The following is a 57,671-nucleotide window of genomic DNA, read 5'->3' on the forward strand; positions in this document are numbered from 1 at the left end:
AACCATGATCTCGCGTTCGTACCACGCCATATCAGCGAGTCGGAGGTCATCGCTCGCCCAGTCGGGGTGCGGATAGCTGGTCTGCGAGTCGCGCCACATGTAGTTGCCGCGCGATCCGGGCCACGGTCCTGGCACGCGGCAGTATCCCCACGCCTCGGTCGGGATGGCGTCGGTAAGATTCTTGGCAGGCTGCCATCGCCACAGACCGTTGAGCGAGACTTCCCCGCGCGTGGAGGTTTCGCGCCGATGGGCATCGGCGAGGTCCCACACGACTCGCACGCCGGGAGGGAGGACCTGGTCTTCAGAGCGGCTGACGGGATCGGTCGGGACAGCAGCCAGCACGGCGAGCGAGAGCAACCAACTGGACATTCTGCCTCTCCTCCTGGCGCGAAGTGTTCCTCTGCGGCTGAGGTTGTGCCTTCTATTCTAGGTAGTGGTCGTCGGCGACGGAAGCTCTGCATGGCGTCGCTCGGCGCTGACGGTGTTTTGCCGGTCGCAGCGGGCGTGGTAGTATCGTGCCGCCTCGTTCGCTCATGCGACCGGGAGTGACATCATCGTGCCCTCAGTCCCATTCATGGATCGTATACGAGAAGCCGTGCTCATCGGAGACGGCGGTATAGGCTCTTATCTGCACGCCCAGGGGATGCCGCTCGACTCCAGCTTCGAGGCGGCGAATCTGTCGAACCCGGCGCTCGTGCGCCGCGTCCATGCGGACTACATCGCCGCCGGAGCGCGGGTCATCGAGACGAACACGTTCGGAGCCAACCGCACCAAGTTGGCGGCGAGTCAGCTCGAAGACCGCGTCGCGGCGATCAATGCGGCAGGGGTCAGACTCGCCCGCGAGGTTGCCGGCGAGGAAATCTACGTCCTCGGTTCCGTGGGCCCGCTGGGCAAAGGACGACCCGACGCGGACGAAGACGTCGCATCGCTGTTCGGAGAGCAGCTCGAAGCGCTGATCGAAGCCGGCGTCGATGCGGTGGTCCTGGAGACCTTCTCCGAGCTCGGAGAGCTGCTGGCGGCGCTGCGCGTGGCGAAGTCGCTGAGCCCGACGCCGGTCATCGCGCAGATGGCGTTCTATGGACGTGGCAGAACTTCGGGAGGCGAGGACGTCCATCGAGTCGTGCGAGCCCTGGAGGACGCGGGCGCCGATGTGATCGGCGGCAACTGCGGACCTAGCGGACCGCTCGAGCTCTCGCGCATCCTTCGTTCGATGGCGGGAATGACGGATCGTCCGCTGTCGGCGTTCCCCAATGCGAGCTACGCGCGCTACGTGGACGGACGGTTCCTCTACACGAACAACGCCTCCTACTTCGGCGAACTCGCTGTCGAGATGGTGGACGCCGGCGTCGCACTGATCGGCGGGTGCTGCGGGACGACGCCCGAGCATGTCTGGGAGATGTCGCGAAGACTCGATGGGCGGCGCCCGACCGAACGGCATGCCATCGCGACGCCCGAGCCGGAGCCATCGCCGCGCAAGCGCGCGAAGCGTTCCGACAGCGGGTCGGATCGCCCGGCGAATTTCCTCGAAGCGAGCCCGCATCGCATCCGCATCATCGTCGAGGTCGATCCTCCGCGCGGCATGCAGTTCCGCAAGCCAATCCGCGTGAGCCAGGAACTGCGCGAGCTCGGAGCAGACGCGGTCAGCATCGCGGAGAATCAGCTCGCCTCGGTACGGATGAGCAGCTTCGCCCTCAGCCACCTGATCCAACGCGACGCGGGCACGACGGCGATCTGCCACCTCACTTGCCGCGACCGCAACCTGATCGGTCAGCAATCGCACTTGATGGGCGCGTCGGCGCTGGGCATCCGGCACATCCTCGCCGTGACGGGCGATCCCGTCTCGCTCGACGGAACCGGCGGGTCATCCGTGTTCGACACGAACTCGTTTGGGCTCATCGAACTGATGGCGCGGATGAATCGCGGGGAGAACGCCCGTGGCGAACCCCTCGGGAGCCCGACGGACTTCGTCATCGGAGGAGCCCTGAGCCCGAACCGCGCGCGGATGGACGCCGAGCTCCGACGACTCGAGAAGAAGGTGTCGCTCGGCGCAACGTTCGCGATGACGCAGCCGCCCGCGACGCCAGAGATGGTTCACGAACTGCGCGAGAAGACGCGCCAGACCGACTGCCACATCTTCGTCGGGATTCTGCCGCTGGTCAGCCATCGGAACGCCGAGTTCCTCCACAACGAAGTGCCGGGAATCCGCTTGTCGGACGAGGTGCGCGAACGAATGCGATCGGCCGTCGACCCGCTCGCCGAGGGCGTGCGCATAGCCAAAGAGGCTGTCGACGTCGCTGTCGATGCGGGGTTCACCGGAATCTACATCATCCCGATGCTGGGCAAGTACGAGATGGCATCGGAGATCGTCCGATATATCCGGGAAAGGCATACGTGACCCGGAGCCAGTGGCGCAAACTTGCTCGGAAGGCGCTTCGCGACGGGCTCGCTCGCCCGGTTCGTGTCGGTTGCCATTCGAGCAGAGGTACGGAACGAGCCGCCTATGTCAGTCCAGAACGGCGCCAAGCGTCCTCTCCATCGACGCCTGCTGCGGATGTACCCTCGTGCGTTCGTCGGCGTCTGGGAGGACGACGTCGCGGGATTCGCGACGCAGATGGCGTACAACGCCATGTTCTCGATCTTTCCCGGGCTGTTGCTGCTCGCGGCGCTCGTGCAGCGGCTCGGGACGGCGAACCTGGTCGCCCAGCTCATGCGCGTCGCGGAGCGCCATCTGCCCCGCGAGATGATGGACCTCGTTCAGGCGAACGTGGAACTGCTCGTCCTGAGCCGGTTGTCGGGCGTGTTCACGTTGGGAACCTCGCTCGTCCTGCTGTGGGTGGCGTCGAACTTCATGAACGTGTTCCTGAAGTCGCTGAGCGTCGTCTACCGGGAACCGGACACGCGCTCGTTGGTCGCGGCGTATTTCGTCCGCCGCGCCAAGGCGTTGGCGGTCGTCGTCGTGTTCGGATTCGCGTCGGCGCTCTCGTTCAATCTCTTCGTCTTCGGAGGTCGGACGGCGCGGCTCGTGGAGTCGGCTCTCGGGCTGGCGAACGTCGTCTCCGGGACGCTCGACACGCTGCGCTGGCCCCTCGCCTTCATCATGATGACCTTCAGCACGATGCTGCTGTACATGCTGGTTCCCTCTCGATCCGTCACGCTCAAACGCGCGTGGCCCGGAGCGCTCACGTTCAGCGTGTTCTGGATCGCGATGACGGGCCTATTCAGCGCGTACGTGACGGGGTTCGCCCATTACAGCAGCGTCTACGGAGCCATCGCCGGCCTCATCATGATGATGACCTGGTTCTACTTGTCCTCGCTCCTGTTGCTCTTCGGAGCCGAGGTGAACGCCGCTTGGGCTGGAATCCGATGAGAGCGTCGGTGCACCAGCTCTTGGGCAGCCGTCAAACCGTTGGAGTGTTGTCTTTATGAGCGCGACGAAGCCCTTCGCGTCCGGCACGAGCCGAATGCCCATCTCCGGCATCCGCATGGTCATGGACCTCGCCGCGAAGATCCCGGATGCCATCCATCTGGAGGTGGGTCAGCCCGACTTTCGGACGCCGCCGCATATCGTCGAAGCGGCACATCGCGCTGCCCTCGACGGCTACACGGCGTATACGCCGAACGCGGGTTTCCCGTCGCTGCGGGCTGCCTGCGCCGAGAAGGTTCGCCGCGAGAACCTCATCGATGCGGACGCCTCCAACATCGTCGTGACAGTCGGCTCCGAGGGGGCGGTTGCGAGCACGTTCGTCGCGCTGGTCGATCACGAAGACGAAGTGCTCGTGCCCGAACCCGGTTGGACGAACTACGCGATGCTGACCCACGCGCGGGGCGCGACGCCCATCGCCTATGCGTTGCACGAGGAGGACGGCTTCGTGCCTCGAATCGACGAGATCGCCCGGCGGATCACTCACCGGACGAAGCTGCTCGTCATCAACTCGCCGGGGAACCCCTCAGGGGCGGTGATACCAGGCGACGTGATGCGGGAGTTGGTGGCGCTCGCCGATGACGCCGGGCTCTACATCCTCTCCGACGAGGCGTACGAGAAGCTCGTGTTCGACGGAGAGCATGTCAGCCCGGGGCGCTTCGACACGGCGGGGCGCGTCGTCTCGGCGTTCAGCTTCTCCAAGTCCTATGCGATGACCGGCTGGCGCGTGGGGTTCGCTGTCGCGGCGGAGCCCATCGCGAAGCTGATGACGCTCTTGCAGGAACCGTACTACTCCTGCGCTCCGTCCGTGTCGCAGAAGGCGGCGGAAGCGGCTTTGGCAGGTCCGCAGGACTGCGTCGAGCAGATGGTCGCCGCCTATGCGCGCCGACAGCGCACGGTCGTGGAGGCGTTCGGCGGAACGAACCTGGTGGGCTATCAGCCTGCCGGCGCGTTCTACGTTCTCGTCTCCACGTCGCACATGGGCATGGCGTCGTTCGATCTCGTCCGCGACTGTCTCGAGAAAACGCACGTCGCCGTGGCTCCCGGAGCCACCTTCGGGCCCCGCGCCGAAGGATACATCCGAATCTCCGTGGCGACGCGTGACGAGGACGTCGCCAAAGGAGCGGCGAGGCTCCGCGACTACCTCGCCGGATCGAGTGGTCGCTAGCGGTTCGCATCGCCTGCCGACTGGAGCTCACTCGTGGCGCGTTCGCCGTGCATATGCGTCTGCTCCGGAGAATCGAGCGGCGACCTGCATGGCGCGGCGCTCGTGGGCGCCATCCGCCAGCAGGAACCGAATGCCTCGGTGTTCGGGATGGGCGGCGACAAGATGCGCGCCGCCGGGGTCGAGCTCGTCATCGACATCGCCGACAGCTCGATCATGGGCTTGACCGAGGTGGTTCGCGCGATACCCGCCTTCCTGCGGAAGCTGCGCCTGCTGTGCCGTGCCATCGAATCGCGCCGACCCGACGTGGTGGTGCTGATCGACTTCCCGGACTTCAACATGCGCCTCGGACAGCGCGTGCGCGGCTCGGGGGTTCCGGTCGTCTACTTCATCCCGCCGAAGGCGTGGGCGTGGCGTCGTCGTCGGGGTCCCGCCGTTGCGAAGATGGCGGAACGTGTCATCTGCATCCTCCCGTTCGAGGCGGCGTTCTACCGATCCTGCGGCGCGACCGTCGAAGATGTCGGGAACCCGCTCGTGGACGTCATCCGGGACGCGCATCCGCTGGATCGCGACGCGGCTCGGGAACGGTTCGGCATGCCGCCGGGGGCTCCGACGGTCGGTCTGCTGCCGGGCAGCCGCCGCCGCGAGATCGACGCACTGATGGGTTCACTCCTCGGCGCTGCGGAGAGACTCGTCACGGCGGATCCGTCTCGGCGGTTCCTGCTGCCGTGTGCTCCGAGCGTGCGAGCGTCGGTGGCGGATCATCTGGCAGCCTTCGAAGGCCAGGCGCCCATCCATGCCGTTCACAACGACACGTACAACGCGATCCGGGCATGCGACGTCGTCGTCGCTGCGTCGGGAACCGTGACGCTGGAAGCGGCGTTGCTCGGAGTGCCGATGGTGGTCGTCTACCGGCTGTCGGCGCTCACGTTCACCATTGCGCGACGGCTGGTGCGCGTAAGGACGAGCGCGCTGCCGAACCTCATCGCCGGAACCGATGTCGTGCCTGAGCTGCTGCAGAACGACGTGACCCCGGAGCGGATCGCCGCCGAATGCGAGCGCCTGTTGACCTCTGCCGAAGCTCGAGGCGCGCAGAGGGATGCGCTCGCGAAGGTCGCCAGGGCTGTTGGTGACGGCGGCTCGACGGCGCGCGCGGCTGAAGCCGTTCTGACCGTAGCGGCATCGCGAGCGACAACATGACGCCAGCGATGTGGCTTGCCTCACCGGTCTTAGTTCCGCTGAGCTGGGCAGTCGCTTCCGTCGCATCGCGTCGGAGGGGGCAGCCCCCGCCAGATCGTGTACGGCTCGACGTTCCGGTCGTCTCGGTTGGCAACCTGGCTGTCGGCGGGACCGGCAAGACGCCGACTGTCGCCGCCCTGGTGACGAGGCTGTCGGCAGCGGGTTGTCACGTGGGCGTCGTGATGGGCTCGTATGGCTCTCCGACCCGTCGGCAGCCTCCGACGGTCGTCTCGGACGGTCGCCGACTGACGGCTGACCTCCGGTCGGTCGCGGACGAGGTCGCCATGTTCGCCCGCGCGCATCCGGCGATCCCGCTCGCCACCGGTCACGTCAAGTCCGAGGCGGCGTCCGCGCTCGCTTGCGCCGTCCCTCTCGGTTGCCTTATCGTGGACGACGGTTTTCAGCATCACCGGCTCGCGCGAGACATGGACATCGTCGTCCTCGATGCCGCGTCGCCGTTCGACAACGGGCGCGTGCTCCCTGCCGGGAGATTGCGCGAACCCCCATCGGCAATCGCCGGCGCGGACGCGATCGTCTTGAGCCACGCGGATCAGCGCGACGATCATGCCATCGAGGCGATCCGGCGTCTGGCTCCGCTCGTGCCGGTGGTCGAGTCGATTCATGTGCCCGTACGCCTTCGGCGCGGCGGCTCGGACGAATGCCTCGACTTCGCGTGTCTTCTTGGCGCCCATGTCACGGCAGTCTGTGGTATCGGACGTCCTTCATCGTTCCTGAGCATGGTCCGGCGGCTCGGGGCAGATGCCCGCTTGCTCGGCTTTGCGGACCACCACCGCTACTCGCCCCACGACATGGCGCGCCTGGCGGCTCTGGCACGCGGCTCGCGCATCGTAACGACGGCGAAGGACGAGGCGAAGTGGCTGGGTGTCTCCGACTTCGAATACTGGACGCTGGACATCGCCGTGGAGTGGAACCCCAAGGATGCCCTCGTCGACCGCGTTCTCGCGCTGTGTCGCGCGCGCGCCTAGGCTTCCGAGCCGCGCCAGACTGGTGATCACCGGGCTTGTCGCGCTCGCGTGCGCGCTGAGCTCCCCGGCTCAGGCGGCGGTCACGATGCACATGGTGACGCCGCACTCGGAGTACCGATTTCGCGACGGCAAGTTCGTCACAAACGATCCGGAGCTCCGTCTCGCCGGATACGTCACATCCGACGCGCCAACCGTGCGCCTGGACATCGACAGTCCGAATGGGCTCCCGGACCTCGCGGAGACCGAGCTCATCGTCGACGCGATCCTGCTCGACCTGGGAAGTTCCTCCCGTAAGGTGGGGCGCATCGAGATCGCGCCGGTCATTATCGAGCTGGACGGGAGCCGCTACTCGTTCGGACCTCGCGAACTGCTCGCGAGCATCTCCGCAGACGGCTCTCTCTTCTCGCCGCCCGTGCGACTGCCGAGCGCATCGGGTGTCGGTTCCCCGGACGGCATCGCCCGCGTGGACCTACCGGTTCCTGCTACCGGAAGGTTCCTGCTGCTCGAATGGGTGACGGGCTGGCAGCGGTCGCCGGACAGCGGTCGCCCCGTCGTGCGCGTCTCGTCGGTGTCCGTACGGGAGCCGTCTGGGGGCGAAGTCCCGACTCGTGTCGCGCAAGTTCGGTCCATCCTCGACACGACGAGCGGAAGGGCTCCCTTCGCATTGACCGTTCTTCTGCGCGAGGGGAGCAATCTGGTGTCGGTCGCCGCGACCGAGTCGTCGGCTGCCTCGGCTGGGAGCACTCCGGGATCGGAGACCGTCACCATTCCGGTGACGTTGGTCTCGGCGCTCCTGTCAGGCGCAGGCAACAGCGCTCAGCAAGTGGTGCTGAGCGACGGGGCTCACGTCTCGATCACGATCCCATCGACGTCTGCGCCGGCGACGCTTCGTCGTGTGCGTATCGTGCAGGAGGATGCGGCGTCGCTGGAGGTCCCGGTCCGAGTCGGACGGAGCTACGTGCCACATCGTCCCGTTCTCCTCTACCGATTCGAGGGGAGCCTGCAGACCTCCTACCGGGCGGAAGCCACCGCATCGCTGCCGGGTCAGCCGCCGTCGCTCGCCGTGGATGGCATCCGAGACTTCCCTTCCACGTGGGTGTCGAACCTGACTCCGATGCCGGTCCGATGGCGTGTTGACTTGGAGCGGACCGCAAACCTGGGGAGCCTGGTCATCCACGCCCGACACGACGGCGTTCGCTCCTATGCGCCTCAGGCGATGCGCATCCTTGCTTCGCTCGACGGTGCAGACTACCAGCCTGTCGAAGGCAGGATCGGGAATGCAGCGCCGTCGAGCCTGATCACCGGCTTCGGTGATCGTCAGACGACGGTTGCCATTCCGACTGGGCCCAGCGTCCGTTGGATCGAGTTGGTCATCGAGGAGACCAAGCAGCCCAACAACGTCCAGATCAACGAGATCGAATTCTACGACACGACCGGCGCTCGCATCCTGGCTCAGCAGGTGGTCCCCGAGATCGGCTTTGTTAAGCCGGTGCGGGTCGAAATGCGTCTGTATGATGAGGACCTGTCGGAAGCTGGAGTTGCCCTGGACAGCGACGTGGGACTGTTCCTCTGGCAGCGACAGACGGGAGAGTGGATCTGGTCGGGCGCGCGCGCGGAGCGCCTGCCATCGTCGGGCGAGCGCATCGTGCAAATCGAGCTCGGCACGTTGCCGCGCATGGCGATCGTGCCGCTGTCTCCTACGGGCGCGCCGCGCCGCGAGATCGACGTGCGCTGGAGCACGAACCCGTTCTCTCCGAACGGAGACGGCGTTGCGGACACAACACGCCTTGCCGTCGCGCTGCCGCCGAGCGAGTCGGGCACGTGGTCGGAGGTCACGGTGCAGCTCTTCGACACGCGCGGCAAGCTGATCGAGACCCTCGCGGATCGCGCTGAGGTCGCATCTTCCGTGCTCATCTTGGAGTGGGACGGCAGCGACCGAAGTGGCCGCCCCGTACCGATCGGGCCCTACGTGTACCAAGTGATCGCCCGAACGCCGACCCTGAGTGGCGCGAGTCGTGTCGTTCGCAACGGAGTACTCGTCGTCGTGCGCTGACGCCACCACGATTGCCGAGTCCAGGAGACACCGATGAACTCTCGCCCGTACCGCATCCTAATCGCCGACGACGACGCCGACATTGTCGATTTCGTCGACGCCTATCTCCAGGATGAGGGCTATGAGACTGTGCGTGCCTACGACGGCGAGGCGACGCTCGGCGTGTATAGCGCCAGCGCAGCCCCGGATGCCAGCCCGGCGGACCGTCTGCACCTGATCCTGCTCGATGTCATGATGCCGAAGGTCGACGGCTTGGAGGTCTGTCGGCGCATCCGCCGCGAGTCCAGGCTCCCGATCGTCATGGTCACCGCGCGCACCGAAGACGTCGACAAGATCGTCGGGCTCGAACTGGGCGCAGACGACTACATCATCAAGCCGTTCAATCCGCGCGAGCTGCTCGCGCGGCTTCGCGCCGTGCTCCGTCGGTCGTATCCAGAGCCCGGGGAGTTTGCCGACGAACCGGGGGAGACAATCGACTACCGAGGCGTGCACCTCGACGTCGGTCGGCGAGAGGTCCGCGTCAATGGCGAGTTGACCGACCTGACTGCCCGCGAGTTCGACCTGCTCCACTTCCTCATGCAGCACCGGGGACGAGTGTTTTCGCGTTCCCAGCTCATCGACCGCGTGTGGGGAACGAGCTATGCCGTGGGTCCCCGCACGGTTGACGTCCACATCCGACGCCTGCGCGAGCAGATCGAGCCGGACGCTTCGGAGCCGACCTACATCAAGACCGTGTGGGGCGTCGGGTACAAGTTCCACGACGCCTAACCCCGCCGGACCGTCGGAGACGCGACATGGACACGATGATCGAAGCGCGTGACTTAACGAAACACTACGGAACCTATGTCGGCATCGAAGACGTGTCGTTCTCCGTGGCACGAGGCGAGGTGGTGGGGTTTCTCGGACCCAACGGCGCGGGTAAGACCACGACGATGCGCGTGCTGACGTGCAGCATGCCGGCTACGTCGGGCACGGCGAGTGTCTGCGGGTACGACGTGCTGAAGGACTCGCTCGAAGTTCGCCGTCACACGGGGTACCTGCCGGAGTCGCCGCCCATCTATCTGGAGATGTCGGTGGTTTCGTATCTCCGGTTCGTCGGAGAGATCAAGAGCCTGCCCGTGTCGCTCCGACGCACGCGCCTGGACGCCGTTCTGGAGGTCTGCGGGCTGGGCGATGTGCGGAACCGGATCATCGGGCAGTTGTCCAAGGGGTATCGGCAGCGAGTCGGACTGGCACAGGCGCTGATCCACGACCCGGACGTGCTGGTGCTCGACGAGCCGACGAGCGGGTTGGACCCGTCGCAGATCATCGAGATCCGCCAGCTCATTCGGGAGCTCGGCGCGTCCCGAACCGTCATTTTGAGCACGCACATCCTGCCGGAGGCGAGCATGACCTGTCAGCGCCTTCTGGTGATCGCGGAAGGCAGGCTCGTCGGGGATGTCGCGCTGGATGCACGCGGCGAGGTGAAGTCGGTTCGCCGACCGGATGGCTCCGTCATCGAGTACGGTTCCGCCGCGGTCGTTCGCGTCGAGGTTCGGGGCAAGCCATCGGAGGTACAGGGACGCCTTGCAGCGGTTCCTGGCGTCGTCTCGGTCGACGCATCTGGCGATGACGAGAACGACGCTTGGACGCTCGCCTGCGCTCCCGACGCCGATCCTCGCCCGGAGATCGTCCGCGCGGTCGTCGCCGCTGGCGCGGACCTGCTGGAAATGCGCGAGGTGCGCCAGTCGGTCGAACAGGTGTTCCTCGACCTGACCCAGACCGACTTCCGGTCGCGATCCGAGCCGGAAGCCAGCGCCGCCTGATGCCCGCCGCCGCCGTGGGCTACCGCTGATACAGCACAGGGTTGATCGGGCTCGCCGCGAGTTCTCCCGGATTGAGACCCGGGAGCCACCACTCCAGATCCGCCTTCCGATTGTCGTTGTCGGGTTCCAGAACCGTCGCGCCGTCTGCGAAGTAGATGACGGTCATCACTTCACGAGCCCGCGACGTCGGATTCCCGCTCGCGGCGTGGAGCGTCCATCCTGAGTGGAATGTCGCGTCTCCCGCTCGCATTGCCGGCGTCTGCGTGACGGGCAGCCCGGTTCCGGCGACGAGCCTGCCCAGTGCCGCCTCGGACTCGTCAGAGATGCCGATGGTCGCGCGGTACGCCTGTTGGTGCGAACCGTCCGCGAAGCGCATCGTGCCCATCTCAGGCGAGAGATCGACGAGGGGCATCCACATCGTGACCGTGTTGTCGGTTCCCAGGGGCCAGTAGTACTGGTCTTGATGCCAGGGCGTGTGGCCGCCTCCCGGTTCCTTGAACAACGCCTGATCGTGGTAGAGGCGCACCGAGGACACCCCCATCAAGTCGGCGGCGATCTTGGCGAAGCGCTTGGCGAAGACGTACTGCCGCACGCTGGCGTCGTCGATCCACAGGTTCATCACCTGGAGGAACGCGCGTCCGTAGGTGTCCCGTTCTTCGATGGGACGGGACTCCTTGCTGTGACGATACGCAGCGGCGCGGATGACTTCGCCATACGCACCGATCTCGGCGTCGTTTGCCACGCCGCGCAGCAGAATGTGCCCCTTCGAGCGGTAGGTAATGCACTGCGCTTCGGTCAGCGGGTAGGGCGCAGAGAGATCGGGAAGGGCGCTGGATGCGCTCATCGTCTACCTCCTCGTAGAACCGTGTCACCTCGCCGCGCGTCAGCGCGCGGCACCGGAGAGAACCAGTTTCGATACGTCCGCCACCGCCAGGATGTACGTCGCGATCTGCCGCAGAAGAGCCAGCCGGTTCGCCCGTACGTCCGGGTCGGGGTCCATCACGAGCACCGCATCGAAGAACGCGTCGATGTTCGCCTGCAGGTTCCCCAACAGCTTGATGAGCTCGGCGTAGTTCCGGGCGATGAGCGCTTCGTCGAGCTGTGTCCTCTGCAGTTTGAGCAGCCTGGACAGGTTCACCTCGGCGGGTTCCTTCAGGGAGCCCTGACGCGGCGTGCCGGTCGCCTCCGGCGGGATGATGCGCAGCACGCGGTTCAGCGCCGGGTAGATGCGCGCGAAGTCGTCCGACTCGCGGAAGGCGCGGAGCGCGTCGAGACGCGCCGGAAGCTGGTCGATCCGGTCGAACCCGGGGGCAAGGACGGCTTCGACCTCGTCGTAGGCGTGTCCGCGTTCGCCCAGAATCACCTCCAAGCGCGAGCGGAAGAACTCGGTCACTCGGTCCGCCGTGTCGCCGGCGATCCGGTCGCCGTACGCGCCCGAAGCGCTTTCGAGTAGGCTTCGCAGCCGAAGCGGAAGCCCGATCTCCAGCAGCATCCGGCAGACGCCGATAGCTTGGCGTCGCAGCGAGTAGGGGTCCTGGGAACCGGTTGGAGCCATTCCGATTCCGAAGTACCCGACAATCGTATCGATCCGGTCGGCGATAGCGAGCGACGCGCCAATGCGCGATTCCGGCAGATCGGAGTCGGCGGCTCGGGGCTGATAATGCTCCTCGATCGCGATGGCGACGTCTGCCGATTCGCCGGAGTTGAGCGCGTAATGCCGTCCCATGATGCCCTGGAGCTCAGGGAACTCATACACCATCGCCGTCGTCAGATCGGCTTTGCAGAGCCGTGCCGCACATTCGGCGTCGCGTCGCTCATCCGAATCGAACGCGAGCTCATCGGCGATGTGCGCGACCAGCGCGCGGACCCTTTCGGACTTGTCGCCCAGCGATCCGAGCTTCTCCTGGAATGTGACGCGCGACAGTGCATCGACGCGGACAGCCAACGGCTCCGCCTGATCGGTTCTCCAGAAGAACTCGGCATCTTCGAGGCGCGCGCGCAGCACGCGCTCGTTGCCGTAGCGCACGTTCGCCTCGCCGTCGCGCGTCCCGTTGGAGACGGCGATGAACTTCGCCTGCAGCGATCCATCGGGTCGGTAGACCGGGAAGTACCGCTGATGGCGCTTCATGGACGTGATGAGCACCTCGGACGGAACCGCCAGATGGCTTTCGGCGAATGATCCGACCACCGCCTCGGGGAACTCGACCAGGTCGGTCACCTCGTCGAGCAGTTCATCGTCAACCGATGCGGGCGATCCGAGGCGCTCCAGTTCCGCCTCGATCTGGGCGCGCACGGCGCCAAGGCGCGCGTCGCGGTCGGCGATGACGCGGTTCTCCCGCAGCGTATCGACGTACGTGCGGAGGTCGGCAGACGCCAGCTCAATGTGGCGCTCTCCCAGCGACCGGTGTCCACGCGTGACGTTGCCCGCCACGATGTGACCCAGCCGGCAACCGACGACCCGATCCCCCAGGAGCGCGACCAGCCATCGGATCGGACGCGCGAACCGCAGACCGCTCCAACGCATCGTCTTCGGGAACCGGAGACCGTTGATGAGTTCAGGAAGGAAGCTGGACAGCAGACTGGCAGCCGATGCGCCGACGACGGTCGTCCGCGCGAAGGCGTATTCGCCGCGTTCGGTCGTCTTGACGTAGAGCGAGTCGAGATCGACGCCTTGGGAACGCGCGAAGCCCTGCGCGGCTTTGGTCGGCGAGCCGTCTTCGGCGTAGGCGGCGCGCTTGGGCGGACCCGCCACCTCCACGTCGGCGTCGGGTTGCCGGAGCGTCAGTCGGCTCACATGGACGGTCAGACGTCGAGGCGTTCCCAGCACTTGGACGCCGGCGTGCTCGAGGCGTTGTTCAGCGAGCCAGTCGGCCATCCGCGCCTGAAGCTGCGACAGGGCGGGCTGCACGGACCCAGCGGGTGTCTCCTCGGTTCCGATCTCGAACAGCAGGTCGGCGTGCGTGCCGACCAGTTCTTCCGCCGACGAAGCATCGGGTGCGGCCGGGGCGGGTTCGCTCCATCGGTCGAGCAGCGGATGCTCCATCGACTCGCGCTGTTCGACGTAGGCGCGCGCCACTCGCCGCGCCAGCGTTCTGACGCGAGCGACGTAGGTCACACGCTCTGACACGCTGATCGCCCCTCGCGCGTCGAGCATATTGAATGCGTGCGAGGCTTTCAGAACGTAGTCGAGCGCGGGCCACACGAGTCCTGCCTCGACGCAGCGGGCGCACTCCGCCTCGTAGTCTTGGAACCACTGGAAGAGCAGCTTGGGATCGGACTTCTCCAGGTAGTACGTCGTGTATTCGACTTCGGTGCGATGGTGGACGTCGCCGTAGGACAGATGCTCGTTCCACCGGACATCGAAGATGCTGTCCACTCCCTGGAGGTACATCGCAAGGCGTTCGAGCCCGTAGGTGAGCTCAAGGCAGATTGGGTCGGTCTCGATGCTCCCGATCTGCTGGAAGTAGGTATACTGCGTAACCTCCGCGCCGTTGCACCACACTTCCCATCCGAGACCCGACGCTCCGAGCGTGGGCGACTCCCAGTCGTCTTCGACGAAGCGGAAGTCGTTGGTCGTCGGATCGAGCCCCAGCGCCCGAAGGCTTCCGAGGTAGAGGTCCTGGCTGTCCTCGGGAGCGGGCTTGAGGATCACCTGGTACTGGTAATAGTGGCAGAGCCGGTATGGGTTCTCGCCGTAGCGCCCATCGGCAGGTCGCCTGCTGGGTTCCACGTAAGCGACTCGGAACGGCTCGGGTCCCAGCGTTCGCAGCGACGTGGCGGGGTTGAACGTGCCAGCGCCGACCTCGATATCGTATGGCTGTTGGATGATGCAGCCCTGCTCCGACCAGTAGTCGTTCAGCGTGCGGATGATTTCCTGAAACGTCATGGACATCTCTCTAAGAACCCGATGCGGCTTCCGATTCCAGGGCTTCGATCAGCTCGACGCATCGCAACGGGCGTTCCGTGCGGTGCGAGACCATCATCGTCCCCAAGTGACGAAGCTCGATGCCCTCGCGGCGCGTCAATGAGCGTCCCGCAGCGTCTTCGACCGGCGTCGCTGCGAGATACTGCCAGGCGTCGATCGAGCCCCGGCTGACGACGACCGTTCGGTCTTGGCTCGCATGGCGAGCGCAGAGCGCGCCGCCGGAGTCGATCCCGACCGGGACTTCGCCGTCAGCGAGCGGCGCTCCGCAGCGCACGCAGCTCCGCAAGTGGGGCCCGTATCCGGCGAGCGTGAGGAGCTTCATCTCGAAGCTACGCGCGATGGGAGCCAGGTCCGTACCCGACGGCGTGCTTTCGACGGCTCTCACGGCGTCGCAGATGAGGGCGAACAACGCCGGGCTCGCGTCCTCTTCGACGACGAACTCGCTCGTGAGCTCCGCCAGATACGATGCGTAGGCGACTCGCAGCGGGTCCCTCAGGCGCGACCCGTGGGCATCCGAGACATCGAACGAGCTGATGCTGTCCAGGTCCCGGTTCGCCTTGCGGACGAATACGAGCTCGCCAACGTTGAAGAGCTCCAGCGAGGCTCCCATCCGGCTCTTGGGTCGGCGGCTTCCTCGAGCGACGCCGCGCACCTTGCCGAACCTCGGCGTGCAGAACGAGATGATCCGGTCCGCCTCGCCCAGCTTGATCGACCGGATGACGATGCCCGAATCCCGCTCAATGCCCATGGCGCGCTCGCGCGTCTGCGGGTTCTCGACGCTACGGATCCGCCTTGCTGTCGGGGCTCTCGCTAGTCCGAGCCATGTTGCGGCAGTACGCCAGCAAGTGATCGTTTTCTTCGGCGAAGGGCTGGAGCTTCTGCGCCCGGAGGAGGGCATTGATGGCGCGTTCCCACTCCTGACGGGCGATGTGACACAGCCCCAATCCGTGCCACGCCCCGAAGTGGCTCGGGTTCAACTCGATCGTCCGCCGGGCGTCGGCGATCGCCTCCTCGTAGCGCCCCATCAGGTAGTAGGTCGTCGCTCGCTTGTTGTACGCCTCGGCGAAGTCGGGCAGCGTTTCGACGAGCTGCGAGAAGGTTCCGAGGGCTTCATCCCACCGCTCGTCCTCGACCAGGTCCATTCCGTAGACGAGCTCGTCGTATGCCAGATCGCCAGCGGCGGACATCCAGAGATGCCAGAGCATCTGAGTCGCCCGGGAGCGCACCTCCGCGTTGTCGGACTGGAGCGCCTCGACGAGCTCAGTGATCGGCGCGATGGAAACGACCATCGCAACGAGATCATCCTCGGGCTCCGAGGTCACGTCGAGGAATCGGTTCACCCAGTAGAGCCGGAGGATGCTGTCGTCGTCGAACCCGAGGTCCGACATGCCACTCCCTTCCTCGGCGCGCGGTCATCGACGAGGGTAACTGTAGCACGTCGGCTCGGTGGGGACATGGGAATCAGCCGGTCTGGAGGTGCGCCTCAGCCCACTGCGCGCTCGCCTCGCGCGCTTTGCGGGTGTCGACGAACGAGAGGAGGACGATCCCGACGATGAAAAACGCGATCAGCGAGACGATGGCGTTCCGGGACGAGCCGGTCGTGTGCCGGATGAACCCGAACAGCACCGGGCCCCAGATCGATGAGAACTTGTTGAACACCGAGTAGAAGCCGAAGAACTCCGCCGACGCCTCCGCCGGGATCATGCTCGAGTAGAGAGATCGACCCAGCGCTTGCGATCCGCCCAGCACGAGCCCGACGACCAGCGCGAGAACGAAGTACTCGGCAGACGTGTGCATGAAGTAGGCGTAGAGCACCACGGCGCACCAACCGACGAGCGTCGCGATGATCGTGCGCTTCGTGCCGAGGGTTCCTGCGATTCGTGCAGCCAGAAGCGCTCCGCCAAAAGCGACGAACTGCACGACGAGCAGGCTCACCATGAGAACCGTCGAGCTGAGCCCGAGCTCGTCCTTGCCGTAGATCGCCGCCATCTCGATGACGGTCTGAATGCCGTCGTTGTAGATCATGAAGGCGATCAGGAAGAGCAGGAGCTGGCGCAGGCGTCCGACGTGGCGAACGGTCCGCAAGACGTTCGAGACTCCGAGCGCGACGTACCCCATCCCGACTGGCATGCGCGCGTAGGCACTGGGCAGCGCGCGGCGCGCGGCGGGCTCAGGCAAGAAGAACGCCGTGAACAGCGCGAAGCCGCCCCACCAGAGGGCTGCCATCGCCATGCCGATGCGAGCGGCGAGGTCTTGGCTGATGTCCAGCGCATCGTTCCCGGCGACGATCGCCAAGGCGATGGCGAACTGGATGCCGCCGCCGATGTATCCGTAGGCGAAGCCTTTGGTGGATACCCAGTCCTGCCGTTCCGGTTCCGCCAGGTCCGGGAGGTAGGCGTCGTAGAACACGTTCGCGCCGACGAAGCCGATGTGCGCCAGCAGGAACAGGCACATCGTCAGGACGACGTCCCCCTGCCGGCAGAACCAGAGCATCAGAGCGTTGGCGACGCCGAAGTAGCAGAAGCCCAGCAGGAACTTCTTCTTGGCTCCGGCGAAGTCGGCGATGGCTCCCAACGTGGGAGCTGCCAGAAAGACGAAAAGAGCCGCCGCGCCGACCAGATACGCCCAGAGCGTCATCGCCGCGTAACGCGTTCCGAAGAGAACGAAGCCGTCGGCGGGGACGACGACGGAGGCGAAGTAGATTGGCAGGATGGCGGTGACGAGCGTCGTCGCGTAGGCGGAGTTCGCCCAGTCGTACATCGCCCATCCGAACACCGAGCGCCGGTCCCGCCCGTCGTCGTTTGCCGTCTTCGCAGCCATGGCGCGCGCCTCCTCATCCCTGCCCAGGCTAGACGAAGCGCCCCGAGTGTACCCCGGGGCGCTCCGGTCTGTCGATGCTCAGCCGATGGCGACCGGCTTGCCGCTGCGGAACGATTCGGTTGCCGCTAACGTGACCTTGGTCGACTCGATGCCGTCCACGTAGGACGCCTGCACGAGCGAGCGGTCGCCGGTCCGCACAGCGCGGATGAAGCAGTCGTCCTCGATGGCGAAGATGTCGCCCTCGCCCTTGATCTCCTCGACGTTCTTGCCGCCGTCGGTGAGGATACGGACGGAGTGCTCCCAACCCGTGAAGAGCGCGGTCATCTGGTTCGCGTAGACGTTGAGGGTGACGCCCCCGCCCCCGCCGTTCGACGAGCAGGACGACCAGAGATTGGCGACGCCGTTGTTGGGGAACCGCATGTTGACGACCATCGCATCCTCGATGGTGTAGTCGCTGGGAACGCCCTGGTTCAGCCCCGTCGCGGCGTAGGCATGGATCTCGACCGGCGTTCCAGCCAGCCAGACCGCGACATCGACCGTATGCGTCACCTGTTCGTGGAACTGCCCGCCGCTCTTGCTCTTGTCGATCCACCAGGAACCGCTGCTGCGGGGCGTTCCGCCGATCCATCCGCCGAACATGAGGATCGCGGGGTCGCTCCGGAGGCGGCTCCGCACCTCCTGGATGCCCTTGCGGTACCGGTTCATGTAGCCCGTCGCCGAGAGCAGGTTCTTCTTCTGAACCGCCGCGCCGATCTCCTTCGCCCTGCCCAGGTCGAGATCAACTGGCTTCTCGACGAAGAAGGGAACGTCCTTCTCGACGGCGATCAGCTCATCGCCGTGGGCGAACGGCGGAAGGCAGTAGTACGCCGCGTCGAGGGCGACGTCGCCGAACATGTCGCGCGCGGACGTGAACGTCTTGGAGCCCTCGGCTCCGTATTTCTCCTTCGCTTCGGCGGCTCGCTGCGCCGCCACGTCGCAGAAAGCGACCAACTCGACATCCACGTGCTTTGCCAGTCCCTGCAGGTGAGCGTTCGCAATGCCGCCGCAGCCCACGAATCCGACCTTCGTCTTTGCCATCGCCTGTCGCTCCTCGCGTGAGCGGTGCTCGTCGCACGTTCGGTCGGCGAGTCTATCACTGTGATCGGCTGGGCGCATGTGGCGCGGCGCGCGCACCCAGGACGGACTGCAGTCCACAGTAGCAGATTCCTGTTGCTAACTGGTGTCGCCCATGTTACGATGGTGCATGTGTTCCCCATGGTGGTCTGCCGATCCGTAGGTGACGATCGCGGACGCCAGTCTCTCAGACAAGTGCGCATAGAACTTGGAGGAGGAGTCAGGTGGCAAAGCGAGGTACCCTCGCGCTTGTGTTGGGGTTGGTTTTGGCTGCTTGGGCGTCCAGCGCGGACGCGAAGCTGGTCACGTCGAGTTCCGGCGCGATCCGCAACTGGCTCATCATGGCGGTGCCGGGAACGGGAGCCGCGGACAAGGAAGGCATCAAGGACGACTGGCTCGACGTGACGACCAAGGGAAAGTGGAAGGAGACGACCGCTTCGACGGTCGCCAATGGGATCAAGCCAACGGATAAGATCGGCGTGGACGCCAAGTTCGAAGTGCGCGAGCTGGCGCACAACGCGGACATCATCGACCTGGACGCGGTCTTCGAGGCCGGTGTCGACAACAACAATATCACGGCGTACATGCTGTGCTACGTCACGAGCGCCACGGCGAAGACGCTCGACATGTTCGTCGGCAGTGACGACGCCATCGGCGTCTGGGTCAATGGGAAGGAAGTCCACCGGAACCCGGCTCTGCGCGGCACGGGGCGCGATCAGGACAAGATCGTCGGCGTCGCGCTTGCTGCCGGCAAGAACGCCGTTCTGCTGAAGATCGTGGAACAGGGCGGCGGCTGGGGCTCCTTCGCCCGCTTCTCCGATCATGCGGGTCTGAAGGTCTCGTCCGACCCGTCGAAGGACGGCGTCGACGCGCCTCCGCTGGTGCAGGCGGAGTTCATCGAGTCGTTCATCGGCGTCATGGTCAAGAACCCGGCTGCGGGCGCTGCCGTCGCTGCCAGCACGACGGACCTGATCGCAGCGGCGTCCGGCGGGGCTATGACGGAGGAGTCCGTCGCGTCCAAGGGCGTCAAGCGTGGCACGAGGATGGGCAGCTACACGTGGACGGAGGGAGCTCTCCTGAACCTGACGGGCGATAACCTGAACCCGTGGGGTCAGAAGTTCCAGGGACTATCGGGCGACATCAACGATACGACCTGGTACGGGTACACCGCCGTGTTCTCGCCGGACGATCGCGCCACGGAGTTCTGGGTCGGCAGCGATGACACGATCGCTGTCTGGCTCAATGGCGTCGAGGTGCACCGCAACCCGGCGCTGCGCGGCGTTACGGTGGATCAGGACAAGGCGAAGGTGAACCTCAAGCGCGGGCTGAACCATCTGCTCCTGAAGGTCTGCGAGCAGGGCGGCGGCTTCGGGGTGACGGCCCGATTCCGCGACGCCGACGGTCTGGCGTTCGACTCCGTCGCTACGGCAGTCAGCCCGGCAGGCAAGCTCAGCACGTCCTGGGCTGAGATCAAGTCGGCGCGGTAGTCGGTTTGGCGCACTTCCCCGGAGGAGCAGCTCCGTGCTGCTCCTCTACTCATTACAGCTCGAAAGACGCGAACGGGAGGGCATATCGGTGAGACGGATCGCTATGTGTGTCGTTGCGGCAGGAGCGCTGTTGAGCGGCTCCGCGCAGGCGCAGGTTCTCAAGATCACGGGCCCCTGGCTCTGGATGATCGCGCCGACGGACGCCGGGGTGGGCGGAGCCGCCTCGACGGACAAGGACCAGCTCGACAAGGCGAGCGGCGGCAAGGTGACCGAAGACGGCGTCGCCAAGAACGGCGCCAAGGAGGGGGACGCCGTCGGCAAGCTCAAGTGGACTCTCGGCGAGATATCCGACAAGGGCGGCAACAACGTCAACGACACGGTGACGAAGATCGGCTTGGGAGCAGGCGACGTGAACGACCACTCGTCCTACGCGCTCATCACGATCGAGGCGGCGAACGAGCAGAAGAGCAAGACGATGTGGGTTGGCAGCGACGACTCCATCAAGGTCTGGCTCAATGGAGCCGTCGTCCACAAGAACGCCATCGACCGTGGCGCCGACAACTTCCAGGATCAGTTCAAGGTCGATCTCAAGAAGGGCGACAACCTGCTGCTGGTCAAGGTGAGCGAGCGCGGCGGCGGGTGGTCGATGTTCGCGGGCATCGAAGCCGCATTCAAGGCGGCGGGCAAGGACTACGATCCGGCGAAGGCTCTCAAGGAACCGAGCAAGATCGAGGGTCCGTGGCTCTGGATGATGGTTCCCACCGACGGACCCGGTGGAGCCGCCGCGACGAATCAAGACTCCCTGGCGTTGGCGACCGCCAAGGAGAAGGTCAAGTGGGATGAGGCGACCGTCGCCAAGGAAGGCGTCGAGGAGGGCGATGCGGTCGGCAAGCTCACGTGGACTGCCGGCAAGATCGCCCCAGTCGGTGGCGACAACGTGAACGCCGTCATGAACGCCCTCAAGCTCGGCGCGGGCGACATCAACGACCATTCGTCGTACGCGTGGATCAACGTCGTGTCGCCAGCAGACGGCAAGCGCAAGCTTCTCGCCGGCAGTGACGACTCGGTGAAGATTTGGATCAACGGTGAGGTGGCGCACGTCAACGCCGTCAACCGCGGCGCCGGCAACTTCCAGGACGAGAAGGAAGTCACGCTCAAGAAGGGCGACAACTCCCTGCTCGTCAAGGTGAGCGAGCGCGGCGGCGGATGGTCGATGTTCGTCGGGTTCGACCCCGATGGCGACCTGAAGTACAACCTGGACTCCAAGAAGTTCCGAGCCGTCGAGGCGGCAGGGAAGCTCCCGACGTTCTGGGGAGACCTCAAGCACGCCCAGTAGATCGTATCGGGACGATCCGCAAGACGCCCGGGAGCACAGAGTTCCCGGGCGTCTCCATGTACCGAACGTACCGACGCGTCAGTAGCGCAGGATGACCTTGATCGCCCCGTCCTTGCGCTGCGTGAAGAGCTCGAAGCCGTATTGCACGTCGTCAAAGGGAATCTCGTGCGTCAGCAGCGGCGACACGTCGATGCGCCCCTGAACGATCATGTCGATCGCCAGCGGGTAGTCGCGGAGGGGTTCGGGGCTGACGGAGCCGATGAGCCGCAGGTTCCGGTGGTAGAACTCGCGGAAGTGGATCGGGTAGATGTCGTCGTCGGGCACGCCGAACGCGAGGATCGTCCCGCCGTTCTTGATGTGCGGCATGCAGAGGTTCAGCGTGCCGGTCTGGTGCCCGACTGCTTCGACGATGAGGTCTGCCATGCGCCCGCCGGTGATCTCGGCGACGCGCCGGACGGGGTCCTCCCGCGTCGCATCGACGACATGGGTGGCGCGCATGCGTTCGGCGGCGGCGAGACGCTCGGGGATCCGGTCGATGCCGATGACCGTCTTGGCTCCCAGGTTGCTGAGAACGGAGTCGATCAGCAGACCCATCGGGCCCTGCCCCAGCACGACCGTGTCGGCGTGGATGAGGTTCCCCAGCTTTCGGAACGCCCACATGACGGTTCCCAGCGGTTGCGCCATGAGGACCTCGCTGTTGAACCCTCCCGGTGGCAGGTGGACGGTGCTCGCCTCGGTTCCGACGAAGTACTCCGCCAATCCGAGCTGTCCCGGCGGAACCGACAGGACGGCGTCGCCCGGCTTGAAGCGAGAGCTCTTCGACTCGACGACGGTTCCGATGCACTCGTGGATGGAGAGACCGATGGCAGCCGGGTAGCGGTCGAGGATGCGGAGGAAGTGCGGCATGTCGCTTCCGCAGATGCAGGCGCGCTCGACGCGGATCAGCACCGCACCATTGCCTGCTGCGGCGAGGTTGGGCACGGGCACGTCGATGATCTGAAACTGCTGGGGAGCGACGAGCTGGGCGGCTTTCACGCGGCTTCCTCCTAGTTGCTGCGAAGCGGGCAGAAAAAGTGATGTGGAACCGCGCAGATCGCCTTGTCAGGTTCCGGGTCGGCGATTATACTACTTCTTGCCGCTGACGATAGCCCCACGAGGTGCGAAATCGCGGCAGTCGGGTCGCGCGCGTGGTCTTGGATACGGGCGATCTGCTAGGCTGAAAAAGCTCGGAAACGCCGTCCGATTTCCTTGACAGACCCGTTTGCGCGATGCTAGACTAACCCTTGCCGATGCGACCGGTCAGCGATGGCTTGGAAGCTCGGCGAACGAGGCGGTCTTTGACAATCGAATAGCCTGAGTAGACTTGAGTGGATGCTTGGGGCTCACGGGCGTCATGTAGGCTTCGAGGTCTGCATGCAACAGCCTTTCGAGTTTACCATGCATCAGCCGACGCGAACGCGACGGGTGAATGCTGGTGATCGACTTCTCCTGTGCCTTCGGGCATTCGGGGAACCGATTTACAACGGAGAGTATGATACCGGCTCAGAACGAACGCTGGCGGCGTGGATTAGGCATGCAAGTCGAACGGATCCCTTCGGGGATTAGTGGCGAAAGGGTGAGTAACACGTGGGTAACTTGCCCCAAGGCTGGGGATAACGCCTGGAAACGGGCGCTAATACCGAATGAGGATGCTCTGCCGCATGGTGGGGTATTCAAAGGCGCAAGCCGCCTTGGGAGAGGCCCGCGTCCTATTAGCTAGTTGGTGGGGTAACGGCTCACCAAGGCGACGATGGGTAGCCGGTCTGAGAGGATGTCCGGCCACACTGGGACTGAGACACTGCCCAGACACCTACGGGTGGCTGCAGTCGAGGATATTTGGCAATGGGGGAAACCCTGACCATGCGACGCCGCGTGGAGGACGAAGGCCTTCGGGTTGTAAACTCCTGTGGCACGGGACGAACCACGTGTCTTCGGGCACGTCTGACGGTACCGTGCTAGAAAGCGCCAGCTAACTACGTGCCAGCAGCTGCGGTAATACGTAGGGCGCAAGCGTTGTTCGGATTCACTGGGCGTAAAGGGCGTCTAGGCGGCTCGACCAGTCGCGTGTGAAATCTTCCGGCTCAACCGGGAAACTGCACGCGATACTGTCGAGCTTGAGTGCGGTAGAGGAAAGCGGAATTCAGGGTGTAGCGGTGAAATGCACAGATACCCTGGAGAACACCGATGGCGTAAGCAGCTTTCTGGGCCTGCACTGACGCTGAAGCGCGAAAGCTAGGGGAGCAAACAGGATTAGATACCCTGGTAGTCCTAGCCCTAAACGATGGGTGCTAAGTGTGGGGAATAATGAACTTCTCCGTGCTGCCGCTAACGCATTAAGCACCCCGCCTGGGGAGTACGGTCGCAAGGCTAAAACTCAAGGTAATTGACGGGGGCCCGCACAAGCGGTGGAGCATGTCGCTCAATTCGAAGCAACGCGAAGAACCTTATCCAGGGTTTGACATCACTTTGACCGCCCTCGAAAGAGGGTTTCCCTTCGGGGCAGAGTGACAGGTGCTGCATGGCTGTCGTCAGCTCGTGTCGTGAGATGTTGGGTTAAGTCCCGCAACGAGCGCAACCCTTGTCCTTAGTTGCCATCAGGTCAAGCTGGGAACTCTAAGGAGACTGCCGGTGACAAACCGGAGGAAGGTGGGGATGACGTCAAGTCCGCATGGCCCTTATGCCCTGGGCTGCACACGTGCTACAATGGTCGGTACAGAGGGTCGCCAAGCCGTGAGGTGGAGCCAACCCCAAAAAGCCGGCCTCAGTTCAGATTGCAGTCTGCAACTCGACTGCATGAAGGTGGAATCGCTAGTAATCGCGAATCAGCAGGTCGCGGTGAATACGTTCCCGGGCCTTGTACACACCGCCCGTCAACCGATGAAAGCTGGGAGTGTCCGAAGTCGGTGAGCCAACCGCAAGGAAGCAGCTGCCTAAGACAAGCTCAGTGATTGGCGGTAAGTCGTAACAAGGTAGCCGTACCGGAAGGTGCGGCTGGATCACCTCCTTTCTAAGGTGCATATCAGCCCTCGGAACCTGTAGACGTCCGTCTCAGGGATCCCTCAGTCGCCTCAGGCTATTCGCCTCGTTCATTCCTCGTCACGGGAGTCCTTCGCCCAACCGGAGCGGCGTGGCAATCCCCGCGTTCGCGCGTGGGGGCCAGTAGCTCAGGTGGTTAGAGCGTACGCCTGATAAGCGTAAGGTCGGTGGTTCGAGTCCACCCTGGCCCACCAGGATCCACTTGGACAGAACCCACGGCGGCACGCGTCGGCGGGTTGTGCGTGGTTGGCGGAGGTCGCTCGGTATGGGGGTGTAGCTCAGTTGGGAGAGCGTCTGCTTTGCAAGCAGAAAGTCAGCGGTTCGAATCCGCTCATCTCCACCAGACAGAGACGACGCCGTCCGGGGCGTGCTGAACGAGCTTGTGATCTTTGACAGTTGAATAGCGCGTTGTTTCGCACAGAGAGCCGTGAGGATGTCTCTGGGGATCCCATCCCGCAAGGATGTGGGTTCCGATGAAACCAGCCAAGCTACTAAGGGTCTACGGTGGATGCCTTGGCACCAGGAGGCGATGAAGGACGCGATCAACGGCGATACCCTTCGGGGAGGCGTGACTAGCCTAAGATCCGGAGGTTTCCGAATGGGGCAACCCCGTCATTGACGACGAAAGAGCCAACCGAGGGAAGTGAACCATCTCAGTACCTCGAGGAACAGAAAGCGAATGCGATTCCCCCAGTAGTGGCGAGCGAAAAGGGAACAGCCTAAACCGTACGCTATATGCGTGCGGGGTTGTGGGGTCTCGTCGGGCGCAAGCCGAGGAGTTACCAATCGACTGTCTAGCAGAATGACCTGGAAAGGTCTGCCATAGAGGGTGAAAGTCCCGTACGCGAAAGGCACGTCGACTCCTTGGACGAGATACCCGAGTACTGCGGGCTAAGTAAAACTGCAGGAAGCTGGGCGGACCACCGCCCAAGGCTAAATACTACCTGGTGACCGATAGTGAACCAGTACCGTGAGGGAAAGGTGAAAAGCACCCCCGTTAGGGGAGTGAAAAGTACCTGAAACCGTGGACCTACAAGCTGTGGTAGCACTACACCCGCAAGGGAGATGTGTGACCGCGTGCCTTTTGCATAATGAGCCGGTGAGTTACTCTGCGTGGCAGGTTAAGCCTTTAAGAGGCGCAGCCATAGCGAAAGCGAGTCTGAATAGGGCGTAAGTCGCGTAGAGCAGACCCGAAACCGGGTGATCTATCCATGGCCAGGGTGAAGCGCATGTAACAATGCGTGGAGGCCCGAACCCACTAAGGCTGAAAACTTAGGGGATGAGCTGTGGATCGGAGCGAAAGACTAATCAAACCCGGTGATAGCTGGTTCTCCCCGAAATAGCTTTAGGGCTAGCCTCGTGTCATGGACGGTGGTGGTAGAGCACTGATTGGACTAGCGGGCCTACCAGCTTAGCAAACCCAGTCAAACTCCGAATGCTACCGTCTCTATCACGGGAGTCAGTCTGCGAGGGATAAGCTTCGTAGGCAAAAGGGAAACACCCCAGATCACCAACTAAGGTCCCTAAGTCTAGGCTAAGTGGCAAAGGATGTACAACCGCACAGACAACCAGGAGGTTGGCTTAGAAGCAGCCATCCTTTAAAGAGTGAGTAATATCTCACTGGTCGAGTGGTTGCGCGCCGAAAATTCGCGGGGCTCAAGCCTAGCACCGAAGTTGTGGATTGCCCGCCGAGGGCGGGCAGTGGTAGGGGAGCGTTCTGTGCTGGCTGAAGGTCGACCGTAAGGGCGGCTGGACGGCACAGAAGTGATTATGCCGGCATGAGTAGCGATAAAACGGGTGAGAAGCCCGTTCGCCGAAAGCCTAAGGTTTCTAGTGCAAGGTAACTCCGCACTAGGTCAGTCGGGTCCTAAGTCGAGGCTGAAAAGCGTAGACGATGGCAAGACGGTCTAACATTCCGTCACCTCTGCGTGCGGTTGAAGGACAGGGGACGCAACAGCAATGCCCTCAGATGTTATCGGATTCGGAGGCCGAGCCTTCGGGTGAAGCTGCGAGGGTTGCGCCGTTGCCGAGAAAAGCCTGTTCCGGACAATCGCAGAGCCCGTACCGCAAACCGACACAGGTAGGCGAGGAGAGTATCCTCAGGCGCTCGAGAGAAGTCCCGCTAAGGAACTAGGCAAATTGGCCCCGTAACTTCGGGAGAAGGGGTGCCACCTTCGGGTGGCCACAGTAAAGTGGCTCTGGCGACTGTTTACTAAAAACACAGGTCTCTGCCAAGTCGTAAGACGACGTATAGGGACTGACGCCTGCCCAGTGCCGTACTGTTAAGAGGAGGGGTTAGCCGCAAGGCGAAGCTCTGAATCGAAGCACCGGTAAACGGCGGCGATAACTATAATCGTCCTAAGGTAGCGAAATTCCTCGTCGGGTAAAATCCGACCTGCACGAATGGCGTAACGGTTGGAGCACTGTCTCGGCGGGATTCTCGGCGAAATTGTAACACCGGTGAAGATGCCGGTTACCCGCAGCTAGACGGAAAGACCCCGTGAACCTTCACTGCAGCCTGTCATTGGGTTTCGATGTAGCTTGTGTAGGATAGGTGGGAGGCGTAGAAGCCAGGGCGTCAGCTTTGGTGGAGCCACTGGTGAAATACCACCCTTGTTGCATTGGAGCTCTAACTTACTCCGGTGAATCCCGGAGAAGGACCGTGTCAGGTGGGTAGTTTGACTGGGGCGGTCGCCTCCAAAAGCGTAACGGAGGCGCCCAAAGGTTCCCTCAGCACGGTTGGAAATCGTGTGTCGAGTGTAAAGGCACAAGGGAGCTTAACTGCGAGACATACAGGTCGAGCAGGTGCGAAAGCAGGGCTTAGTGATCTTACGGTTCCGCGTGGAAGGGCCGTGACTAAACGGATAAAAGGTACTCCGGGGATAACAGGCTTATCGCGTCCAAGCGTTCACAGCGACGACGCGGTTTGGCACCTCGATGTCGGCTCATCGCATCCTGGGGCCGCAGTTGGTCCCAAGGGTTGGGCTGTTCGCCCATTAAAGCGGTACGTGAGCTGGGTTTAAAACGTCGCAAGACAGTTTGGTCCCTATCTGCTGTGGGCGTAGGAGATTTGAGGGGGGCTGTCCCTAGTATGAGAAGACCGGGATGGACGAACCTCTAGTGTACCAGTTGTTCCGCCAGGGGCACCGCTGGGTAGCTACGTTCGGAAGGGAGAAGCGCTGAAAGCATCTAAGCGCGAAACTCGCCCCAAGATAAGATCTCCCACTGGGTCAACCAGGTAAGACTCCTCCAAGACTAGGAGGTTGATAGGCCGGGGGTGTAAGCACAGCAATGTGTTTAGCTGACCGGTACTAATAGTCGAGGGCTTGGCTACAATCTTCTTCATCGGTTTCCGACGCTTGCGGGACCTCCCCAGGTCCCAGACTTCGATCGGCTCCCCGCGAAACATCCGCGCATTCAACTGTCACTGTAGCGTACTGCGCGACGAGGCAGGATAGACGCCGTCGCGCAAGAGTGTGACCTCGGTGAGGATTGCGAAGGGGAAACACCCGTTCCCATTCCGAACACGGCAGTTAAGCCCTTCAGCGCCGATGATACTTTAGGGGCGACCCTCTGGGAAAGTAGGTATCGCCGAGGTCATTTCTAGTCCAAAAGACACGTCAAGCCCGTAGCAATACGGGCTTGATGGCTTTAAGCCCATGAACACCGACGAAGCCATCGACCGAGCCCGGCGAGGACTGGCGCAGTTGGCGCACAGCGACGGGCGGTTCGAAGGCGAACTCTCCTCGAACGCCTACCCGACGCTCGCGACGATGGTCCTTCGGCACGTCCGCGGTCAGGCGCTCGACGACGGGTACCTCCACTGGATCGAGACATCTCACACGCCTGACGGGCGCTTCGTGCTCGACCCGGAAGGGATCGCGTCGGACGAGGCGACGCGTCTGGCGCGGGTCGTCGTATCGGCGCACGCCGGTCGCCATCCAGACCTGGCTCGCCTAGCCCCCGGCGTTCCAGACCTTGGCTGGAACCTATGGATCGTGAAGGTTCTGGGCGCGATGGCGGGCATGTACCCGTGGGCGAAGCTGCTCCCGCCTAGGGTCGCCGAACTGGTCGGACGCGCAGCCGGGATTGCTCTGCCGTTGCTCCCTTCGCGGCTGATCGCCCACGTGAAGCCGCCGGAGCATCTCGCTCCGCCGACAAGCCTGTTCCACACCAGCGCGTTCGCCAAGATGTTCGTCGCCGAGCAATACACGCTCGCTCCGCTGCTCTTCCTCATCGAAGCCCACACGAAGCGCCGGGATCGGATGATGCGCGACCTGCTGACCTGGGTCCTGTCGCACCAGGCGGCTGACGGTAGCTGGTTCTGCGTGTCGTTCATCACCGCGTTGAGCGCTCTGGCCCTCACGGTGGCGCGCGACTCGGTTCCCGACGAACGCACGTCCACGCCGCTCCGCCGAGCCTGCGAGTGGCTGGAGGGAGCGCGCACGCCGGATGGCGGGCACCGCGAGGCGATCTCCCTGAACGTCTGGGACACGTCGCTGGCTCTCCTGGCGCTCACGGGCGCGGGCACGGGTCACCACGATCCGACCATCGTCGCCGGTTGCGATTGGCTGGCGGGCTGCCAGCGCGAGGACGGCGGCTGGGGGTTCCACGGGCTCCGGGGCCCGGGTCTGCTATCCGACGCGGACGACACGGCTCTGGCGACGCTGGCGCTGATCCGTGCCGGGCGGAACCCCGTCGCTGCCGAGCGCGGCGCGTCGTGGCTCCGGTCACGACAGGCGAAAGACGGCAGTTGGGCGACGTACCGCCCCGGAGCCGGAGATGTCGGTTGCGTCAGCGTGACCGCCCACGCCGTCGACACGATGCGCGAGCTGGGAGACGCCGCCTCGGTCGAGAGGGCGCTTCGCTGGATCGAGCGTTCCCAAGCGCGCGATGGCTCGTGGGAAGACCTGTGGCTCGCCCGGCGCACGTACGGAACCGCGCTCGCCGTCAACGCGCTCGCAAGCGCCGGACGCACCGGTTCCGTGTTGAACCGAGGCATTCGGTGGCTGCTCGCTGCCCAGCAGGACGACGGCGGATGGGGCGAGACGCAGTCGGGAGAGAGGCGCTCCAGCACGGCAGAGCAGACCGCGTTCGCGGTGCAGGCGCTGCGAGCCGCCGACGTGGACGCGCGACGCGGGATCGATTGGTTGCGGAGTCGTCAACGACCCGATGGCGGATGGGACGCCGCGCCGATCGGCATCTACTGGGAGGTTATCGGCGGCTACGCGAATCCGATGAACGCCTGGGTGTTCCCGCTGATGGCGCTGAGCGCCGGGTCGGGATCGAACTCCTAGGGAGCCATTCCCACCACCGGCAGCCACAGATGTGCCGACAGGTTGAACACCACCCATGCCGTGACCGCCAGCCCTGTCCCGTACCCGACCGTCTGACGCACCGTCAGCAAGCCGGAAGCGAACGCGAGCGCAAGCGCCGGAGTCCCCATCGGGAGGATAAAGTCGAGCCCTGCCGGGACCGCAATGCTAGCTGTCACCAGGCGCGCCATCGATAGGTCGTCCGCGGCGTAGTTGAGCACGACGGGCAGGAGCATTGCTACAACCGCCGAGTTGCTCATGCACGCCGTTAGCGAGAGCGAAAGGAAGGAGATCAATGCGACGAAAGCCCAGGGTGGGAGGTGCCAACGCGTGAGGAACGCCCCGGACAACCAAGCCGCCGCCCCGGACGCTTGCATCGCGAAGCCCAAGACGATCGCGCCGCCGTACATCAGCAGCACGCCCCAGTTGACGTCCTGCTCGACCTCGCTCCAGTCGAGGAGTCCGAAGGCGAACGCCGCGACGACGCTCAACAAAGCGATTCCCGCCAACCCACCGAGCCACGACGCAAATCCTGCCCAGGCGACGATCGTGGCTGCCATCAGAGCGGCGATCTGCTTCTCGCGGCCCGTCATGGCTCCGAGCGTCCCTGACCGCGCCTCGAGCAGCTCCTGAACGGGTCGCATGTCGGGCAGATCGTCGCGCGTCATCCACCACAGCGCCCCGAAGGCGAATCCCAGCATCACGACGACGAGCGGCAGGTTCGCGACCATCCAGCGCAGAAAGGAGACACTATCGCCGGTCGTCTCATGCAGGATACCGACCGCGAGAGGCGCTCTCCCGCCGCCAAGATAGGTTGCCACGCCTCCGATGATGCATCCATAAGCCAGGGCGAGGAACAGCGCTCTGCCGAACGCTTGGTGACGAGAGTGGACGTTCAGGACGTTCCCTACCTCCAAGACGATGGGAAAGAACATCGCGGCGACGGCGTGTTCGGACATCAGGAACGAGCCGAGGGCGGGGATGAGGAGGGTCAACGCGAGCAAGAGACGCGCGTCCCCTCGGCACGCGCCCAGCATTCTCCACGCGATCCGCGCGCTCAGGCCCGACCGCATGATCGCTGAGCTGAGGATGAATACGCCCAGTAGGAAGAAGACGACCTCATTCCCGAATAGCCCGAAGGACTGCTTCTCCGGCAGGACTCCCAGGAGTGGGAAGAGGACGAGCGGCAGGAGGCTGGTCACCATGAGCGGGAGCGCGCTGGTGACCCACAGCACGAGACAGAGGACGAAGATCGCGAGGGAGTGACGGATCGGAAGCCAGGACGAGAGGTCCTGACCGGCGGGCGGCGGCAGGTTCGCCAGCAGCACGAAGAGGGCTGCGGCAACGATCCGCACGAGGAGTCGCGCTCGCACGCTCATGCGCAGCGTTCCTCGCGGCTCCTGAACGAAGTGGCACGAACTGCGCCGCGAACCTGGCGCAGCAGGGCACACGACCACCCAGCCCGTGGCATGACTCTCAGTTGACCTCTATGCGGTTACGTGCGGCGAACACTAGAAGTATGCCACGTCAGGGCGCGAAGTCAAACACGTTCTCCCAGACGAACCTCGAGCCGCCGGTGAAGTACGTCTTTCCTGCTATGGTCGCCTTGTGGCAGTCGAGGCAGGGCCCGTAGTCCTCGACGCCGTGCACCTGGTGCGGCGTGACGAGCTCCGGCGTGTCATGGACATGGCAGGTCGTGCAGGTGTATTCGGCGTAGCGGTTCAGCGCGTCGTGGCACTGACCGCACGCGATGTGATGGACGACTTCGCCTTTCGGCGTGGGCGTATCGAGCGGGAACCACGGATGGTCCAGCTTGGAGAAGCGGTGGAACCCGATGGCTCCCAGCAGCAGGATCGCGAGCGCGAGATGCGCGCGCACGGCGTAATGCCGGGTCATCCGACGCGTGAAATGCGTCACGATGCCAGCGGCGGCGATTCCGGCGGCGAGCAGGAACGCGGAGAGCCCGGAGACCGATGTGGGACGCACGGCGGAGTGCGCGGCGATCAGAACGAGCGCGACTCCCGCCAGCGTCCAATGCGCCTTGAGCCAAGTCGCCTGGTGACCGAACCGGAGGACCCAGCGTCGCCGGCGCAACGCGAAAGGCAGGATGGCGATGAGGCAGACAGCCGCGATAGTGCTCAGGTCATGTCGCGCTTCGACATACCCGCCGCGCAGCCACGACACGAGCCAGACGAGCAGACCGCCTACTGTCGCGCCGATGCCGAGGTAGTAGAACCCTCGGACCCAGTACGCGACGTATCCGCTGCGCCATTTGATCCACATGTCAGCGTTCCGACGATGTACGCCCTAGTGGTCTCAGGTTGATGCTTTGGGGAACCAACCCCCGCCCTGTCCCTCCCCCATTCAAGGGGAGGGATAATGCCTCCTCCCCCGCGAAGCGTGGGGGAGGATTGAGGTGGGGGTTCCACGAATCTTCATCGTGACAGACCACTAAAACCGCGCGTTCAGCCCGATGAATGGTACCAGAGGCAACTGGTAGATCCAATCGCGCTCTGAAAAGTCGCGGTTGTACTGGGCATCGAAGACATTCATGCGCGCGTAGGCGTTCAGGACTTCCATGTAGAACTGCGCGTCGACCCCTGCAAGCCGGAATCCTCGCGCCAGGCGCAGGTCGAGCCGATGGAACGGCGGGTAGCGGACGGAGTAGGGCTCGCCGTAGATCGGGCGGTACCGGACGAATGCGCCGTCCCCCGCGATGACGGGCTCGCCGCCCAGGATGGGCGTGTAGGGAGTACCGGTGGCGTATTGCCACTTCGCGCCGAGCTCCCATTTCGGGTTTGGAGCGAAGCTGAGAGTCAGCGTCCCGACGTGCGTTTGATCGTACGAGTAGATGAGCTCCGGGTCGCCGGGTCGGTACCGCCGTCGCGAGTCCGATAGCGCATAGCTCGCCCAACCGACGAGCCGACTGGACGGGCTGTACCGAGCCAAGAGCTCGAATCCACGGGCGAAGCCGGTTCCCTGGTTCTTGTAGACGAGCTCCGCATCGTCCGTCACCAGGTCGTGGTAGTCCTTGTAGTAGCCGGAGACCTTGAGGAACGTGTCCTCGGAGACATTGCGCTCTCCCTCCAGTACGTAGTGATAGGCATAGAAGGCGGAAACATCCGGATTGCCCCAATCCGAGTCGATCTGGAAGGGCTCCGGATTCTGGGTGTATCTGCCCCACGCCGCGCGGATCGCGGCTCCGGTCGGCGTCGCCCATGCGAGGCTGGCGCGCGGATCGACGCGCACATCGTCCGTCTCGCTGAAATAGGAGGCGCGCACGCCTGCCGTGACGGACAGCGATTCGGAGATGTCGAACCGATCCTGCACGTACGCGTTTGCCCAGTTGTAGCGCCCGCCGGTGTCGGACCGAACCGTGTCGAGATCGTCCAGATCGAACTCCTGATCGGCGTCCTCATCGGACGGCGGTCGGAGGAAGTTCGCGGTCAGCGTGAACGGAGACGTGAGCACGTCGCCGCCGACCTCGAGCGTGTTGCGGCGTCCGACGCGAAGCTGTGCATCCTCGCGGAGCGCCCACAGCACCGAATCGATGTTGAGGAAGTAGTCGCGTCCGAAGGCAACCTTGGTGCGGTACACCAGGCGGGAAAGGGTCGTCCATGCGGACCCGCGTTTGCCCAGCCGCGATTCCAGCGTCGCGCCTTGACCTCGGAACGCCGTGGCGAAAAGGACGTCACCGGCGAGCTCGGGATCATCCGTGACGTCCTCCTCCTTGATGAGGAGCCGCATGTAGTCGTCGCTGGCGAACGCCCCGATCCGCAGGTGGTTCGACGGATCGAGGTCGTACTCGGCGCCGACCTGATAGTCCCAGAATCGCGGGAACGCCGAGATGCGGTCGAGCTCGACGATCTTCGGCACGACGAGGTCGGCGTATGTGCGCCTTCCGGCGGCGTAAACGGAGCCCTTGTCGCCCAGCGGGGCGCGGATCGTCGATTCGGAGAGCAGCGCGTTGACGTTCAGTGAGACGTCCGTCTCCCGGCGTGCCTCTCGGCTGCGGATATCGACAATCGCCTGGGCGTCGCCGTACTGCGCCCCGAATCCGCCCGGCAGAACGTCCACTTTGCCGATGAGGTCGGTGCTGAGCGTGGACGCCAAGCCGCCGAAGTGGTACGGATATCCGAGGACCATGCGGTCGAAGTAGAAGTCGTTGTCTAGGGGCCCGCCGCCGCGAATGAAGAGGGCTCCGTTCAAGTCGTTGACGGTCGAAACGCTGGGGAGCACCTCGATGGCGCGCAGAGCATCGCCAGCGGTTCCCGGGACGCGGCGGAGCTCGTCACCGATGAGCGTCTGCTTGGCGATGGCTTCCGGTTCCCGTTTTCCGACGACGACGACTTCGTCGAGATCGAACACGCCGGGGAGACGTTCGGGCTGACCCATCGCGACGGACGTGACGAGTCCCAAGAAGCCCGCAAGGGTGGCGGCAGCGGCTCGGCGGAGCAGCCGGTTGGTCATGAGCCGTCGCCGATCCGAAAACGATAGGGTACGCGGATCGTTGCCGAGACGGGGCTCCCGTCCTCGTAGGCTGGGAAGAACCTCGAGGCGCGAAGCGCCGCAATCGCCGCTTCGTCACAGCCCATGCCCAGGCTCTGCTCGACGTCGATCTGGTCGACGAGTCCGCTGGGAAGCACCACGGCGGTGAGGATGACCACTCCCTCTTTGCTGCTTCGGCGCGCAGTCTCGGGATACTCGGGAACGACGCGCTGGAGGAATCGCGGCGCCATGACCGAGCCTGACAGCCGGGCGACTGGCGTTGTGGGATCCGATTGAGCGTACTCGATCCGCGCATCGAGGACGGCGGTCGCCAGCGTGGGCATCTCGACGCGAGGCGGAGCCGGGCTGAATGCCGCCGGACGGAAGGTCGCGACGTCGAGCTCGCGGACCTCGCTGGCGGTAGCCGCCAGATCGAGTGCGCGCGCAGCTGGAGCCAGCGCTGTGGGACCCGTCCCCGAAGCGGCGGCAAGCGATGGTTCCCACGGTGTGAACGGGACGTCGGCAACCGTCGCCGGGACGTCGATGTAGGACGACGCGGCGCGAGGAGTCGCCGACAGCACGAGCGGCTTGACGAGCGGCTTGACGAGCGGCTGCACGCGCCGTTGGGGTTTCTTCTTCGCCTCGTTGGTGACGATGTCCGCGGTGAAGTGCGTCGTGGCGTCTTCGGGAGCCTTCATGATGAAGATGTTGAAGAGCCCGGTGACGAACAGGAGAGCGTGCAGCGAGACGGACAGCACGAAAGGCGTGCGAGCGCGTTGTACACTACGCCGCGAGCCGAACATGGCGCTCCTCCGGTAGTCGATCTGTCTTCTCAGCCGCCTAGAGGGCTAACACGCATCCGAGCGAACGGCTACTCTCAGTGCGAGTCCAGCGTATGCAGCGCCGTACCATCGTAAGTAACGCCGCATTGCGGTGCTGCGCTGACGCGATCTGCAACTGCGTCGTTGCCATGGATGGGGGAGTGTTGTGACTACGCGTGAACGCTACGTATCGACGCTACGATTCGGGCCCGTGGACAAGCCCTTCATGCGCGCCATCGGCGGATGGGCGGAGACCGGCGCCCGCTGGCGGAGCGAAGGATGGGACGGATCGCCGCTGGATCGTCTGTTCGCCACCGACGGGGTCGGGGGAGTCGGAGCCTACTACGGTCCGATTCCGCGCTTTGAGTACCAGGTCATCGAAGAGGACGACGAACACCGCATCTTCGTGAACCACGAAGGCATCCTGATGATGGAGTTCAAGGCGTATTCGGGGAACTCCAGCATGCCGCAGTTCCTTCGGTTCCCCGTGGAAACGCCCGACGACTTCGAGCAGTTCGCGGCGGAGCGCCTTCAGACGATGTTCGAGAACCGGGTTCCCCAGAACTGGAGCGAGCACGTCGAGCGATGGAAGACGCGCGAGTATCCGCTCATGCTCTTCGCGGACCGCTGGGGAGGGTTCTTCGGTCCGCTGCGGAACCTGATGGGGCTCGAGAACCTGTGCCTCGCGTTCTACGACCAGCCCCGGCTCGTCGAGCGGATGATGGAGCAGCGGGCGGACATGATGATCGAACTGACATCGCGCATTCTCGACGAAGTCGAGATCGACGTGTTCGCCTTCTGGGAGGACATGGCGTTCAACCACGCGTCGCTGGTGGACCCGAGGTTGTTCCGCCGGTACGCGCTGCCGCACTACCGGCGCGTCACCGACTACGTCCGCAGTCGCGGCGTGGAGTTCGTCGGGCTCGACAGCGACGGCGACATCACGGAACTGATTCCCATCTGGATGGATGCCGGGCTGAACCTGCTCTGGCCCTTCGAGGTGGCAGCCGGGATGGATGTGGTCGCCGTGCGCCGCGAGTACGGACGCGATCTGGCGATGATCGGGGGGATCGACAAGCGGGCGGTGGCGTCAGGCGGGGCTGTCATGCGAGCGGAAGTGGACCGGATCATGCCGGTCGTGGCAGAAGGCGGATACATCCCCGAGCTGGATCATTCCGCCCCGCCGGATATCTCTTGGCCCAACTACTGCAACTACATGGAGTACCTGAGCCGCTCACTCGGACGGTGACCACGAGTCAGGAAGCCAGCCAGAGCAGCAGCGTCGATGACAGAACAGCCCACGAAGCGAGAGCGACGACCGTGATGACGAGACGCATGGTCGGTTCCTTTCTGATCTGATCGATGCCGGATGACTCGGTGCGTTACGCCGCCGAGGGTTCGTCCCACCACGCCCGCAGCTTGGACAGGGCTCGTTTGAGAACCTGATGCACGCGCTGGCGCGTGACGCCGATCTCGCGGGCGATGTCGGCGCAGCCGGAACCGTCGGCGAACTTTCGGACAATGCGCAACTCGTTGGGATCAAGCCGCGCGACGAGCGAGTTCAGGTGTTCGTAGTCGAACTGGCGCCACAGGGGCCACTCGCGCGGAGAGCCTCCGGCGTGGACGCCGCCGACGAGGTCGCCGTCGGGTATCTGAGACAGTCGGTCGAACGTCTCGTTGCCGGCGGGGTCCTCGTCGATGAGGGGCATCGTGTAGATAGCGGAGCTCAGATCGTCGCCGTCCCGGTGGCGGCGGTTCCGCCACATGCGGTCGGGGATCGAGAAAGCGCCGGAGTTGCTCTTGCAGTAATGGAGCGCGGTCCAGCGCACGTGAGGGCGAACGAAGGCGAGGAACGAGACGCCTTTGGTCGGGTCGAAGTCGCGCCGCATCTTGACGCACACCGCCCACGCCTCCTGAAGAGCGTCTTCGACCAGTTCGGGTCGCCCTGCCTTGACGCAGACGCGCTTCACCGCAGTCGCCAACTGTGAAGCGAAGTGGGAGTCGTTCAGATAATCGTGCTCCCCAATCGAGTGATCGTCTCCGATGAACGCCATCGGCTCCATCGCGGCGGAAAACGCTGTGGACATGCGACTCTCTCCTGTATGTTCCGAGGCGCGCCTTGGGCTCGGCGCGTCGCTCGAACTGCCGACCGTCGAGGTATACACATACTACTACGTATACCTGCACGTGTCAAGTTACACGTTTCGGCATGCAATGCCGACGCAGTGATGCGTTCAGCTTGACGGAACCGCACGAACGGCGTATTCTGCTAGTGGTGCAGAGCCTTTGGCGCGTTAGCAGGGGTACATGGCGAGGTGGACGGAATGAGCACGAACAGCGCAGCGGACGCGCAGGAGCGCGAGTACAGCTTAACGGAAGCGGCGCGAGCCCTGAACAAGAGCGAAGCCTCGCTGCGGATGCGCATCAAGCGCGGTACGCTCAACGCCAACATCCGCTACATCGACGACTCCAACGAGCGCTACCAGTACATGATCCCGGAGAGCGAGCTCGAGAAGGAGCGGAACCGACAGAGCTCGACGGTGAGCGATCCCGCTGCGACGGTGTCAGCGTCAGTGGTTCCGCCTTCGCACTCGGCGACCCCTGCGACGGTTTCCGCCCGCGCGTCGCAGTCCGACGACATCATTGCGGAGCTCCAGCGCCGTCAGGATCGACTGGAGGCGGCGCTCAAGCAGGAACGCGAAGACGCGCGTGCGCTGATCCGCGCCCTCGAACAGCAGCTCGAGCTCATCCGTATGATGCTCGCCCAGGCGCTCAACCCGCCGCGTTAGCCGCTCGCGAGATGCATCCCACCTTGGGTTCTTGTGGTGAGGCGATCCTGCCCTGAGGAGTGTGTGCGACATGCCCAGCTTCCGCCGCGTTGCGACGACGGTGTGCGCGATCGCTCTGACGGCGCTGGCGGCGCGCGCGGACGACCCCAAGACGATCCGCGCCCTTCCGGCGACCGAGAGCATCGAGATCGACGGGCGACTCGACGAATCCGCCTGGCGCGATGCGGTTCCCGTGAACGATCTCGTCCAGCAAGACCCCAACCCCGGCACGCCCATCGCGTACCGTACCGAGGTCCGCGTCGCGTACGACCGGAAGCGGCTCTATGTGTCGTTCGACTGCTGGGACGACGAGCCGTCTCTGGTCGTCGCCAACGAGATGCGGCGAGACGGCGCCATCTGGCAGAACGACAACGTCTACATGGTGATCGACACGTTCGGTGACAAGCGGCGGGGGTTCTTCTTCCGGACCAACGCCTTGGGGGCCCAGGAAGACGCAGCCGTCACCAACGACGGCGAGAACGTCAACGGAAGCTGGGACGCCATCTGGGAGTCCGTCGGCAGGAGGCACGAGCGCGGTTGGACGGTCGAGATGGCGATCCCGTTCAACCAACTCCGATTCAGGTCCCAGCCGGAGATGGCGTGGGGCATCAACTTCGGTCGGAACATCAGCCACCTCAACAGCGCTGCGCAGTGGGCCCCGATTCCGCAGAGTGAGAGCTGGCCCGGGACGTATCGACCCAGCTTCCAGGGAAGGCTGACCGGTCTTCAGGACGTGCCGACCCCCGCCTATCTCGACATCGTGCCCTACGTCGTCGCCGGCATCTCGGAGTCGCAGCCGGAGAGCTCCTGGGAACGGAGTACGGTCTTCGACGCCGGTCTGGACGTTAAATACGGTTTGACGCCGAGTTTGACGCTCGACCTCACGGCGAACACGGACTTCGCCCAGGTCGAGGCGGACCGCGAGGAGGTCAACCTGACGCGGTTCGACCTTTACCTGCCTGAGAAGCGGGACTTCTTCCTCGAAGGCGCTGGGCTGTTCGAGTTCGCTGCCGGAGGTGGGTTTGACGCTCCGGCGATGAGCCTCTTCTACAGCCGTCGGATCGGCATCGAAGGTGACCAGAAGGTGCCCATTCTCGGCGGCGGCAAGCTGACGGGAAAGGCGGGACCCTACAACATCGGGCTGCTCAGCCTCGTCACGGATCGGTCGACGGCAGCTCCCGGCACGGGGTTCAACGTCGTGCGCATCCAGCGCGACATCATGGACCGATCCAGCGTGGGGATCATCGCCACGCATCTTCAGCCGGGCACCGGTTCGGATCACTCGCAGAACGTCGGCATCGATCTGATGTACCGTCCGCAGGCTCGGCTGCGGCTGAAGGCGCTGGCAGCGGGGAGCCGTTCGCCCGGCGGCGACCAGACCTCCGGCGCCTGGTACGCGTCCACCGAATGGAGCAACGACCACTTCCGACTGGATGGCTCGTACGTGGATATCCCGGAGGACTTCTCCGCGACGATGGGATTTGTCCAGCGCACCGATGTTCGGACCGGGCGGCTCCGTGGCGGCGTTGATGCTCGCCCCAACCGGCACGGCATTGGACACCTGGGGCTAAGCGCCGGCGGCGCTTATCTTCAGGACCACGCCGGCACGACGATCGGCTGGGATGGGTTCGTCAGCGGCTCGATCGATCGCCGGGCGGGTGGGGGCGTGTTCGGAGGCGTCAGTCAGAACCTCGACCGTGTCCAGGAGCAGTTCGACGTCGAGGGAATCACCATCCAGGCGAGGGATTACCGGATGACTCGCTTCGACATCGAGCTGTGGACGCCGGAGAGCAGGTCTCTGGCGGCGTTCTCACGCGCCAGCTACGGCGACTTCTATCACGGAACCCGTCTCGGCGTGAGCACGGGACCCCAATGGCGGGCGACGACACGGCTCGCCATCGAAGGCAGCTACGATGGGAACCGCCTCTCCTTCCCAGGCGGCGATCGCGTGACGACGCATGTCGTCGGCAGCCGCGTCGTCTATTCGTTCACGACGCGGCTCTTCACCAAGCTCTTCGCCCAATGGAACGACTCGGCGGAGCGCGTCCGCGCCAACCTGCTGTTCCACTACATCTACCGCCCCGGAAGCGATCTCTACATCGTCTACGACCACGGATGGGCGGCGAAGGATCGGCTCCGCACGGATGGCTGGGCCCTGGTCACCAAGGCGACCTACCGCTTCGGATTCTGACGGGATGGGGCGGGCAGGCGTTCCTAGACGACGGATTCGTAGTAGGCGACCGTCCTTCGGATGCCCTCTTCCATAGGGGTGAAGCGGAAGTCGGGGAAGAGCTCCCGGAATCGCGCGTCGTCCATGATCTTTGTCGGCGCGCCATCTTGGTAGGATGCGTTGAAGGTGAGCTCACCTGCGTAGCCGAGGCTCCGGGCGATCATTTCGGCGAGCTGGCGGATCGTACTGCCGCTGTTCTGGGCGATGTTGACCGGCTCAATCAGGTCGCGATCCATTCCCAGCGATTGGGCGAGCACATCTGCCAGGTCCTCGACGTAGAGCCATTCGCGGATGGGCTTCCCGGTTCCCCATATCTCGAACTGCGGCGCGCCCTCCCGCTTCGCCGCCAGTATGCGGATGATGAGCCCGTTGAGCGCATGGGTCTTGTTGGGATCGGTGTGGTCGCCGGGCCCGTAGACGTTGGGGACGAACAGGTTGCTGGTGCGGATGCCGTGCTGCTTCGCGTAGCACATCGCAGCGACGACCGCCATCCGGCGCGTCGCGCCGTACGACAGCACCGACGGGTGAACGGGACCGTCCATCCATTCCGGCTCGCGGTAGACGTCGGCGATACCCGGATAGGCGCAGTTGGCGATGGGCTGGATGATGTGGACGCCAGGGCAGACGTCCCTCGCCGCCTCGTAGAGGCTCAGGATCATCTGCAGATTGTCATGGAGAACCTCAGCGGCGAACTGGGTGACGTAGTGGACACTGCCGACGTGCGCGGCGCAGTTGACGATGGCGGCAGGGCGCGTCTGCCTCAAGAGTCGGCGAGTCGCGTCGGCGCTGCGCAGATCGACGCCGGTGCGTCGAGACGCCGCCGCTGCCGGGATTCCGTCGCGCTGTAGCCGATGCAGCACGTGGCTGCCGACGAATCCCGTTCCGCCCAGGACCAAGACGTCGGACATCGACCGAGGTCCTCTGGATCGTCTTGTCGATCCCCTAGGTCCCGTGCGGGACGTAGAGGTCCTTGGTTCCCAAACGTCCGTGCTTGACGTACTCGAAGCGAGCCAGGAGGTCTTCGACGCGGAGGTCGCTCTCGTCCGGGACTGACACGACGATTGCGCGTGGCTTGTGACGCTTCAGGTCCATCCCCTGAAGCACATCGTACTCCGAGCCGTTGACCGATACCGTAAGGAAGTCGATCCCGTCGGTTCTGCCCTCCAGGATCACGTCGAGGTAGGCGATCGGAACCGGAACCTGCGCCAACCTCTTGCCCGTAGTCTTCTCCCGCTGCAGCGCGCCGGTGTCCGATGCCAGGAACGACCGCTGATCGTCACCCATGACCATGACGAACGAACCGACGCTCCACGTGCCGCGGCGAGCCATGGCGACGTGCAGGACATTCGCCCTGGGGCGCGCGCGGACGCATTCCAGGTACGCCTGCGGATGGGGCTCCAAGCAGATGCCTCGCCAGCCCAGACGCTCGAACAGGTAGGAAACGCTGTTCGTGATGCCGTTGCCAGCGCCTACATCGACATAGAAGCCCGGCTCGTCGCTCTGCCTGATCCTCTGGAAGAGTCCGACGAGGAACCGGTCTTCGCCGTGCTCGGAGTAGGACGTTTCGGACATCGCGTGGACGCCATCGGTTGGAAGTCGGCGGCGGTCGTGGCGCTTGACGCGTGAAGCATAGCAGGTGCGGCTGGGAGGGGCAACGCTGCGAGAGGCAACGCGACGAGGGGTCTCAGGCGATGCACTCCAAGATGCCCCATGTGCTGGGGTCGCGGAATGTGGCGAGGTCGCGTCCGGCGCTCCACGCCTGATCCCTTCCGCTGGCGTCGTGGATGATGTAGTTGAACCCGATGCTGGGGAATCCGACCGGATCGAAGCTCGGAATCGCTCCACGGGTCAAGGCGATCCGGAGCCGGTACCCCTGTGCGAACGACTCGGAAGCCGTCTGGACCGCTGCATAGTCCGCGATGGCGACCTGGGTCGCGACGCCAGGCTCGCAGAGCCCCGCTCGCGGCGTGCGGCTTCCGGCTCCGCCCGGCATGGCGTAGAAGTGGAAGCAGTGCTCCGTGTAGGTATCCCGCCGCAGGGAACCGCGCAGATCGAGGAAGAGCTCGACGCAGTCGGCGTCCCAGAACCGGGAGGGCTTCACGCGGGGTTCGCGGCGCAGGTTCGCCTGAACGGCGAAGTAGAGGGCATCGTCGTCCCATGCCGACGCAACGACGGCGAATGGGCTCGACGCCTCCTGTGCGAACGGATCGACGATCTGACAGTCCGCGGGCAGGTCCACGGCGGGTCCGCGCCATACGGCCGTCGCGCGGCGGCACGTGGCAATCGGCTGAAAGAAGTGGCGAGCGGCGAGCATGGGTCTCCGCGCCGGTCTTGGGGAACCAAACGGCGGGAACCAGGGGTTCCCGCCGTAGGTGTCGTGCATCGACGAGTCGAGCTATGAGATCTCGCGCGACTTCGAGTCGGCGTCCTGCTCCTTGAGGACCGCCTGCGCCGCCGCGAGACGCGCGATCGGCACGCGGAAGGGCGAGCAGCTCACGTAGTCGAGTCCGGTTCTGTGGCAGAACTCGACCGAGCTGGGGTCGCCGCCGTGCTCTCCGCAGATGCCGACCTTCAGGTTCGCCCGCGTCTGCCGTCCTCGGCTCGTTCCGATTTCCATGAGCTGTCCGACGCCGTCCCGATCGATCGACTGGAACGGGTCGTTCGCGAAGAGCTCCTGCTCGAGATAGAGCGGGAGGAACTTCGCGGCGTCGTCGCGGGAGATGCCGTAGGTCGTCTGCGTCAGGTCGTTCGTGCCGAACGAGAAGAACTCGGCTTCCTCGGCGATCTTGTCGGCAACGAGCGCCGCGCGCGGGAGCTCGATCATCGTCCCGACGAGGTACTCGACCTTCCGTCCGGTGGCGGCGAAGACCTCCTCGGCAGCGGAGACGACGATCTCCTTCTGGAGCCGCAGCTCCTTGGGCGTCGCAACCAGCGGGATCATGATCTCCGGCAGGACGGTGACGCCCTCCGCGGCGACCTGGCACGCCGCCTCGAAGATGGCGCGCGCCTGCATCGCCGTGATCTCCGGGAACGCGATCCCCAGTCGGCAGCCTCGGTGACCGAGCATCGGGTTCGCCTCGTGGAGCGACACCATCTTCGCCTCGATCGTCTCGACGGAGACGCCCATCTGCGAGGCGACCTCCTCGACTTCGGCGGCTTCGTGCGGGAGGAATTCGTGGAGCGGCGGGTCCAGCGTGCGGATTGTCACAGGCAGACCATCCATCACGCGGAAGATGCCGGCGAAATCCTCGCGCTGCATCGGGAGCAGCTTGGCGAGAGCCTTCTCACGCCCTTCCTGGCTGTTGGAGAGGATCATCTCGCGAACCGCGACGATCCGGTTCCCGCCGAAGAACATGTGTTCGGTGCGGCAGAGACCGATGCCCTCGGCGCCGAACGCGACGGCGTTGGTCGCCTGATCGGGCTGGTCGGCGTTCGTCCGGATGCGGAGGCGGCGCACCTTGTCCGCCCACTCCATCACCTGGCTGAACAAGCCGTAAGTCTGGCTCTTGGCGGGGTCGAGCGTCTTGTCGAGCAGAACCTGCACGACTTCGCTGGGAGCCGTCGCGATGCGACCCTCGAACACGCGCCCCGTCGTGCCCTCGATGGAGATGTACTCGCCTTCGCGGATGATCTTGCCGTCGACGGTGATCGTCTTCTTGCCGTAATCGATCGCCAGCGCCTGGCAGCCGCAGACGCAGACCTTGCCCATCTGCCGCGCCACCAACGCCGCATGACTGCTCACGCCGCCGCGCGCGGTCAGGATGCCCTCCGACGCGAGCATGCCGCGCAGGTCTTCCGGGCTCGTCTCAACGCGGACGAGGATGACCTCCTCGCCACGGCGGGTTCGCGCTTCGGCTTCCGAAGCGGCGAAGACGACGCGTCCGCAGGCAGCGCCGGGACCCGCTGGCAAGCCGGTCGCCAACAGGCGGCGGTCCCGAACGGCTCGGTCCAGATCGGCAATGGCGAAGATCGGCGCGAGAATCTGGGCGAGGGAGTCCGCAGGAATGCGCCGGATGGCTTCCTGCCAATCGATGAGACCCTCCCGCTCCATCTCGACGGCGATGCGGACCGCAGCGAGCCCCGTCCGCTTGCCGTTCCGCGTCTGGAGCATGTACAGGTGGTTGTTCTCGACCGTGAACTCGAAGTCCTGCATGTCGCGGAAGTGCGTCTCAAGCGTGCTTCGCACCTCTTCGAGCTCGTCGTACGCCGCCGGCATCTCCGATTTGAGCTTGGCAATCGGCTGGGGGGTACGGACGCCGGCGACGACGTCCTCGCCCTGGGCGTTGATGAGGTAGTCGCCGTAGAAGACCTTCTCGCCGGTCGCGGGATCGCGTGTGAACGCGACGCCCGTCGCGGACGTGTTGCCGAGGTTCCCGAACACCATCGTCTGCACGTTGACGGCGGTTCCCCATTCGTGCGGGATGCCGTACTTCCGGCGGTAGACGATGGCGCGCTCGTTGTTCCATGAGCCGAAGACCGCGCCCACAGCGCCCCAAAGCTGCTCTTCGGGGGAATCCGGGAACGCGGAGCCTGTTCGCTCGCGGATGAGCGCTTTGTAGCGCTTCACGAGTTCCTTCAGGTGATCGGCGGAGAGGTCGGTGTCGGTCTCCGCGCCGACCTCAGCCTTGAGGTGGGACATGATCTCGTCGAAGGGCTCGTGCTCGTCCTCGGAGCGAGGCTGGACGCCCATCACGACATCGCCGTACATCTGGACGAATCGGCGGTAGCTGTCCCAGGCGAAACGCGCATCGCCGGACAAGCGCGCGAGCGCGTCTACGGTTCCCTCGCCGAGCCCGAGGTTGAGGATCGTGTCCATCATGCCCGGCATCGACTCGCGGGCGCCGGAACGCACCGACACGAGCAGCGGATTGTCGGGATCGCTGAACCGCTTGCCGGTTTCTTCCTCGACGAGCTTGAGGGCTTCGGCGACTTGAGCGCGCAGCTCCGGCGGGTAGGTCTCGCCGTGGTCGTAGTAGTAGGAGCAGACTTCGGTCGTGATCGTGAATCCGGGAGGCACGGGCAGTCCGATGCGGCGCATTTCTGCAAGGTTCGCGCCCTTGCCGCCGAGCAGAGCCTTCATCTTCGCGTTGCCATCGGTGCGCGCCCGGCCGAACGAGTAGACGTACTTCGGTGTGCCGGCCTGTGACACGGAACGGTCCTCCTAGCGTGTTGGGCGAAGTCCTTGCGCTTTCCGGCTCATCGTGTCCCCCTCCATGATAGCCGACACGATGGCGCCCCGTCGGCACACAGACGCCCAGCCGGACCTTCCCCGCGACGCCAGCGGACGCGTCGGGCAGGCTACATGGAGTAGATCATCCGGTTCGCTTCATCGAAGTCGGGCTGGAGCGGGTCGGTGGACAGGAAAAGCTTCTGGTACGGCTCGTAGAGCTGGATGTAGCTCCAGTTGACGCCGCACAGAATCTTGCTCTCGTTCGCCAGTTTGACGAACTTTCCTCGGAACTTGGCGCGTGTCGTCTCCGGCGGGTTACGCATCGCGTGCTGGATCTGCTCTTCGGTCACGACGCGCTCCATCAGGCCGCGCCGCTCCATGCCGTAGAAGATGCCCTTGTTCGTATCGATGTTATGGTACTCGAGATCGAGCCGCAGCGTCGCGTAGCTGTCCCACTCGATGCCCCGCGACGCGACGTAGGACTCGATGATCTTTCGTTTGGCGACCCAGTCGAGGTACCGATCCAGCGATTCCGGGTCTTCTTCCAGCCCGCTCAGAACCAGGTCCCACCGCCGCAGCGTGTCGCGGATCACCGGGTCGCGGTCCCTGGCGAAGTACTTCTCGGCAAGGGACCAGTACTCCCGTTGGAGCGCGACGGCGGACATCTTCTTGCCGCTCTGCAGTTCGATCTCGCGCTTGCACGTCAGGTCATCGCTGATCTGCATGATGGCGCGCACCGATTCGCGGAGCTCCAGCCGCTTGTCGAGGGCGTTTTCCTCGATCATCTGGAGCACGAGCGCGGTAGTCGCCACCTTCAGGTGCGTGACGAACTCGGACATGTTCGAGTCGCCGACGATGACGTGCAGGCGGCGGTACTTCTCGCGGTCGGCGTGGGGTTCGTCGCGCGTGTTGATGATGCCGCGAGCCGTCGTCGTCGCGATGGAGATGTCTTCGCGGATGTGCTGGGCGCGCTGGGAGATCGCGAAGCGTCCCCGGTTCTCCGGTCGCACCTTTCCCGCTCCGCAGTAGACTTGCCGAGACACGAAGAACGGGATGAGCTGCGTCGCCATCTGCCGGAACCCGATGTTCCGGTCCATCAGGTAGTTCTCGTGGCATCCGTACGTATTTCCGGGCGTGTCCGTGTTGTTCTTGAACACGGAGATGCGGCTCATGAAGCTGTCCTGGCGCATGCGCTTCTCGGCGGAAGCCGCCAGGGACTCGATGATGCGCTCGCCCGCGCGGTCGTGCATGACGAGCTCGAGAACGTCGTCGCACTCCGGCGTCGCGTACTCTGGGTGGCATCCGATGTCTTGGTAGAACCGCGCGCCGTTCTCCAGGAACACGTCGGGGTACATCCTGCCCGAGATGATCTCCCGGAAGAGGTACATGACGGCGTTCTGGATCGACAGGGCTTTGCCGCCCCGGCGGTCTGAGGAGCAGATGATTCCGTACTCGTTCTCGAGTCCGAAGATGCGCCGCTTCACAGACCGACCTTTCGGACGGTGGGCAGGACGCGGTTACGATGCCACGTCGCCGATCAGGTCGGCGATTTCCTCGCTTGCCAGTCGGCGGAACTTTCGCCGCCCGCGATGCCGATCCAAGACAGCCACCTCGAGCCGCTCGCTGGAGATCTCTTCACGAGCCCCTTCCGCTTCGTCCTGATCGGTCTCGTCGCCCTCCCGCACGGTGCGCAGGGCGTCCAGCGCCAACCGCACTGCCGCGTCCAATGCCAAGCCTTCAGCGAACCGCTCGAGAAGCCAGGACCGGAGCGCTTCGGCTTTCCCTCCGATCACGGACACGTTCTTGTCTTCGGAGAGTCGACCGTCGTAGGAGATGCGATAGAGGCGCGTCGGAGATATGCCGGGCTCACCGACTTCCGCGACGAGGAGCTCAATCTCGAGCGGCTTCGCGTCGAACTGTCGCCAGACGTTCCCGACGTACTGCGAGTAGAGGTTCGCGAGCCATCGCGCGGTGACGTCCTCGCGTGAGTAAGTATACCCCTTTACCTCGGAGTGCTCAATTCCCACCATTCGCAGCGGATCGTACTCCTGGAAGCTGCCGACGCCTGCGAACGCGATCCGGTCGTAGACCTCGGACACCTTGTTGAGCGTGGAACTCGCGTTCTCCGCGATGAACGCGACTCCATCGGCGTACTCGACGGCGAGAACCTCGCGGCCCAGCTCGATGCCCCGCCGCGCGAGCTCGTCCTTTTCCTGCATGATTTGTTCGGGCGACACAAGCAGCGGCGATGGCATGTAGACCCTCGCATCGGGTGGCGGCGTTCCAGTCGGACGTTTGTCGAGGCTGTGTGGGGAGAGGATATCGCCGACCGCGCAGGCGGGTCAATTCGGCGAGGCAATATAAAGAGCCGCCAGTGCGTGCGATGCACCAGCGGCAAAGAAAGAGGTCAACTGAATTCTCCACAATGATAACCGCTTTGGTCAGGTTCGGCAACGCGCGCGGTCCCACGCGCCGATGCTGCCATCGCCATGGAGCCCATGGCAGAACGCGCCTCCGTCCGTGTTGATGACCTTCCGCCGCCGTGGTAGACTAGGCTTCCTGCTGTGACACCCTCGCGCAAGGATGACCCCTATGGCGGCGGACGTGGGAACGCAAGTGGATCGAGCGGCGAGGAGAGCGCTCGAAGTCGTGTCGTTGCCAGTGGCGAGGGCGTCCGTGTGGTTGGGCGTGTCTCCCGACGTACTGACCGCACTAGGATTCGTCGGCAACGTCGTCGTCGCGGCTCTCATCATCCAGGGGCGTCTTGCCATCGCCGGGGTCGTCATGATCTTGGCAGGCCTGTTCGACGCGCTCGACGGCGCGGCGGCGCGGCTCGCCGAGCGCGCGGGGAAATCGGGCGCGTTGCTTGATTCGGTCATCGACCGATACGCGGAGTCCGCGGTGTACATGGGGCTACTGATCTACTTCTTCAGAGCGAACCATCTGCTCGGAGTGGCGTTGGCGTTCCTCGCCATCATCGGTTCGCTGCTGGTCAGCTACATCCGGGCTCGGGCTGAAGGCCTCAACATCCAGTGTCGCGTTGGGTTGATGCAGCGCGGCGAGAGGATCGTGCTGCTCGCCGTCGGACTGATCTGGGGCACGTGGTGGCCCTTCGAGTGGGCGTCGTCGTCGCTCGGATCGGCTCCGTTCCTGGTCTTCTGCCTCGGTGTCCTTGCCCTGCTGGCGCATATCACGGCGCTGCACCGCCTGATCTTCTCCTACAACGCCCTGCAGCGTGCTGCCCGTTCCTAGGTCTGCGGTCAGAGCGCGAGATCGAACTCACCGAGGATTTCCCATGGGCTCCATGCTCCGATGCGACCGAGTTGCCGCTGTCGTCCTGCTGCTGGCGCTGGCGCTTCCCGCGTTCTGCCAGGTCGGCGAGGATGCAGACGTGTCCATGCGACCCGAAGGGCTGATCGCATACGTCGAGCAGCGCCCCAAACCGACGCGCGACGGCATCGCCGCCTTCTTCGGGATCGCCAAGTTCCTGCGAACGTCCAACATCTACGACCAGTTCTCGTTCGACGTTTTCACGATGCGCTCAGATGGCACGGATCGCCGCCAACTGACCACCGACGGCATGAACCGCAACCCGGTCTGGTCGCGCGACGGGAAGTGGCTGGCGTACATCAACGGTCCCCAGCAGATTCAGAGCCTGTTCGTCGTGCGAGCCGATGGCACGGGGCGTCGCCCCCTCTTGGATCGCGAAGTCGCCATCCGGGCGTTCTGGTGGTCGCTCGACAGCACGCGTCTGCTCGTAGCTGTCGCGTCTCGGCGAGGCGGAGTCGAGCTCGAGGGGCGCGTGATCCAGGTGGAGACAGGCGACGTGAGTCGGCTCTCGAATAGCGACTGGATGCGCGGCTGGAATCACTGGGAACCGGGCAAGACCGAAGTCGTCAATCCGCGCACGCGCCTGTTGGACGCGCTGGCGGGCGTCGAGTTCCCCTACTGGTCGCCGGATGCCCAGTTCGTCGCGTTCGTTCGGGACGGCTCTCTGGCGCTGGCGCACGTGGAGACGGTGTCATCCAGCGGGCAGTGGTTCCTCTTCAACAACGAGCCCCCAGCCGACGGCATCTTCGACTGGTCCTGGGACGGTCAGAGCCTGCTCTTCCAGATCGCCGGGAGCCCTGCCATCGCTACGCTGGCAGACGGGAAGTGGGGCGACATCATACCCATTACGACTCGTCGAGCCCAGGCGGCGTCTATCAACGACACAGGATCGCGCGTCGCATTCACGACGGTTCCGCCCGGTCAGAGGAATGCGGAGATCTTCGTCGTCGACCGGACGGGTGACAACGAGACGCGTCTGACTCACTCCATCGTGAACCACCTCGATCTGCACTGGCAGCCTGTGACGACGACGCCCATCGGCGCCGCCCAGGGCGAGTAGCCGATTCCGCGTGACATCGAGACCCGCCCATCTGCCGGTCACGGCTTGACAGCTTGTGCGCGGCGAGACAATACTTTAGGAACGCTACGTAAGCCACTCGTCGACTGATTACCCTCCTCTCGCTTCCGAGTCGCCCACAACGACCCGGGGCTTCGACTTCCCACCCCAGAGCCAGTTCCTTCCATCCTCCACGGCGCGTTGACGCCGGATCGAGACTGGAGCATCGGATCCATGAAACACGTGGCGATCGGTGTGGTATGTGTTTCTCTGTTTCTGACGGCTTGCGGCAACGGCGGACCCTCCACCCAAGGCAAGTCCTACACGCAGTGGGCGAAGCTGATGGCATCCCAAGACGAGTCAGACCGTCAGAAGGCTGCCCACGCCCTCGGCGCGGCGGGCCCCACGGCGATTCCAACGGTCGTTGGGGTGCTCAACGGCGACAGCCCGGAAGGCAGCGTCGCCGCTGTGACGGCGCTTTGGGTCATGGGAATCCCAGCGGTTCCCGAGCTCATCAAGGCGTTGAGCCATGCTGAACCGACTGTGCGGTGCAAGGCTGCCGAAGCGCTCGGAGCGGTAGGCATCAGCGCCGACTCGGCGGTTCCCGCGCTGGTTTCGGCGATCGATGACAATCACGCCGAAGTTCAGCGCAAAGCGATGGACGCCGTCGTCAAGATGGGAGCGAAGGCTAAGCTGGCGGTTCCAGCGCTGATCGCCGTGCTGACGAGTGCCGACGAGCAGTTGAAGGTCTGCGCAGCCAGATCCCTGGCGACGTTGGGACCCGACGCGCGCGAAGCGCTACCGGCTCTGATGGAGATCGCTCAGGCTCCCGACCCGCTCGGGTCTACTGCGCGAGCTGCGGTGGAGCGGATCCGCTAGGAGTCGGGTCCATCAACGTGCTGTCGCGGGCGGTGAGACGGTAGGTCTTGCCGACCGGCGTCCGCACGAGCAAAGCCCCATCGTCGTCCAATCCTGAGGCGACGCCGTCGATGACGGCGTCGCCCGACCGTACGCGGACGAGCGTTCCCAACGTCGTCGTCCGTCGGGATGCCTCGGCGATGAGGGCTTCGTGTTCCCCCTCCTGAAGCTTCCAGTAGAGCGGCTCGAACGACTTGAGGATCGATGCCAAGAGCCCGGTTCGGCTCACGGGTCCGCCGCTCGCGTACGCCAGGCTGGTTGCGGTCGCCCGAAGCTCCTCCGGCAGATCGGATTGCGCCGCGTTCACGTTGATACCCACACCCGCGACCCAGCACCCGCGCCCCGATTCCGGACGAGCCGCCTCGATCAGTATCCCGCCGACCTTCATTTCCTCGACCGTGATGTCGTTGGGCCACTTGATGGCGGGTCGCGCGCTGGTCGCCGATTCCACGGCGCGGCAGACGGCGACTGCCGTCGCTAGTGTCAGCAGAGCCGGGCGCGCGATGCGAGCTCGGGGCGCCAACAGCAGCGAGAAGAGCAGGTTCTCACGCGGCGCAGAGTGCCAGCTTCTTCCGAATCGCCCTCTGCCGCGAGTCTGGTGCTCGGCGACGATCAGAGCGCCGTCAACGCCTCGACCATGCGCAGCCAGATCGAGTGCGACGTCGTTGGTCGAACCGACGCACTCGTAGGCGATGATGGCGGAGCCCAGCGAGCACCCGTCGAGTAGTGGGCGTAGCGCCTCTTCGGTCAGCGGCTCGTCGTGGCTCATATGGAGCCTGGTGCGCGCACAACCGTGTCCAGCCCGATGTCCAACGGTGGGGCGCTCGTGATGGCGCTCGTGGAGATGATGTCCACGCCGGTCGCGGCGTAGTCGCGGACCGTCTCAAGCACGATGCCGCCGGACGCCTCCAGAAGCGCTCTGCCTTGCGCGCGCTCGACCGCCGCGCGAGTCCGAGCCGGTGTCATGTTGTCGAGGAGGACGATGTCCGCGCCGGCTTCGAGCGCTTCGTCGAGCTGCTCCAGCGTATCGACTTCGATCTCGACCTTCATCGTGTGAGGCGCTCCCGCTCGGGCGGATCGGATCGCCTCCCGCACCGATCCGCAGACGGCGATGTGGTTGTCCTTGATGAGGATGCCGTCGAACAACCCGAACCGGTGATTGCTCCCGCCGCCGACGCGCACAGCGTACTTGCTCAGCGCGCGCCAGCCGGGGATCGTCTTGCGCAGATCGACGACGCGGACGGGATAGGGCTCCACAGCGGCAACGAACTGCGCCGTTGCCGTGGCGATGCCGCAGAGCCGCTGCAGGAAGTTCAGCGCGGTGCGCTCAGCCGCCAGGATCGACCGGGCGTTGCCGGAGACGTTCGCAATCGGCTCTCCTGCCACGAGCCGGTCGCCGTCGCGCATCGCGGCGTCGATGCGGACTCGATCGTCCACCCGGTGGAACACGGCGGCGACGACGTCGATGCCGGCGAGCACGCCTTCGACCCGAGGCACGATGATCGTGTCGGCGGTGGCATCCGGCGGGATCGTCACCGAGGAGGTGATGTCCCCTCCTCCGACGTCTTCCTGCAGGGCGAGGTCGAACAAAGCGCGGACGTTCGGATCCGACAAGATGGACATCGTCACTTCCAGTGGGTCGCGATGAGTGTGCCGAAGCGAGGGTCCTCGCGCAGTTCGTCGAATGCCGGGTCGCGGTCGATCGCGTAGACCCTCGCGCTGTCCAGCGCCAGCACCTGCGTCAGGCTGTCGATGGCGTCGGGAAGGCGCTTCATCGCGGTGTACACGCGCGCCAGGGCGTAATGCGCGTCGGCGGAGGTCGGTTCCAGCTCGACGCTCTCCTGAATCGCCTCCAGCGCGTCGGTCAGCCGCTCCGCGTTCAGATAGGCGACGCCGAGGTTCCGCAAAGCGAGAGAGCGCTGCTTGAACCTGGGGAAGGAAGCCGCTTGTTGGAAGTGCTCGATCGCCTGCTGGTAGTCGCCGTCGGCATTGAGGAGGGTTCCGAGAGCGTTGTGGGCTTCGGGGAACTTGGGTCGGAGCCGGACCGCCGCCTCGAGCTCCGTCTTCGCCTCCACGGTTCGACGCGCCTCGATGAGCTGAACCGCCTTGTTGTAGCGCTCGATGGCTTCGCGCCGTGCGCAGCTAGGCAGGACTGCCGTCAACAGGAGCAGAGCGACTCCCAGGAGCGCGTGTCTGCGCAGATGCCGCATCGGATCGTATCCTCCCTCTGCGCTGGGGCGCCCGTTACCGGACGTCCCAGCGCCAGGAGCGAGTTGTCTACGACTGCGTCTCGTTTCGGCTGAGCACCTTGTTGATGGCGTCGAGCAGCGCGATGACGCTCGCCTCGATGATGTCGGTGCTGCTTCCGACGCCGACGTAGTTCCGTCCGTCCTGACGGACTCGGACGGTCACTTCGCCGAGTGCGTCCTTGCCGCCGGTCACGGCGTGGATCGCGTAATCGGTCAGCTCCAGCTTGACGTTCGTGATGCGTTCCACGGCTCGGAACGACGCGTCGACGGGTCCGTCGCCGCTGGCAGCCTCCTCGAGCACCTGGTCATCTCGGCGGAGCCCGACCGTGGCGGTCGGAACCAGCTTGGTTCCACTGATCACCTGGACGTGCTCAAGAACGTACACCTGCGGCACGAGCCGAATCTGATCCTTGACGATGGCTTCCAGGTCGGCGTCATGGACCTCCTTCTTCTTGTCCGCCAGGGCGAGGAAACGCTCGTAGGTCTGGTCGAGCTGTTCATCCGTCAATTCATAGCCGAGCTCGCCCAGACGATGCCGCAGGGCGCGCCGACCGGAGCGCGGGCTCAGGACGATCTTGCTCGCCTGGATGCCGACATCCGTCGGATCCATGATCTCGAACGTGTTCCGTTCCTTGAGGACGCCGTCCTGGTGGATGCCGGAGCTGTGCGCGAACGCATTGGCTCCGACAATCGCCTTGTTGGGCGGAACCGGCATGTTCATCAGCCGCGACACGAGGCGGCTCGCCGGGACGATCTCGCGCGTGTTGACGCCTGTATGGGCGTCGCCGAACACGTCGCGGCGCGTCGCCAGCGCCATGACGCACTCTTCGAGGGACGTGTTCCCGGCGCGTTCGCCGACGCCGTTCACGGTGCACTCGATCTGCCGCGCGCCGTTGGCGACGGCGGCGAGGGCGTTCGACGTCGCCATGCCCAGGTCGTCGTGGCAATGGACGCTGATGCGGGCGTTCCGAGGGGCTGCCACTTCTTCGACGACCCGTCGGATCAGCTCGCCGAACTGCGTGGGAACCGCGTAGCCGACCGTGTCCGGGATGTTGATGATCGACGCGCCCGCCTCGATGGTCGCGGCGACGACTTCGTGCAAATAGACCGGATCGGTCCGGGTCGCGTCCATCGGCGAGAACTCGACCGTCTCGCACAGCGAACGCGCCAGCCGGACGGCGCGCACCGCCATTTCGAGGACCTCCTCGCGTCCCTTGCGCAGCTGCCCGCGCAGATGGATCTCCGAGGTTCCAACGAACGTGTGGATGCGCGGCTTCTCCGCGTGTTTGACCGCTTCCCAGCAGGCGACGATGTCGCGCTCGACGACTCGGGCGAGTCCGCAGACCTCGACGCCATGGACCTCTGCCGCGATCCGGCTCACCGCCTCGAAATCCGCTGGCGAGGAGATGGGAAAGCCGGCTTCGATGATGTCGACGTTCAGCCGGGCGAGCAGCTTGGCGATCTCGAACTTCTCGTCGATGCTCAGGGCGGCTCCCGGCGATTGCTCGCCATCCCGCAGCGTCGTGTCGAAGATGTGGACCCGGTTCGCGTCGGGAATCCCTGCGCTAGGCATGTTCGTGTTCCTCAGTGGATCGGTCGTTGTCTGTCGTGAGAGACGAGGGACGACGAGCTAAGGTCGCCGGGGTCCTCAGGGGCTTCGCGGCTGGCAAGTCCCATCTCCCTCACCTCCTTCCTGTGTCGGCGCGCCGTCCACCGAAGACGGCGATCTCAAAGACCTTCATGTAGCAGTCGACGTCCTGATAGCCGATCTCCCGAAGCCATTCGCACTGCGTCTCGACGGGTGCGAGGATGTTCGCCGCCTTGTCGGGGCGGTAGTAGTACTCGCGGGCGATCTCGTCGCGCGTCTTGCCGCTGGGCTGAGCCGAGTGCCACGCGAAGAGCGCGTCGATGAACAAGCTATCGAAGAGCTCCGTGACCCACGCCGTCGGTGACGACACGTGCTCGATGTGCACAAACGCCGCTCCTGGCGAGAGGAGCTCGTGAACCTCGGCGTAAAGCGCTCGCTTCCGCTCGTCCGGCAGATGGTGGATGGCGAACCCGGAGACGATGGCGTCGTACGGGGCATCGTCACGGATCGACTCGACCCACTGAGGTTCGCGCAGATCCGCTTTGGTCAGAACCACGCGCTCTCCGACATCGTGCATCGCCTCGGCTGCGGCGGTGAGCATCGCGTCGGAGAAGTCCACGAACACGCCCCGCGCAGCCGGGAACGCTTGCAGTAGAGACGCTCCCAGCAATCCGTTGCCGCATCCGAGATCGAGAACCCGCTCGACGCGTTCGCGGCTGGCTCTGACGACCCGCACCATCGTGTCGATCTGCTCGTTCGCCCGCGGGATGGCAGAGCGGATGCCCTTCAGGTACGTCTTCGCCAGTTCCGGCGACTTCCACACATCCGCCATCACCCTCTCCCTTCGGTCCGCCATCACCCTCTCCCTTCAGGGAGAGGGCAGGGGTGAGGGTCCTTCATGCCAACACGCTCCTGATATGCCTGCCATATTGCGCTTTGCACAGACTCGAACTCACCCATCACCTGGTTGTTCCAGAACCGAGGGACGCGGAATCCTAGAGCCGTCAGGTGCTCATCTCGCCGCCGGTCGTCTTCCGTCGTGTCTGCATGATGTCCGCCGTCCAGCTCAATGACGGGCCCTCGCTTGCGGCACACGAAATCGACGACGTACCTCCCGATCGGGTGCTGCCGACGGAACCGCGCTTCTGCGAATGCCTCGCTGCGGAGCCAACGTCACAGCTTTCGTTCGGCATCAGTCTGGCTCTGTCGCAACCCCCGCGCGATGCGTGTCTTCCAGTGGACCGATGACGGTTCGCGCATCGGAATCCTGCTCGGGCCCTCACCCTACCCTCTCCCTGAAGGGAGAGGGTTCCCGGGCCCTCCTGACGATTCTGCAACTCGCTCCACGCTGAGGGTTGCGGCGTGCTCACCGAGGCTGTGCTCCTTGACGAACGCATCGCTGGATGGGCTCTCGTCCACTCGGGCGGTCAGCGTCTCAGCGACCACGTAGTCGCGGAACCGCGCGAACGCCTGAGCCACGTCTCCGGCGCTCTGAACCGTCAGGACGATCCGGTCGGCAATGTGGAAGCCAGCTTCCTTGCGCATCGTTTGGATGCGGTTCACGAGCTCTCGCGCGAGCCCCTCAAGGCGGAGGTCATCGCTGATGGCAGTGTCCAGCGCGACGAAGGCTTCGTCCTCCTGGACGACGGCAAACGGCTCGCGACCCTCGAGGCGGATATCCACGTCGTCCGATGCCACGACGTACTCCGCGCCGTCGATGGACAGCCGGACCTCGCCGTTCGCGGCGAGCTTGGAGCGCAGCGAGACGGGGTCGGTTCCCGATCCGAGCTCGCGCGCGATGGCTTGCACTGCCTTTCCGAACTTGGGTCCCAGCGTGCGGAAGTTCGCCTTCACGGTGAACTCGGCGTAGTCCTCCAGGCGATCCCCCCACTCGACCGACTTGACGTTGAGCTCGTCCAGAACCGTTGCGAGGAGACTGGTCAGCGCGTGCCGTTCGTCGTCGGTCAGTCCGCCGACAACGATCCGCGACAGCGGTTGGCGAACGCGGATTTTCCGATCGTTCCGCGCTGCGAGACCCATGCGCACGACCTTCCGGGCGAGCTCCATCGAACGCTCCAGGTCGGCGTCGATCAGCGATTCGTCGGGCTCGGGGTAGTCGACGAAGTGGACGCTCTCGGGAGCCGCCGGGTCGAGCGACGTAACGAGGTTCCCGTAGATCTCTTCCGCAAGAAACGGGGCGAACGGAGCCAGCAGCGTCGCCACTCCCACCAGCACGTCGTGCAGCGTCCCAAACGCGGCGAGCTTGTCCCGTTCCACGTTCCAGAACGCTCGGTGCGCCCTCTCCTCGGAGTCGTCGTCCGACGCGCCGGTTCCCCAGAAGCGGTCGCGGCAGCGGCGGACGTACCAGTTGCTGAGATCGTCCACGAACTCCTCAAGGGCTCGCGTCGCCTGGGTGATCTGATAGTCCTCCATCTCGGTGCGGACCTTGCGGACCGTCGAGTGGAACCGAGACAGGATCCATCGATCCATGAGCGGCCGAGACTTCGGAGCCGGGGCTCCGCTCTGCGGATCGACGCCGTCCGCGTTCGCATAGAGGACGAAGAACCCGTAGACGTTGTAGAGGGTTCCCAGGAACCCCTTGACGACATCACTGACGGCGTCTTCGCCGAAAACCCGTCGCTGCCACGGCGGCGCGACGGTGTAGAAGTACCACCGCGCGGCGTCGGCTCCCTGCCGGTCGAGCACGCGGTTCGGATCGACGGCGTTGCCTCGGCTCTTGCTCATCTTCTGCCCGTCGGCTCCCAAGACGAGCTCCAGGCAGAGGCAGTTGCGGTAGGCGACGTCGTCGTAGAGGAACGCCCCGGTCGCCAGCAGGCTGTAGAACCAGCCGCGCGTCTGGTCGATGGCTTCGGAGATGAAGTCAGCCGGATAGCTGGCGGCGCGCCGTTCCTCGTTCTCGAAGGGCGCGTGCCATTGCGCGGTGTGGGCGCAGCCGGAGTCGAGCCACGCGTCGGCGACCTCCGGGATACGGCGCATCGTGCCGGAACACTCCGGACACGGGAACTCCACGGCGTCGATGTAGGGGCGATGGAACTCCAGGTCCGCCGGCGCATCGGGCGCGAGCTCCCGCAACTCGCTCTCGCTGCCGACACACAGCGTGCGGTTGCAGTCCGTGCAGCGCCAGATGGGCAGAGGCGTGCCCCAGTAGCGCTCGCGAGAGACCGCCCAATCGACGTTGTTGTCGAGCCAATCACCGAACCGCCCTCGCCGGATGTGATCCGGATACCAGCG

The 57,671-nt window shown here is 64.6% G+C and carries 42 protein-coding genes, 2 tRNA genes, 3 rRNA genes and 1 pseudogene (1 of these 48 running past the window's edge); 22 read left to right on the top strand and 26 right to left on the bottom strand.

Annotated elements, in window-relative coordinates; all coding sequences use genetic code 11:
- Positions 1-369, bottom strand: a 369-nt coding sequence (locus FJZ36_01745) for a hypothetical protein (GenBank protein ID MBM3213632.1), incomplete at its 3' end; no start/stop codon positions are given.
- Positions 370-574: 205 nt separating this feature from the next.
- Between FJZ36_01745 and FJZ36_01750 the strand changes: the two genes are divergently transcribed.
- From FJZ36_01750 to FJZ36_01785, 8 genes are all read left to right on the top strand, one after another.
- Positions 575-2,395, top strand: a complete 1,821-nt coding sequence (locus FJZ36_01750; protein MBM3213633.1) for a bifunctional homocysteine S-methyltransferase/methylenetetrahydrofolate reductase — start codon at positions 575-577, stop codon at positions 2,393-2,395.
- 105 nt (positions 2,396-2,500) lie between these two features.
- On the top strand, positions 2,501-3,367 hold the full coding sequence (locus tag FJZ36_01755) for a YihY/virulence factor BrkB family protein (protein MBM3213634.1): 867 nt from the start codon (positions 2,501-2,503) through the stop codon (positions 3,365-3,367).
- Between the two features lie 55 nt (positions 3,368-3,422).
- Entirely contained in the window at positions 3,423-4,589 is a 1,167-nt protein-coding gene (locus tag FJZ36_01760) for an aminotransferase class I/II-fold pyridoxal phosphate-dependent enzyme (GenBank protein MBM3213635.1), read from the top strand.
- 33 nt (positions 4,590-4,622) lie between these two features.
- On the top strand, positions 4,623-5,786 hold the full coding sequence (locus FJZ36_01765; protein MBM3213636.1) for a lipid-A-disaccharide synthase: 1,164 nt from the start codon (positions 4,623-4,625) through the stop codon (positions 5,784-5,786).
- Positions 5,783-6,811 carry a tetraacyldisaccharide 4'-kinase gene (gene lpxK / locus FJZ36_01770; protein MBM3213637.1) on the top strand — a complete coding sequence of 343 codons (1,029 nt, stop codon included), beginning with the start codon at positions 5,783-5,785 and terminating at the stop codon, positions 6,809-6,811. The genes FJZ36_01765 and lpxK overlap by 4 nt, the downstream gene beginning before the upstream one ends.
- Positions 6,765-8,864 (top strand): hypothetical protein, encoded by a 2,100-nt coding sequence (locus FJZ36_01775; protein MBM3213638.1) that lies wholly within the window; start codon positions 6,765-6,767, stop codon positions 8,862-8,864. The genes lpxK and FJZ36_01775 overlap by 47 nt, the downstream gene beginning before the upstream one ends.
- Positions 8,865-8,897: 33 nt before the next feature.
- A complete protein-coding gene (locus FJZ36_01780; protein ID MBM3213639.1) occupies positions 8,898-9,632 on the top strand; it encodes a response regulator transcription factor in 735 nt (244 codons plus the stop codon).
- Positions 9,633-9,667: 35 nt separating this feature from the next.
- Positions 9,668-10,669 (top strand): ATP-binding cassette domain-containing protein, encoded by a 1,002-nt coding sequence (locus tag FJZ36_01785; protein MBM3213640.1) that lies wholly within the window; start codon positions 9,668-9,670, stop codon positions 10,667-10,669.
- Between the two features lie 19 nt (positions 10,670-10,688).
- Here the strand turns inward: FJZ36_01785 and FJZ36_01790 are convergent, their stop codons facing one another.
- From FJZ36_01790 to FJZ36_01815, 6 genes are all read right to left on the bottom strand, one after another.
- Positions 10,689-11,513, bottom strand: coding sequence for a phytanoyl-CoA dioxygenase family protein (locus FJZ36_01790; protein MBM3213641.1), 825 nt, complete (start codon positions 11,511-11,513; stop codon positions 10,689-10,691).
- Positions 11,514-11,552: 39 nt separating this feature from the next.
- A complete protein-coding gene (locus FJZ36_01795; protein MBM3213642.1) occupies positions 11,553-14,561 on the bottom strand; it encodes a glycine--tRNA ligase subunit beta in 3,009 nt (1,002 codons plus the stop codon).
- Positions 14,562-14,565: 4 nt separating this feature from the next.
- Positions 14,566-15,492, bottom strand: a complete 927-nt coding sequence (gene recO / locus FJZ36_01800) for a DNA repair protein RecO (GenBank protein ID MBM3213643.1) — start codon at positions 15,490-15,492, stop codon at positions 14,566-14,568.
- Positions 15,374-15,982 (bottom strand): tetratricopeptide repeat protein, encoded by a 609-nt coding sequence (locus FJZ36_01805; GenBank protein ID MBM3213644.1) that lies wholly within the window; start codon positions 15,980-15,982, stop codon positions 15,374-15,376. The genes recO and FJZ36_01805 overlap by 119 nt, the downstream gene beginning before the upstream one ends.
- A gap of 73 nt (positions 15,983-16,055) precedes the next feature.
- Positions 16,056-17,414 (bottom strand): MFS transporter, encoded by a 1,359-nt coding sequence (locus FJZ36_01810; GenBank protein MBM3213645.1) that lies wholly within the window; start codon positions 17,412-17,414, stop codon positions 16,056-16,058.
- A 78-nt stretch (positions 17,415-17,492) separates the two neighbouring features.
- On the bottom strand, positions 17,493-18,608 hold the full coding sequence (locus tag FJZ36_01815) for a Gfo/Idh/MocA family oxidoreductase (protein ID MBM3213646.1): 1,116 nt from the start codon (positions 18,606-18,608) through the stop codon (positions 17,493-17,495).
- Positions 18,609-18,751: 143 nt separating this feature from the next.
- On the opposite strand from FJZ36_01815, the gene FJZ36_01820 reads away from it, so the two are divergent.
- Both FJZ36_01820 and FJZ36_01825 read left to right on the top strand, forming a co-directional pair.
- Positions 18,752-20,014 carry a hypothetical protein gene (locus FJZ36_01820; GenBank protein ID MBM3213647.1) on the top strand — a complete coding sequence of 421 codons (1,263 nt, stop codon included), beginning with the start codon at positions 18,752-18,754 and terminating at the stop codon, positions 20,012-20,014.
- 88 nt (positions 20,015-20,102) lie between these two features.
- On the top strand, positions 20,103-21,350 hold the full coding sequence (locus FJZ36_01825; GenBank protein ID MBM3213648.1) for a hypothetical protein: 1,248 nt from the start codon (positions 20,103-20,105) through the stop codon (positions 21,348-21,350).
- A 78-nt stretch (positions 21,351-21,428) separates the two neighbouring features.
- Here the strand turns inward: FJZ36_01825 and FJZ36_01830 are convergent, their stop codons facing one another.
- Positions 21,429-22,385 (bottom strand): zinc-binding dehydrogenase, encoded by a 957-nt coding sequence (locus tag FJZ36_01830; GenBank protein MBM3213649.1) that lies wholly within the window; start codon positions 22,383-22,385, stop codon positions 21,429-21,431.
- A 486-nt stretch (positions 22,386-22,871) separates the two neighbouring features.
- Between FJZ36_01830 and FJZ36_01835 the strand changes: the two genes are divergently transcribed.
- The 6 genes from FJZ36_01835 (at position 22,872) to FJZ36_01860 (ending at position 29,722) form a co-directional block, all read left to right on the top strand.
- Positions 22,872-24,399: ribosomal RNA gene (locus FJZ36_01835) — 16S ribosomal RNA — on the top strand.
- A gap of 143 nt (positions 24,400-24,542) precedes the next feature.
- Positions 24,543-24,619, top strand: a tRNA-Ile gene (locus FJZ36_01840).
- A gap of 73 nt (positions 24,620-24,692) precedes the next feature.
- Positions 24,693-24,768: transfer RNA gene (locus tag FJZ36_01845), tRNA-Ala, on the top strand.
- Positions 24,769-24,907: 139 nt separating this feature from the next.
- Positions 24,908-27,759 (top strand): 23S ribosomal RNA (locus FJZ36_01850).
- Positions 27,760-27,906: 147 nt separating this feature from the next.
- Positions 27,907-28,022 (top strand): 5S ribosomal RNA (rrf, locus tag FJZ36_01855).
- Together the 16S, 23S and 5S rRNA genes with 2 tRNA genes alongside form the textbook arrangement of a ribosomal RNA operon.
- Positions 28,023-28,084: 62 nt before the next feature.
- A complete protein-coding gene (locus FJZ36_01860) occupies positions 28,085-29,722 on the top strand; it encodes a hypothetical protein (protein ID MBM3213650.1) in 1,638 nt (545 codons plus the stop codon).
- Here the strand turns inward: FJZ36_01860 and FJZ36_01865 are convergent.
- From FJZ36_01865 to FJZ36_01880, 4 genes are all read right to left on the bottom strand, one after another.
- Positions 29,719-31,119 carry a DASS family sodium-coupled anion symporter gene (locus FJZ36_01865; GenBank protein ID MBM3213651.1) on the bottom strand — a complete coding sequence of 467 codons (1,401 nt, stop codon included), beginning with the start codon at positions 31,117-31,119 and terminating at the stop codon, positions 29,719-29,721. The genes FJZ36_01860 and FJZ36_01865 overlap by 4 nt on opposite strands.
- Positions 31,120-31,267: 148 nt before the next feature.
- Positions 31,268-32,023 carry a hypothetical protein gene (locus FJZ36_01870; GenBank protein MBM3213652.1) on the bottom strand — a complete coding sequence of 252 codons (756 nt, stop codon included), beginning with the start codon at positions 32,021-32,023 and terminating at the stop codon, positions 31,268-31,270.
- Between the two features lie 168 nt (positions 32,024-32,191).
- A complete protein-coding gene (locus FJZ36_01875) occupies positions 32,192-34,210 on the bottom strand; it encodes a hypothetical protein (GenBank protein ID MBM3213653.1) in 2,019 nt (672 codons plus the stop codon).
- Positions 34,207-35,031 carry a TonB family protein gene (locus FJZ36_01880; protein ID MBM3213654.1) on the bottom strand — a complete coding sequence of 275 codons (825 nt, stop codon included), beginning with the start codon at positions 35,029-35,031 and terminating at the stop codon, positions 34,207-34,209. The genes FJZ36_01875 and FJZ36_01880 overlap by 4 nt, the downstream gene beginning before the upstream one ends.
- 244 nt (positions 35,032-35,275) lie before the next feature.
- Here FJZ36_01880 and FJZ36_01885 point away from each other — a divergent pair, with 244 nt between their 5' ends.
- Positions 35,276-36,298 carry a hypothetical protein gene (locus FJZ36_01885; GenBank protein MBM3213655.1) on the top strand — a complete coding sequence of 341 codons (1,023 nt, stop codon included), beginning with the start codon at positions 35,276-35,278 and terminating at the stop codon, positions 36,296-36,298.
- 133 nt (positions 36,299-36,431) lie between these two features.
- On the opposite strand, the gene FJZ36_01890 is transcribed toward FJZ36_01885, so the two are convergent.
- On the bottom strand, positions 36,432-37,136 hold the full coding sequence (locus FJZ36_01890; protein ID MBM3213656.1) for a sigma-70 family RNA polymerase sigma factor: 705 nt from the start codon (positions 37,134-37,136) through the stop codon (positions 36,432-36,434).
- Between the two features lie 237 nt (positions 37,137-37,373).
- Here FJZ36_01890 and FJZ36_01895 point away from each other — a divergent pair, with 237 nt between their 5' ends.
- Together FJZ36_01895 and FJZ36_01900 are read left to right on the top strand one after the other, a co-directional pair.
- Positions 37,374-37,838, top strand: a complete 465-nt coding sequence (locus FJZ36_01895) for a hypothetical protein (protein MBM3213657.1) — start codon at positions 37,374-37,376, stop codon at positions 37,836-37,838.
- 70 nt (positions 37,839-37,908) lie between these two features.
- A complete protein-coding gene (locus FJZ36_01900; GenBank protein ID MBM3213658.1) occupies positions 37,909-40,068 on the top strand; it encodes a carbohydrate binding family 9 domain-containing protein in 2,160 nt (719 codons plus the stop codon).
- Between the two features lie 23 nt (positions 40,069-40,091).
- On the opposite strand, the gene FJZ36_01905 is transcribed toward FJZ36_01900, so the two are convergent.
- From FJZ36_01905 to prcA, 6 genes are all read right to left on the bottom strand, one after another.
- Positions 40,092-41,015 carry an NAD-dependent epimerase/dehydratase family protein gene (locus FJZ36_01905; GenBank protein MBM3213659.1) on the bottom strand — a complete coding sequence of 308 codons (924 nt, stop codon included), beginning with the start codon at positions 41,013-41,015 and terminating at the stop codon, positions 40,092-40,094.
- 34 nt (positions 41,016-41,049) lie between these two features.
- Complete coding sequence (locus FJZ36_01910) at positions 41,050-41,679, bottom strand: FkbM family methyltransferase (GenBank protein ID MBM3213660.1); 630 nt, start codon at positions 41,677-41,679, stop codon at positions 41,050-41,052.
- Between the two features lie 112 nt (positions 41,680-41,791).
- Positions 41,792-42,490: a hypothetical protein gene (locus FJZ36_01915; GenBank protein MBM3213661.1), complete on the bottom strand. Its 699-nt coding sequence runs from the start codon at positions 42,488-42,490 to the stop codon at positions 41,792-41,794.
- Positions 42,491-42,502: 12 nt separating this feature from the next.
- Positions 42,503-45,256 (bottom strand): pyruvate, phosphate dikinase, encoded by a 2,754-nt coding sequence (locus FJZ36_01920; protein MBM3213662.1) that lies wholly within the window; start codon positions 45,254-45,256, stop codon positions 42,503-42,505.
- Positions 45,257-45,405: 149 nt separating this feature from the next.
- Entirely contained in the window at positions 45,406-46,761 is a 1,356-nt protein-coding gene (locus FJZ36_01925; protein MBM3213663.1) for a Pup--protein ligase, read from the bottom strand.
- A gap of 33 nt (positions 46,762-46,794) precedes the next feature.
- Complete coding sequence (prcA, locus tag FJZ36_01930) at positions 46,795-47,532, bottom strand: proteasome subunit alpha (GenBank protein ID MBM3213664.1); 738 nt, start codon at positions 47,530-47,532, stop codon at positions 46,795-46,797.
- 328 nt (positions 47,533-47,860) lie between these two features.
- Here prcA and FJZ36_01935 point away from each other — a divergent pair, with 328 nt between their 5' ends.
- The 3 genes from FJZ36_01935 to FJZ36_01945 all read left to right on the top strand — a co-directional run bounded on the left by FJZ36_01935 (position 47,861) and on the right by FJZ36_01945 (position 50,543).
- Entirely contained in the window at positions 47,861-48,529 is a 669-nt protein-coding gene (locus FJZ36_01935) for a CDP-alcohol phosphatidyltransferase family protein (GenBank protein MBM3213665.1), read from the top strand.
- Positions 48,530-48,572: 43 nt separating this feature from the next.
- The gene (locus tag FJZ36_01940) at positions 48,573-49,667 is read left to right on the top strand and encodes a hypothetical protein (protein ID MBM3213666.1); all 1,095 of its coding nucleotides are present in this window, start codon (positions 48,573-48,575) and stop codon (positions 49,665-49,667) included.
- A 231-nt stretch (positions 49,668-49,898) separates the two neighbouring features.
- Positions 49,899-50,543 carry a HEAT repeat domain-containing protein gene (locus FJZ36_01945; protein ID MBM3213667.1) on the top strand — a complete coding sequence of 215 codons (645 nt, stop codon included), beginning with the start codon at positions 49,899-49,901 and terminating at the stop codon, positions 50,541-50,543.
- Here FJZ36_01945 and FJZ36_01950 read toward each other — a convergent pair.
- The 7 genes and pseudogenes from FJZ36_01950 to FJZ36_01980 all read right to left on the bottom strand — a co-directional run.
- On the bottom strand, positions 50,509-51,351 hold the full coding sequence (locus FJZ36_01950) for a biotin--[acetyl-CoA-carboxylase] ligase (GenBank protein MBM3213668.1): 843 nt from the start codon (positions 51,349-51,351) through the stop codon (positions 50,509-50,511). The two genes, FJZ36_01945 and FJZ36_01950, sit on opposite strands and share 35 nt — an antisense overlap.
- Positions 51,348-52,205: a carboxylating nicotinate-nucleotide diphosphorylase gene (nadC, locus tag FJZ36_01955; protein MBM3213669.1), complete on the bottom strand. Its 858-nt coding sequence runs from the start codon at positions 52,203-52,205 to the stop codon at positions 51,348-51,350. The genes FJZ36_01950 and nadC overlap by 4 nt, the downstream gene beginning before the upstream one ends.
- Before the next feature lie 2 nt (positions 52,206-52,207).
- Positions 52,208-52,792 carry a tetratricopeptide repeat protein gene (locus tag FJZ36_01960; protein MBM3213670.1) on the bottom strand — a complete coding sequence of 195 codons (585 nt, stop codon included), beginning with the start codon at positions 52,790-52,792 and terminating at the stop codon, positions 52,208-52,210.
- A gap of 67 nt (positions 52,793-52,859) precedes the next feature.
- Positions 52,860-54,404, bottom strand: coding sequence for a 2-isopropylmalate synthase (locus FJZ36_01965; protein ID MBM3213671.1), 1,545 nt, complete (start codon positions 54,402-54,404; stop codon positions 52,860-52,862).
- A gap of 109 nt (positions 54,405-54,513) precedes the next feature.
- Entirely contained in the window at positions 54,514-55,275 is a 762-nt protein-coding gene (locus FJZ36_01970; protein ID MBM3213672.1) for a class I SAM-dependent methyltransferase, read from the bottom strand.
- Positions 55,275-55,679: pseudogene (locus FJZ36_01975) on the bottom strand (endonuclease domain-containing protein). Before FJZ36_01975 ends, FJZ36_01970 begins: the two are co-directional and overlap by 1 nt.
- A gap of 24 nt (positions 55,680-55,703) precedes the next feature.
- Positions 55,704-57,671 carry the 3' portion of an isoleucine--tRNA ligase gene (locus FJZ36_01980; GenBank protein ID MBM3213673.1) on the bottom strand. Its footprint extends 1,284 nt past the window's final position, so only the last 1,968 of its 3,252 coding nucleotides appear in the window; the start codon falls outside the window, past its right edge; it ends in the stop codon at positions 55,704-55,706.

It is taken from the genome of Candidatus Poribacteria bacterium (assembly GCA_016866785.1).
In the GTDB taxonomy this organism is placed as follows: domain Bacteria; phylum Poribacteria; class WGA-4E.

Excerpts from the sequence above, each read along its gene's own strand:
- FJZ36_01880 (MBM3213654.1), bottom strand. The coding sequence starts at position 35,031 with ATGTTCGGCTCGCGGCGTAGTGTACAACGCGCTCGCACGCCTTTCGTG.
- FJZ36_01870 (MBM3213652.1), bottom strand. The coding sequence starts at position 32,023 with ATGTGGATCAAATGGCGCAGCGGATACGTCGCGTACTGGGTCCGAGGG.
- FJZ36_01790 (MBM3213641.1), bottom strand. The coding sequence starts at position 11,513 with ATGAGCGCATCCAGCGCCCTTCCCGATCTCTCTGCGCCCTACCCGCTG.
- FJZ36_01875 (MBM3213653.1), bottom strand. The coding sequence starts at position 34,210 with ATGACCAACCGGCTGCTCCGCCGAGCCGCTGCCGCCACCCTTGCGGGC.
- prcA (MBM3213664.1), bottom strand. The coding sequence starts at position 47,532 with ATGCCATCGCCGCTGCTTGTGTCGCCCGAACAAATCATGCAGGAAAAG.
- FJZ36_01760 (MBM3213635.1), top strand. The coding sequence starts at position 3,423 with ATGAGCGCGACGAAGCCCTTCGCGTCCGGCACGAGCCGAATGCCCATC.
- nadC (MBM3213669.1), bottom strand. The coding sequence starts at position 52,205 with ATGTCCATCTTGTCGGATCCGAACGTCCGCGCTTTGTTCGACCTCGCC.
- FJZ36_01890 (MBM3213656.1), bottom strand. The coding sequence starts at position 37,136 with ATGTCCACAGCGTTTTCCGCCGCGATGGAGCCGATGGCGTTCATCGGA.
- FJZ36_01940 (MBM3213666.1), top strand. The coding sequence starts at position 48,573 with ATGGGCTCCATGCTCCGATGCGACCGAGTTGCCGCTGTCGTCCTGCTG.
- FJZ36_01780 (MBM3213639.1), top strand. The coding sequence starts at position 8,898 with ATGAACTCTCGCCCGTACCGCATCCTAATCGCCGACGACGACGCCGAC.
- FJZ36_01900 (MBM3213658.1), top strand. The coding sequence starts at position 37,909 with ATGCCCAGCTTCCGCCGCGTTGCGACGACGGTGTGCGCGATCGCTCTG.
- FJZ36_01905 (MBM3213659.1), bottom strand. The coding sequence starts at position 41,015 with ATGTCCGACGTCTTGGTCCTGGGCGGAACGGGATTCGTCGGCAGCCAC.
- FJZ36_01970 (MBM3213672.1), bottom strand. The coding sequence starts at position 55,275 with ATGGCGGACCGAAGGGAGAGGGTGATGGCGGATGTGTGGAAGTCGCCG.
- FJZ36_01810 (MBM3213645.1), bottom strand. The coding sequence starts at position 17,414 with ATGGCTGCGAAGACGGCAAACGACGACGGGCGGGACCGGCGCTCGGTG.
- FJZ36_01895 (MBM3213657.1), top strand. The coding sequence starts at position 37,374 with ATGAGCACGAACAGCGCAGCGGACGCGCAGGAGCGCGAGTACAGCTTA.
- FJZ36_01750 (MBM3213633.1), top strand. The coding sequence starts at position 575 with ATGGATCGTATACGAGAAGCCGTGCTCATCGGAGACGGCGGTATAGGC.
- FJZ36_01910 (MBM3213660.1), bottom strand. The coding sequence starts at position 41,679 with ATGTCCGAAACGTCCTACTCCGAGCACGGCGAAGACCGGTTCCTCGTC.
- FJZ36_01865 (MBM3213651.1), bottom strand. The coding sequence starts at position 31,119 with ATGAGCGTGCGAGCGCGACTCCTCGTGCGGATCGTTGCCGCAGCCCTC.
- FJZ36_01785 (MBM3213640.1), top strand. The coding sequence starts at position 9,668 with ATGATCGAAGCGCGTGACTTAACGAAACACTACGGAACCTATGTCGGC.
- FJZ36_01965 (MBM3213671.1), bottom strand. The coding sequence starts at position 54,404 with ATGCCTAGCGCAGGGATTCCCGACGCGAACCGGGTCCACATCTTCGAC.
- FJZ36_01935 (MBM3213665.1), top strand. The coding sequence starts at position 47,861 with ATGACCCCTATGGCGGCGGACGTGGGAACGCAAGTGGATCGAGCGGCG.
- FJZ36_01795 (MBM3213642.1), bottom strand. The coding sequence starts at position 14,561 with ATGTCCATGACGTTTCAGGAAATCATCCGCACGCTGAACGACTACTGG.
- FJZ36_01960 (MBM3213670.1), bottom strand. The coding sequence starts at position 52,792 with ATGCGGCATCTGCGCAGACACGCGCTCCTGGGAGTCGCTCTGCTCCTG.
- FJZ36_01755 (MBM3213634.1), top strand. The coding sequence starts at position 2,501 with ATGTCAGTCCAGAACGGCGCCAAGCGTCCTCTCCATCGACGCCTGCTG.
- FJZ36_01805 (MBM3213644.1), bottom strand. The coding sequence starts at position 15,982 with ATGTCGGACCTCGGGTTCGACGACGACAGCATCCTCCGGCTCTACTGG.
- FJZ36_01945 (MBM3213667.1), top strand. The coding sequence starts at position 49,899 with ATGAAACACGTGGCGATCGGTGTGGTATGTGTTTCTCTGTTTCTGACG.
- FJZ36_01915 (MBM3213661.1), bottom strand. The coding sequence starts at position 42,490 with ATGCACGACACCTACGGCGGGAACCCCTGGTTCCCGCCGTTTGGTTCC.
- FJZ36_01950 (MBM3213668.1), bottom strand. The coding sequence starts at position 51,351 with ATGAGCCACGACGAGCCGCTGACCGAAGAGGCGCTACGCCCACTACTC.
- recO (MBM3213643.1), bottom strand. The coding sequence starts at position 15,492 with ATGCCCTCCTCCGGGCGCAGAAGCTCCAGCCCTTCGCCGAAGAAAACG.
- FJZ36_01775 (MBM3213638.1), top strand. The coding sequence starts at position 6,765 with ATGCCCTCGTCGACCGCGTTCTCGCGCTGTGTCGCGCGCGCGCCTAGG.
- lpxK (MBM3213637.1), top strand. The coding sequence starts at position 5,783 with ATGACGCCAGCGATGTGGCTTGCCTCACCGGTCTTAGTTCCGCTGAGC.
- FJZ36_01860 (MBM3213650.1), top strand. The coding sequence starts at position 28,085 with ATGAACACCGACGAAGCCATCGACCGAGCCCGGCGAGGACTGGCGCAG.
- FJZ36_01885 (MBM3213655.1), top strand. The coding sequence starts at position 35,276 with ATGCGCGCCATCGGCGGATGGGCGGAGACCGGCGCCCGCTGGCGGAGC.